This is a genomic window from Streptomyces sp. HUAS TT7 (assembly GCF_051550175.1).
Classification (GTDB): domain Bacteria; phylum Actinomycetota; class Actinomycetes; order Streptomycetales; family Streptomycetaceae; genus Streptomyces.
Map to the genome: position 1 here is coordinate 452,859 of NZ_CP196175.1, position 55,971 is coordinate 508,829.

A 55,971-nucleotide genomic window follows, 5' to 3' on the forward strand; every position below is an offset into this window, starting at 1 on the left:
CACATCACCGCTGGCTGCCCTCCATCGAGAAGGGCAAGGGGCTCGCCCTCGACGAGCTGATCGAGTCCGGCACCGCGTCCTTCGAGGCCGGCCAGGCGTGGGCGGGGGACGCCGACCTCGAACTCTTCGACTCCCCCACCGAAGAGCTGGCCCGCCTCGTGGTGCGGGAGCCGATCGCGGCGTACTACCGGCAGGTCGGCGTCGTGTGGGACGGAGGCAGACTCCTCGAATCCAACACCTCGGGAGCCGAGTGACTCCCGTTCATGGATACCCAGTTGGAGGCTCTTGTGCCGATCGGTCGGAGGATGGACATGACGAGTGAGCACATCGCCGCCGTCGCCGGTGTCGCCGTCGACACGCGGCACTGGATCGGCGGCGCGCGCGTCGGTTCCCCCACCGCCTTCACCGATGTCTCGCCGATCGACGGCCGCACGCTCGCGGGGGTGGCGCGCGGCTCCTCCTTCGAGGCCGGCGCGGCGGTGGCCGCCGCGAAGGCCGCCTTTCCCGGCTGGGCGGCCACGCCCCGCGCCGAGCGGGCCCGCATCCTGCACGCCATCGCCGACGGCGTACAGAAGCGCTCCGAGGACCTCGCCCAGGTCGAGACCCTCGACAACGGCGCGCTGCTCCGCTCCCACCGGCGCGGGGTGATGCCGAGGGTGGCGCACAACTTCCGCTTCTTCGCCGACCGGCTGCTCACCCTGGACCTCGACGACTTCGCGACCCCGGCCGGAGCCGTCAACCATGTCTCCTGGGACCCGGCGGGGCCGTGCGTGCTGATAACGCCATGGAATGCGCCGCTGATGCTGGCCACCTGGAAGGTCGCACCCGCGCTCGCCGCCGGGAACTCGGTGATCCTCAAGCCCGCCGAGTGGTCGCCGTTGACCGCGTCACTGCTCGCCGACATCGCGGCGGACGCCGGGCTCCCGCCCGGTGTCCTCAACGTCGTCCAGGGCTACGGTGCCGAAGCGGGCGCCGCGCTGGTCTCCCACCCGGACGTGCGCCGCATCGGCTTCACCGGGTCGGTGCCCACCGCCCGCCGCATCGCGGCCTCGGCGGCCGAACACCTCACCCCGCTGAGCCTTGAACTGGGCGGAAAATCACCGCTGTTGGTGTTCACGGACGCCGATCTCGATCTGGCCGTCGACCTGGCCGTGGAGCAGTACGACAACGCGGGGCAGGTGTGTCTGGCCGCCACCCGGCTGCTCGTCGAGGAGTCCGTCACGACGGAGTTCACCGCGCGGTTCGTCGCGCGGGCCGCCCGGCTCCGGCAGGGTGACCCGCGCGACGAGGCCACCGACATCGGGCCGCTGATCCATCCCACCCAGCTGGAGAAGGTCGACGGATTCGTACGGCGCGCGGTCGCGTCCGGAGCACGGGCCCGGCTCGGCGGCTCGCCCAACGCCGAGCTCGGCGGCACCTACTACCGCCCCACCCTCCTCACCGATGTGGCACAGGACAGCGAGATCGTCCAGGAGGAGGTGTTCGGCCCCGTCCTCACGCTCCAGACCTTCGCTGACGAGGACGAGGCGCTGGAGCTGGCCAATGACACCCGCTTCGGGCTCGCCGCGACCGTCGTCACGGCGGACGCCGAGCGGGCCCGGCGGGTGACCGAGCGGCTCGTGGCGGGAACGGTCTGGGTGAACTGCTTCTTCGTACGTGATCTGCGGGCCCCCTTCGGCGGTTCGCGTGCGTCCGGCATCGGCCGCGAGGGCGGCACGTGGAGCTTCGACTTCTTCTGCGACCTCAAGAACACCGTTACGGAACCGGGGAGTTGAGGGGACCATGGGCGAGATCGTCGGGGCGGGCCTGCTCGCGCACGTGCCCACCATCGTGCTGCCCGAGCCGGTGCGGCGCGAACTCAACGAGGGCATGGAGATCAGCCTCGTCACCGGCCTGCGGCAGCTGCGCGAGGACGTCTTCGCCGGTGACCGCTACGACACGGTGGTGGTTCTCGACTCGCACTGGGCGACCACCGTCGAGTTCGTCGTCACCGCGCAGAGCCGGCGCGCGGGCCTGTTCACCTCGGAGGAGCTCCCCCGGGGCATGTGCCGGATGCGGTACGACTTTCCGGGCGACCCTCAACTCGCCCATGGAATAGCCGAGTTCGCGGAACGGCACGGCACCTGGATCACCGCCGTCGACGATCCGTACCTTCCGGTGCACTATGCCACCGTGAATCTGTGGAAGTTCCTCGGCGAGGGGCTGCCCGACAAGCGGTGGGTGTCCATCGGGGTGTGCCAGACCGGTGACATGGAGGACCATCTGCGGCTCGGCCGCGCGCTCGCGGACGGCATCGCGGCGACGCCCGGTCGCAGGGTCCTGCTCATCGCGTCCGGTGCCCTCTCGCACACCTTCTGGCCACTGCGCGAACTGCGCGACCACGAGGCGAGCGATCCCTCCCACATCCGTACGCCCGAGGCGCGCGCGGCCGACGTCGAGCGCATCGCCTGGTTCAAGGAGGGCCGCCACGCCAAGGTGCTCCACACCATGCCGGAATTCCGGGAGTTCAGGCCCGAGGCGCGGTTCGCGCACTACTTGATGATGGCGGGCGCGCTCGGCGGCGAGGCCTGCACCGCTCCAGGCCGCCAGTACGGAGCGTACGAGAACTCGATCGGCACCGGACAGGTCCACCTGTGGTTCGACCGCCCCGCCGAGGGCTGGACCGGCACGGGCCTGCCCACGCCCGCCGCCCCGCGCCACCCGCACCGACGCGACCGGGAGGCCTGACATGCCCGAGTACCGCCGCATCCTGCTCGACGGGGCGCCCGTCCAGGTCGTGTGCGAAGGGGACGAACTCGTCGCCGGGGACGGCCGCCGCGTGAAGGACGACGAGGCCGCGCACCTGCCACCCGTCACTCCCTCGAAGGTGGTCGCGGTCCACCTCAACCACCGCAGCAGGGTGGAGGAGTTCGGGGCTCGACTCCCGTCCGCACCCACCTACTTCCACAAGCCGGTGTCGGCCCTCAACTCCCACCGGGGCGCGGTCGTGCGCCCGGCGGGCTGCAAGTGGCTCAACTACGAGGGCGAGGTGGCCATCGTCATCGGCAGGACCGCCCGCAACATCGCGCCCGAAGAAGCGGCCGCGTACATCGCGGGATACACCGTGGGCAACGACTTCGGACTGCACGACTTCCGTGACACCGACGCCGGTTCGATGCTGCGCGTCAAGGGCTCCGACACCCTGTGCCCGCTGGGCCCCGGCCTCGTCACCGACTGGGACTTCCGCCACAAGTACCTGCGCACCTACGTCAACGGCAAGGTGGCGCAGGACGGTTCGACGGACGAGATGCGGTGGGACATGCACTACCTGGTGGCCGACATCGCCCGCACCATCACGCTGCTGCCCGGCGATGTGCTCCTGTCGGGGACGCCGGCCAACTCCCGTCCCGTACAGCCGGGAGACGTCGTCGAGGTCGAGGTCGAAGGGCTCGGGCGGCTCACCAACCGCATTGTCGCGGGGCCGACCCCCATCCGCGTCGACGTCGGCGCCCAGCCCACCGAGTCCGAGGAAGTGCTGTCCACGGCGCTCGGCGGGGACTGGGAGTTCCGCGGCATTCGGGCGCCGCGCCGATGAGGCACCACATACGGGCACCGCACCGGGCATGCCACGGGGACGCCCGGCGCGGTGCTGCACCACCTGGGAAGCACCCACCCGCAGACCGAGCCCTGACAGGTGATCCGCGTGGACGGCAGGACGGCCGCAAGACAACCCACTGAGCAGAACTCCCCCACCGCCGGACGGCTCAAGCCGAACGCGCTCGGCGTGCTCGGCATCCTCTTCCTGGTCCTGTCGGCACAGGCGCCGCTGACCGGCATCGCGGGCGCGGTCCCGCTCTCCGTCGGCCTGGGCGACGGGCCCGGCGTGCCCGCCGCGTACGTTGCCGCCGGTGCGGTGATCCTGCTGTTCTCCGTCGGCTTCGTCGCCATGGGCCGCCATGTGGTCGACGCGGGAGCCTTCTACACGTACATCGGCCGGGGTCTCGGCCGCACCTCCGGCGCGGGGAGCGCGGCCGTCGCGCTCTTCGCGTACTGCACCATCCAGGCCGCGATGTACGGCCTTTACGGAGCGACCGTGAGCGGGATCGTCAAGGAGCACACGGGGGCCGAAGTGCCGTGGTGGGTATGGGCGTTGGCCACCATGGCCGTCGTGCAGGTGCTCGGCGCGACCGGCATCGAGATGGGGGCCAGGGTCCTCGCGGTGTTCGTCTTCGCGGAGATGAGCGTGCTGCTCGCCTTCGGCCTGGTGACGCTGTTCCGGGGCGGCGGACCGGAGGGGCTCGGCTTCGCGCACAGCTTCTCGCCGGGTGCGGCGCTCAAGGGCGCTCCGGGAGTGGCGCTGATGTTCGCGGTGGCGTCGATGTTCGGCTTCGAGGCGACCGCGATCTACGGCGAGGAGGCGCGCGATCCACACCGCACCGTGCCGCGAGCCACCTATCTGTCGATCGTCGTGGTCACCGCCTTCTTCGCCTTCACGTCCTGGATGGTGGTCGCGTCGTACGGTGCTTCCGGCGCGGCCGGGGCGGCGGGCAAGGCGCTGGCGGGCGGGGACGGATCGGCGTTCGTGTTCGCGCCGATCGCCGGGCGGTTCGGCGGCTGGGCGAACGACGTCCTGCCGGTCCTGCTTGCCACCTCCCTGTTCGCGGGCATGCTCGCCTTCCACAACTCCGCGAACCGCTATCTGTTCTCGCTCAGCAGGGAGGGCCTGCTTCCGCGCGGCCTGCGGAGGCTGAACCGGCGACACTCCCCCTGGGTGGCGGGCAGCGTGCAGACAACCATCGCCGTCCTGCTCGTCATACCGTTCGCACTGCTCGGCAAGGACCCGGTGCTCACCCTGTTCTCCTGGTTCAGCGGGGTGGCGGTGCTCGCGATGATGCTGCTGTACTTCCTGACCTCGGTATCGGTGATCGTCTTCTTCCGCCGCGGGCGGCTCGACACCCGGCCCTGGAACACGCTGATCGCCCCGATGCTGAGCTCGCTCGGCCTGGCGGGCGCCATCTGGCTGATCCTGGCCAACCTGACGACCCTCATCGGCGGTGACCGGACCACGGCGACGTGGCTCGCGCTGGCCGTGCCGGCGGTCCTGGCGCTGGGCGCGGGCGCGGCGCGGCTCATCCGTGGCAGAGCCGGGTGAATACTGCCGCGCGTCCGGGGGGCGCGGTCCCGGTCCTGCCTGGCCGGGGCGGAACGCCATGAGCTTCGCCGTGCGCCCGCTCGTCGCGATCCCGGCCCGCTTCGCGGCCTCCACCTCGGCACTGCGGTACGCGGCCGAGGTCAACGCCCGTGCGCTGATCGAGGCGGTGTGGCGGGCGGGCGGCGAGCCGGTCACCCTGCATCCCCACGCACCGGGCGGCCGGGCGGACCCGGCCGAGGTGGGCGCCCGGCTCGCCCGCTTCGACGGCGTCCTGCTGCCCGGGGGTGGTGACATCGCCCCGGGCCGATACGCCGCCGAGCCGCATGCCAGCGTGTACGACATCGATGCCGAGCAGGACGGCTTCGACCTCGAAGTGACGTATCAGGCACTGGAGTTGGGGCTGCCGCTCCTCGCGGTCTGCCGGGGTCTCCAGGTCGTCAACGTCGCTCTGGGCGGCACGCTGCACCAGGACATGAGCGGGCTCGGGGGCTCACACCGGCACCATGTGCACCGGGTCGCCGTCCGGCCCGGCACGCTTCTCGCGCGGGCGGCGGGCGCGACGAAGGTGACCGCGTCCTGCTTTCACCACCAGCGGGTCGACCGTCTCGGGGCGGGCCTGACGGTCACCGCCCGTGCGGCGGACGACACGGTGGAGGGCCTTGAACTGCCGGGCCACCGGGGTTGGTTCGTTGCGGTGCAGTGGCATCCGGAGGACACGGCGTGCGGGGATGCCGCGCAGCGGGGGGTGTTCGAGGCGCTCGTGCGGGCGGCAGCCGGCCGCCCACTCCCCGGGTCGTGACGGGTGGCCGACAGGATCGGGGCGGAGCCCCGGCGCCCCACCCCCTGGCGGGCCGAGTCGCTCAGGCCCCCGGACCCCTCGGGCGTCGCCCACTGCGCCGCGGCGCCGGATCCGCCCCGCCCAGAAGCTCGCGCCGCCGCCCCTCCCCCCGCTCCTCGACCTGCAGCACCACCCGCCGCAACCCGTCCGCGACACTGCGGCACTCCGCATCGTCCAACTGCCCGGTGACAAAGGCCTCTTCGTCGTTGAAGCGCGGGAACAGGCCCTGCATCAACGCCTCCCCCTCACCGGTGAGGCTCAGCAGCACGAGCCTGCCGTCGGTCGGGTGGCCGGCCCGCTTCACCAGGCCCCGCGCCTCCAGCGTGCGGGCGACCCCGGTGAGCGTGCCCTTGGAGATGCCCGCCTCCTCCGCGACATGCCGGGTCTCCGACTCGCCCCAGATCCACACCACCCAGAGCACGACGAACGCGGTCCACGTCAGATCGCAGCCGCGCAGCACGGAGTTCTCCAGGTGCTGTCGGACCGCCGAGGCCGCTCGGTAGATGTTGGCCACCACGGCCATCTGGTCATGGCGGATCGGCGCACCGCCGAGCTTCGCCTGCGCCAGCTGTTCTGCTTCGGTGATGGATCGCCGGCCGGGCACGGGCCACACCCCTTCGACGCCGCGGGGGCGGCATGGGTCGAGGACATCGTTCGGACTCAAATTGTACGAACGCGGCGCGCAAGCCGTCCCGCCCCTGGACGTGACGGCTTCCGCGCCCCCTCACCCCTGGCCCTCGCGATCAGCCGAATCGCACGCTCAGCGGCAGCCGTACGCCGAAGCTGAGGGTCTGTCCCGGCTGTGCCGCATCGAGGAATTGATTCGGATCGCATTCCGCGTCCTCGTACAGAATGGCGGTGCTGTTCGTTCCGTTGTGGACACCCAGCGCCTCGCCGCTGAGGATGAAGCAGAAATGGTCGGGCGGATTGTCGATGGTGGTGATTCCCCCGGTGTCCGCACGCCGATAGCTGAAGCTTCCCGTGGCGGCCTGGGCATCGGTGCAGAGCCCGGCCATCGCGGTGAACAGCGACACCCCTGCACCCGCGACCAGAACCGACCTGGCCACCCTCTTACCGGTAAGCGCCCGCCTGAGTACACGAATCGGTACCCGACTGATCGCGCGACTGCGCACACGCATCTGTGACCCCTCTCTCCCTCGCCCAACTCTCCCTGTAGATGGGCCATTTGAGCGTGCTGCTCGGGCCTGGGAACGGAAAGCGACTCACCCCCGTCTTCACCCGGACGGCCCAGCGCACACGCTCGACGCACGGGCGCGGGCGGGCGCCCGGACGGCCCGTACACGCCCATTCGAGCGGTTGTCAGCGGCATTTTTCCTGCGGAACCATCGAGGGACCCAGAGGGGGGGTGCCTATGCACAGGCGAGTTACGCCACAGAAAATCCTGCGGAAAGCAACGCGGAAAGTGACGCCCACGCGGCGCACAGCTCCAATTAGGCGGCTGGGAACGGCAGTTGGCGGGGCTCTTCTCCTGATCGCCCTGCTGCCGTCGAGCGCCCAGGCTGCCGACGGACAGTTCCCGTACATCCGATCCGACACCGGAACACTCGACGCACTCGTCAATCCGCAGAACGGTGTGTGCCTGCCAATTCCCGGCGGCGCGGCTCACGCGGGCAACGACACCGACGCCACCGCGTTCGTCTACGCGGACACCGGCTGCCAGCAACTCCTCGCGATCGTGGGCGTCGGAGGGACATGGGACCAGACCAACCCACCGCCGCTGCCCGCCCGCAGCGTGGGATTCGGTTCCGGCTAGCCCGTTGTCCGATCAGGCGGTCAAGCACACGTCACCTTCACAGCAAGGGAGTTCCATCATGAACGTTCTCCGGCGGGCGAGCAGAGTCCTCGTGTCCGCGGCCGCCATCGGTGCCACCGTCCTCGTCCTGAACCCCGCGACGGCTTCGGCCGATTCCCATGGGAGCGCGGTCCGTTCGGGAGTGGCGGCCGACTACAAGTGGTTCACCTGGGGCGACCTGAACGTCGGTGACTGCCATCAGACGGGCGGGCACCTTCAGCTCTACTCCGACGGCAAACTCACGTTCAGCGCCACCACCTGGACGACCTTCACCCTCAGCGGCGACATCTGGCACTCCCGGTTCAAGCTGAACAACGCGTCGGGCCAGACGATGTACACCACCGGCACGTACAACAGCCCGACCATGTGGCCGAGCAAGCACCACGACTACACGGTGCAGGGCACCTTCGAACCCAGCGTTTACCACGCCATCGCGAGGGTCGTCCAGCACTCCGAGTGCTGAGACCCGCAGCTGGATCAAGCGGCGGCGCTGTGCTTCGCAGAGCACAGCGCCGCTTCTTCATGTGCTGGGCGCGGGATGCGGCGGCGGGCCTACGGACGCGGGGAAGCCGGGCCGAACGGTGGCAGCCCCCGTGGCCTGTCGCGTTGGGGCGGACGGGTGATGTCCGGCGTGTTGCGCGGCGCGGCGCGGCCGCGGCACCGCGCGGGCATGAGAAGGAATCAGACAGAACCCTGTTTTGTATGACAATCATCCCAACCAGAGGAACTGTGCATGCCTGCAGCACTCCACGCCTTCGCCCGCGCCCGTACGCGGGCCGCCGCCGTCGCGGCACTCACCCTCGCGGGAACCGCCCTGACCGGCACGACGGCCGCTTTCGCCGCCCCCGGCGACAACGGCGACGTCAAGATCCACTCCATGGGGACGGCCTTCACCGACCAGAGCAACAACCCGAAGGTCTGCGGTTTCTACCTGGACGGCTTCAACTTCGACACCGTCCAGGGTGTCACCTGGAACATCAGCCCCCAGCCGGCCAGGGCCGGCGGTGCCACCCTCACCGGCACCCTGCGGCTGGCCGGCGGCACCGGATACAGCACGCCTCTGACGCTGCCCGACGGGCAGTACAAGCTCGTCTGGAACGTCGCCGGCGGCAGCGGCGCGGCCAAGCAGAAGGTCTTCAATGTCGACTGCGCGCCGGCCCCCCGGGCCGGAGCGCCGCTGGGCGGGGTGCCCGCGGGCGGCGGCGGCCTCGCTCAGACTCCGGGCGTTCCGCAGGCGGGAGCCGCGGCAGGCGTGGGACTGGTCTCGGTCGCCGGAGTGCTCTATGTCCGCCGACTCCGCCGCCGCCGCTCCGATGGCTCAGCGTAGACGCGCCCCCATCGCCCGGCACCGGACGCGCGCCTACCGCCTGACGAGGACGGCGGCCCTGGCCCTGTCCCTGGTGGTGGGCGGCATCTGGGTGGCCCACCACGGCGAGCCCGCCCCGCCTGCCGGCGACGGGCCGCGGTTCGCCAAGGCGGCGGCCGACCCGGCCGGCGACAGCCGGGGCCCGGCATCCCCGCGTCCGGCACCCCCGCGCCCGGCGGCGCAGCATCCGGTCGCGCGGCATCCGGTGGCCCCGCGTCCACTGCCGCCGTCCCCGGCGGTCTCGCTCGCCGTCCCGTACCTCGGAGTCGAGGCGCCGGTCGTCGCCCTGGGCCTCGACGCGCAACGCCATCTCACCACCCCGCCCGTGGACCACCCGAAGGTGGTGGGCTGGTATCAAGGCGGTCCGTCGCCCGGCGAGTCGGGCACGGCCGTCGCGGTGGGACACCTCGACACCAGGACCGGGGGCGCCGTCTTCGCAGGACTCAAAATGCTGCGCCCCGGCCGGCTGGTCGAGGCCCGCCGCGCCGACGGCAGGATCGCCGTGTACACCGTGGACCGCATCAAGACGTACGCGAAAGCGCACTTCCCCGACAAGGAGGTGTACGGCCCGACAGGCCGCCCCGAGCTGCGCCTGATCACCTGCAGCGGCCGGTTCAACGCGAAGACGGGGTACGAGAGCAACCTAGTCGTCTTCGCCCACCTCACCGAGGTCCGCACCACGTCAGCGCGCCCACCGGGGCCGCAGCAGATGAAGCACTGAACGCATGAGGCGCCGACCGCCTCAACTCCCGGCCGAAAAGCGCCCCTTGGGGTTCCGGTGACGTTCCGTGGCTATTGACACTCCCGTCAATGACATGGACATTACTAGTCGCTCATCCGGCTCCCCCGCCGCCCCACCCGAGCGGCCGGGAGCCGTGCTCCACCCCCCACCCTCGTCACATCCATGACGCACGGTCCTGGAGGAGCCACCCATGAGACGACACAGAACCGCCCTGGCCGCAGCCCTGCTCACCGCCGCCGCAGGGCTCGCCTCGACGCAGAGCGCCCACCCCGCCACCGCGCACCCCGCCACCACACCCTCCCCGAACGCCCCCCATCGCGGCACGGTGGCCGGGGCCCGCACCCCGGACCACAACCCGGCGCGAGACCGCGCCGTAGCGGCCCTCAAGAAGGGTCGCAGCACCGCTTTCCGCACGAACCAGGCCGAGCCCACCCACAATTGGTGGGGTGTGTTCCCCCAGCCGGGCACCCACGACGGCATCACCGCGACCCACACCGTCGACCCGGGCTACCGGGTGAGCGATGCCGGCAACTTCACTTACGCACCCACCACCAAGGCACAGAACTCCTGCATGGAGGTGGTCACCGCCTACTGGAACAGCGGCAATGAGATATGGGCCTGGGACTGGTGCGGGGCGGGCGGCCCGGCCAAGACGGTCGCCGTCGACGCGGACTTCAAGGCGAAGTACACCCGGCCCTCCGGGAACGAACTCGCCTACAGCGTCCAGCTCGTGCGGGACCCCGGCTCCGGCAACAGCTGGTCGTCGTACCTCTACAACTACCGTTCCGCGCGATGGGAGTTGCTGTATCGCCAGTCCGGTCAGGACCAGAGCGGGCTCGACCACGGGTGGGACATGTTCGAGATATACGCGAGCGTGAACCCCTCGACCGGCACGGGCTACTACTGCACCGAGGCACGCAACACCGTCTTCGACAGCAGCGCGATAGAGCTCCGCCACAACGGCACCTGGAAGCCCGCGAGCCCGTCCGACTCGCCCTGGACCGATGAGAATCCGTCCGGACAGGACTTCCTCTGCCCGCAGTTGAACTTCATCCAGGCGGGCGCCGACGACCACTGGACCGTGCGTCAGTAGAGGCAGCCCCATCTTTTTCCGGGCACGGCACTAGGAACCTCAGGGCCGTCTCGCTACTCTCCGCGCATGATTTCCACGGTTGTCTGGGGTACCGGCAATGTCGGCCGTGCGGCGATACGTGCCGTCGCGGCCCATCCGGAGCTTGAACTCGCGGCCGTCCTGGTCCACGACCCGGCCAAGGTCGGCCGTGACGCCGCTCAACTCGCAGGTATGGACGGCCAGTCGGACGTCGCCGCCACTGACGACATCGAGGCCGTGCTCGCCGCCGGCCCCCGGGCCGTCGTGTACGCGGCATCCGGTGACATCCGGCCCGACGAGGCCGTCGCCGACGTCACCCGCGCGATGCGGGCGGGCGCCGTGGTGGTCACCCCCGCGCTGTATCCGCTCTACGACCACCGCAGCGCCCCGCCGGAATTCCGGGACCCGGTGCTCGCCGCCGTCGCGGAGGGCGGCGGATCCCTGTTCGTCTCCGGCGTCGACCCGGGCTGGGGCAACGACGTACTGCCCCTCCTGATCAGCGGCCTCGGCAGCACCGTGGACGCGATCCGCTGCCAGGAGATCTTCGACTACTCCACGTACGACCAGGAGGACTCGGTCCGCCATCTGATCGGCATGGGGCATCCGATGGAGTACGAGCCGCTCATGCTCGCGCCGTCCATCCCCACCATGGTGTGGGGTGGTCAACTGCGCCTCATGGCAAGGGCGTTGGGCGTCGAGCTCGATGAGATCCGCGAGACCATGGACCGGCGCGCGCTCGATGCCACGGTGAGCACCCGCACGATGGGCACCTTCGAGGCAGGCACGCAGGGCGCGGTGCGGTTCGAGGTGCAGGGCATCGTCGAGGGCGAGCCGCGCATCGTCATCGAGCACGTCACTCGCATCCACCCCTCCTGCGCCCCGGACTGGCCGGTCCCGCCCGGCGGCGGCGACGGGGCGCACCGGGTCGTCGTCGAGGGGCGCCCGCGCATCGAGGTCACCGTCGAGGCGAGTGATGAGGGCGAGAACCGGTCCGCGGGCGGCAACGCCACCGCGGTCGGCCGCCTGGTGAATGCCATCGACTGGCTGGTGGCCGCGGAACCCGGCCTCTATGACGCGCTCGACGTACCGCTGCGCCCGGCAGTCGGCAGACTCGGAAGGAAGCAACGATGAGAATCGACATCCCCGAGGGCCAGGAGCCGATCGGGTACGTGTGGGGCGACATGGTCCCCGGCATCGGCATGGCCGCCGCGAACTTCTCCCTGTCCGTCTACTCCCATACGACCCTGGGGCTGCGGGAGTTCGAGGCCGCGCGGCTGCGGATCGCGCAGATCAACGGCTGCCATTTCTGTCTGGACTGGCGGACCGACCGGGACGGCGAGAAGGTCGAGGAGACGTTCGCCGACGCGGTCACGGAGTGGCGCACCACGGAAGCCTTCGACGACCGTACGCGGCTGGCCGCCGAGTACGCCGAGCGGTACGCGCTCGACCACCACGGCCTCGACGAGGAGTTCTGGGCGCGGATGACCGCGCACTACAGCCAGGTCGAGATCGTGGAGCTGAGCATGAGCATCGGCTCGTGGCTGGCGTTCGGCCGGCTCAACCACGTGCTCGGCCTCGACTCGGTGTGCGTGCTGCCGACGCACTGAAAAGACGCACTGAAAGGGGCCGTCCGGCGTCCCGGGCGGCCCCGCGTTCGCGCCGTCACGTGAGATCGGCGGCGATGATCTTCTCGATGTTCCGTTCGGCGAGCGCCGTGATAGTGACGAACGGATTGACGCTGGTGTTGCCCGGGATCAGCGAGCCGTCGATGACGTACAGGCCCGGATAGCCGTACAGGCGCCCGTAGTTGTCGGTCGCCTTGTTGAGCACCGCGCCGCCCAGCGGGTGGTAGGTGAGCGTGTCGTTCCAGATCTTGTACGCGCCGAACAGGTCGGTGCGGTAGATCGTCCCCTCCGTCGCGTTGATCTTGTCGAAGATGGTCTTGGCCATGTCGATGGACGCCTGCTTCCAGGCGGTCTGCCAGTCCAGGTCGACCCGCCCTGCCGTGGGGTTCCAGGAGAACGTGCCGCGGTTGGGGTTCTTGGTGATCGACAGGTAGAACGAGGCGTACGTCTCGATGCCAGTGGGCAGCGGCGCGACTTCGGCGAACGCACCACCCGCATTCCAGTTGTCGATGCCGCCGCACGGGATGGACGCCTGGACCTTGCCGGTGGGGTCCCACATGTAGTTGGCGCGGCCGCACATGACGTTGCCGTTGTCGCCCCAGCCTCGGCCGATCTCGCCGTTGAGGTTGGGCAGCGCGCCGGTGGCCTTCAGTTTCACGAGGAGTTTGCTGGTGCCGACGCTGCCGGCCGCGAAGAACACCTTGTCCGAGGTGACGGTCTTGGTCGCGGTGACGTCGCCGCTGGTGTTGAGCTGCTCGATGACGACGGTGTAGCCGCCGGAGCCCGGGGACACCGAAGTGACCCTGTGCAGCGGGGAGATGGTGACCCTGCCGGTCGACCTGGCCTGTGCCAGATAGGTCTTCTGGAGCGACTTCTTGCCGTAGTTGTTGCCGTACAGGATCTCGCCCGCGACGGCCGACTTGGGGACGGTTCCGGCCGACTCCTGCTTCATGTAGTCCCAGTCGTACACGTCGGGGACGAACACGAACGGGAAGCCGGAGCGCCCCGCCTGCTTGCGGCCGACGCGGGCGAACTGGTAGCAGTCCACAGTGTCGAACCAGGCCGGGTCGATGAGCCCCGAGCCGAGTCCGGCGTTGGCGCGCGGGTAGTAGGTGTTGTACATCTCGTCGGGGTTGACGGACGGGAGGATGGCGCCGAAGTTCTCGCGCTTGGGCGTGACCGCCATGCCGCCGTTGACCAGCGAACCGCCTCCGACGCCGCGGCCCTGGTAGACGGTGATGCCGCTGAAGTCCTCGGCGTCCAGGATGCCGGTGTAGCGGGGGATGTCCCGGTCGATCGGAATGCCGAAGAAGTTGCTCAGCGGCTGCTTCGTCTTGGTACGCAGCCAGTACGAGCGGTAGTCCGGCGCGGTCGTGTTGCAGAAGATCTTGCCGTCCGAGCCGGGGGTGTCCCAGGCCATGCCCATCTCGATCATCTGCACGTCGACGCCCGCCTGGGCGAGCCGCAGCGCGGCGACCGAACCGCCGTATCCGGTGCCGATGACAAGCACCGGGACATGGGCACCGTCTCCGATGGGGGCGGCCTGGGCGACGGTCGCCGCATGCGCCGCGGTGCCGTGACCGACTAGGGCGGCGGCACCGAGAATAGAACCCGTTCCAGCGATGAATCTTCGCCGAGAAACACCCGGGGAACCTGAAGTTTGCATGGTATTGTCACTCATGTGACATTCCTCACTCTCGATGGAGTGAGAACAGGTTCTACTGGCGCTTGCCTGATAAGTCACTAGATACCGATAGGTAATTTGTGGCCGGTTAAGCGCCCTCTTCCAGGGCGAGCAGCGGGCTGCCCCCGAACGATTCGCCCCGGTCTCGCAGCGCCGTGGAGAACCGCCCCCGGGACATGCCCGCCCGGAGATAACCGGTCACCTCGTTCCAGCGGTCGCCCCTGCGGGGCACGGGCCGGGCGATGCCGTCCGAGCCGATGAAACAGGGCACAAGGCCACACCGTCCGATGCCGTCGTCGTCGAGCTCCACGATCGCCACGGCGGTGATCCGGGCGCTCGGATGGAAGGGGAATTCCGGACTTCCCGGCCGCGGGTAGAAGCCGTACTCACCGAACGCCTCCTCCAGATCGTCCGGAGTGGCCCGGTCCACGTCGAAGCCACGGGAACGCAGGTCGTCGGCGAAGCGCGGCATGTCGAACACGATGTGCCCGAGCCCGTGGAACACCGGCGTCCCGTCGATGAACCCGACTCCCTTGAAGAGGTGTTGATGGTGTCCGAGCACGAGGTCCGCGCCGGCGCCCGCGAGGAGTTCGGCACACAGCCGCTCGTGCTCGGTGATCACCCAGGGCCGCGTGTGGTCGCCCCAGTGCACGCTGGCCACCACCAGGTCGGCCCGGGCTCGGGCGTCCCGCACCGCCTTCTCGACCTGCGCCCAGTCGTGCTCGTCCAGGACCGACACCACCTTCGCGGGCAGCCCGGGGCACACGTGGCCGGGCAGCGGCGCGGTGTAGCAGTCCTCGGCGCGCAGCGCTGCCACGCCGGGGGCGGACGGCCCCGCGTGAGTGCCCACCGGCAGCACGGACGTACAGGCCACCAGCGCGACGCGCACGCTGCCCACCCGCAGGACGGCCGGCCTGAGCGCCTCCTCGATCGACTTCCCCGCCCCGACGGTCTCGACGCCGTGCGCCGCCAGGGTGTCGAGCGTGTCGTCGAGGCCGCCACGACCGGCGTCCATCGCATGGTTGTTGGCCACGGACATGACGTCGAAGACGGACAGCGGCACGGCGTTGGCGGTCGCCACGACGGTCGACGCGGTCATCCCCGGCATCGGGCCGTGCCGGTCGGTCAGTACGCCTTCGAAGTTGCCGAAGACCAGGTCCGCCGCGGCCAGGACCGGAGCCACCCCTTCGAGTGCCCGGTTCGGCCGCACCCGGTCGATCAGTACGTCGCCGACCGCGGCGATGGTCCTGACGGCCATCACGGGGTCCGTACTCAGACCCGTGCGACGCGGTCGGCGACCGCGGTCCACAGGGTGTGCCGGGCGGCGAACGCGCGGCGCACCGTGACGGCGCACTCGGCCCACTTCGGCGCCTCGTCCCCGCACAGGTCGATCAGCATCTGCATGGCCATCGGGGTGTGCTGCTCGCCGTCGAGGGCGATGTGCCGGACCAAGTAGTCCTTGAACGTGGCGAGTTGGGCCTGCGCTCCCTCGATGCGCAGGACACGGTCGAACATGTCGGGGATGAGGTCCTCACGGCCGAAGGCGAACGCGGCCGCCTGGCAGTGCACGGGAGACGACTCGATGATGCCCCACGTCTCGGCGACGAAGTCGGCCGCGGCCGGGGGGGCTTCGGCGAGCTTGAGCGCCTCTCGGACGGGAGTGTCCTCCCTGAGCCGGTCGAGGAAGGAGCGGATCGGTCCGGTGCCGGCTCCGGCCTCCTCCATGGACCGCAGATACAGCTCGAAGTGGCTCAGGTAACCGTCGCCGACCTCGTCGCTCTCCTCGGCAAGGACGATGTCGTTGATCAGCCGACGGCTCGTCGGCGGCCCCTGCGGGACCCACGGCACTCCGACACAGGTGAGCTCCCGCTGGAGGCCCTTGAGGAGCGACATGAAGTCCCACACCGCGAAGACGTGGTGTTCCTGGAACACCCTGATCCGGTCGAGGCTGTCGAGCAGGGGATACATGGGGTGCTCCACGATCAGCGCCCGTTCGGCGGTGATCGCCTCGTACAGCCGGGTGAGTCCGGGGTTGGTGCGGTTCCACAGGTAGCGGTCGTTCGTCATGCTTCACTCCGGTGCAGAGGGCGGGAATCGGTTCGTGGATCGGTGAGAAGGTCGAGCCGACTGCGGACGGCGTCGAGAGCCGAGCGCCAGGTACCCGGGTCGTCGATCCGCAGGCCGAGCCGGGCCAGTTGTTCGTGCGGCGGGGCGCTGCCGCCGGTGCGCAGGAAGGCGGTGAAGTCCCGGCCGAACGCGGCCGTGTCGCGCCCGCGCACCTCGTGCAGCCCCAGTGCGGACAGGCCCGCGAACGCGTAGGCGTAGTTGTAGAAGCGGCTGTGGAAGAGGTGTGGAATGCACATCCACCCGAGCCGGTGCAGCCTGCCGAGGGTGAGGGAGCCGCCGTAGCAGTCGCTGTGGGCCTGCTGCCACAGATCGCCGAGCAGCGTGGCGTCCAAGACCCGGCCCGCGCGCCGCAGGTCGTACGCCGACTGCTCGAAGGAGGTGATCAGGGCCTGCCGGAACACGGTCGTCACGCAGCGGTCGACCCAGTGCTCGGCGGCTCGGGCCGCCTGTGCGGGATCGCCCTCGGTGGCGAGCAGGTCGAGGACGGCCAGTTCGGCGACGCACGCGGGTACCTCGCCGAGCGCGGTCGGGGCGTCGAAGACGAGCGTGGGCTGCGCCTCGGCGGCCAGCGTGAAGGCGACCGCGTGCCCCAGCTCGTGGGCCAGGTCAAGGACGTCGGCGGGCCTGCCGTCGAAGCCGACAAGGACGAAGCAGGTCCGCTCGGACGGTACCGGCAGCGAGAAGGTGCGCGAGACCCGCCCGGCCCGGGGTACCGCGTCGACGCGGCCCTCCGTCACGATTCTCCGGGCGGTCCACGCGAAGGCCGGGGAGATCCGGGCGAACGCCGTCAGTACGGTGTCCACCGCTGTCGGGAGGTCGATGCGGTCGGCCGCAAGGAGTGGTGCCCGCTCGTCCCAGGGCGACAGGGACTTGCCTCCCAGTGCACGCGCCTTGTGGGTGAACCACCGCTGTGCCAGGCCGCGTTGGGCCTCGATCTCGGCGAGCATGCCGTCGACCGCCGCCGGGTCGAGGTGGTTGTCGAAGTCGCTCAGCGCACGCGGCCCCGGCAGCCTTCGGAGCCGGTCCACGGCCAGCCGGTCGGCGACGAGAGCGTCGTAGGCGAGGGCCAGAGAGGCAGCGTGCGGTTCGAGGCCCCGTACCAGGACGTCGTACGCCCGCTTCCGGACGTCCCGGTCGGCGTGGGCGAGGTCGCCCCAGGCTTCGTCGAGCGGCGCCCGCAACCGGTCGTGCAGCAGCGCCCAGGCCTGCGCGAGCGGCTCACGGGCGGCCAGGGCCTCCTCCTGGGCGGGCGGCAGCAGGTGCGCCCCCGCCGCCCGTACGGTGCGCAGGAGGTGACGGTAGGGGGCCAGCGCCGGGTCCGCGAGCAGATCGGCCACCCGGTCCTCGGACACGGCCTGCCATTCGGCCTCGAAGAAACTCACGGCGCGGTCGACATCCTCGGCGGCCGAGCCGGCGGCCAGGGCGAGTTCCGCGCCCTGCTCGCCGAACACGTCGAGCGCCTGGTGCAGGGACGCGTACGACACCAAGTGCGTCAACCCCGCCTGGACGTGGCCGAGTTCGGCCAGGAGGCGGGACAGGTCGCGCGGGCCGAGTCCGGCGACCCTGCCGCGCCAGCGCTCGGCACAGCCCCTGGCCCGGGCGGTGACGGCCGGGCCGGAGGGCGGCGGGGCCAGGGAGGCGAGGTCCCATTTCATGACGGCGGTGCCTCCGGCAGGGTCGCACGCAGCGAGAACAGCAGGGGCAGTTCGCCCTCGATCCGCTGGGGCAGCCGGTACCTGCCGTCCTCGCCACGCTCCAGATAGGGCAGCACCGGGAACCAGACGGACCCGAACTCGTGCAGGAAGTCCAGTCGCAGCCCGGCGTCGAGCACGCTCGTGACGATGGCGCCGAGCGAGTGGGCCCAGGTGTAGCCGGACTCGGTGACGTCGTCGGCGGAGTCGGCGTAGGTGCCCCCCAGTTCGTGCGCGATCGGCTGTGTGCGGTCGAAGTACGGGTAGCGCACCACAGGTTCGAGCGTGGCGTCGTCGAAGTCGAGGGTGTGGACGACCGGGTGGTACTCGGCCACGTACAAGATGCCGCCGGGTGCCAGGAGGCGGGCCGCCGCGCGCGCCCAGCGGGCGATGTCCGGCAGCCAGACGACCGAGCCGAACGAGACGTACACGATGTCGAAACGGCCATCGAGCTCCGCGGGCAGACCGTACACCTCCGCACACCTGAACTCGGCTTTCAGATCGGCCAGTTGGGCCAGTTTCCGGGCCTGGGCGGTGGCCTCGGGTGAGAAGTCGACGCCGGTCACACGGGCGCCGCGGCGCGCCCAGCTCAGCGTGTCGAGGCCGAAGTGGCACTGGAGGTGGATCAGGGAGCGGCCGCAGACGTCCCCCAGCTCGGCCTCCTCGAAGAACTCCAGGGAGCTGCGGCCGTCGAGGAAACCCTTGACGTCGTAGTGGTCGCTTCCCACGTGGAACCCGGTCCAGTGGTCCCACAGTTCCCGGTTGCGGCCGATGCAGCGTTCGGGTTCGGCGGGCGCCATGGTGGTGACGCGTGCGGTACGCATCGTCTGTGCCCCTCCCGCTCAGGCCGCCGTGCGCGCGGCGCGGGGGCGGGCGCAGACGGGGCAGTCGGGGCGGCGGCTCCACCGCTCGGACTCGCGCGGCACACCGTCGTCGAAGTAGACCTCAAGCAGGCGCCCTTGGGACAGCGGAGGCGCGATGCCGGTGGCCAGGCGGACGACCTCGGCGAGGACGTGCGCGGTGTAGAGGGTGACCAGCGCGCCGAAGGCCGACATGTCCTCGGGGAAGCGGGGCTCGGTGGTGGCGTCCGCCCATTCGGTCTTCTTGACCGCCAGGTCGGCCGAGAGCCGGTCGTGTTCGGCGACGTCCGCCTTCCAGCACTCCACGCAGCCGGTCACGCCGGGGATCATCGTGTAGTACGCGATGCGGCGGCTGTCCACTCCCCCGGTGATCAGGGTCGCTCCGGCCTTCACACAGGCCTGGTTGATCCAGTTGACGACCTGCATCTTCGGCATGTCGACGGCGGACAGGACGAGTTCGCGTCCCTCGACGACGGCGAGCGCCTCGTCGGCACAGCCTATGTAGGTGGCGCGGGTGTCCAGCTTGACGAGCGGGTCGTAGGCGAGGATGCGCTCGGCGGCGACCTCGATCTTCGCGCGGCCCAGGTCGGCCTCGCGGTAGAGGATCTGACGGTTGAGGTTGGACAGCTCCACCGTGTCGAAGTCCACGATCCGGATGTCCCGCACCCCGAGGCCCACCAGGTCGAACAACAGGTGGCTGCCCACCCCGCCGAGGCCGAGCAGGACGACCCGGTAGTCGCGCAGCTTGCGCTGGAGTTCGTACTTGCTGGTCGACAGGTCGCTGTAGTTCTCCAGGAAGCCGAGGTTGCGCTTCCAGCGTTCCTGGTCGTGGCCGTCGAGTCCGGGCTCCGCGGAGCCGTCCTCCAAGAGGCCCGCACGGTCGAACTCGGCGACTCCGGACTCGACTTCGGCCGGGGTGATGTCCCGGCCGGCGGCCTGCAGCGCGCGGTGCACTTCCGGCACCGTCCTGGTTCCGTCAAGCAGCCCGACGAACTGCTCGACGGTGCCGTCCGGGTCCGGCAACTCGACGCACTTTCCTGACAGTTGAACGTAGATCTGGTCCGCCACGCGGTACACCGGCAGGGTCGGTTTGATCCGTGGCTTGGGCTGGTTCTGCGGCATGGCGCCGCCCCCCGTATTGGCTCGTTCCGGTCTGTGTGTGGGTGCGCTGTTCCTCGGATTCGGGCCCGGCGGCCGGGCGCGTGCGACCCGGCCGCCGGGGCGGGCGCGCGGAGGGCCCCCGCGCGCCCGCGTCGGCTCATCAGGTGGCCACTGCGCGGCCGGCGATGCTCGTCTTGCGGGTCTTGAGGACGATCGACATGGTCTTTCACCTCCCCGGATGCTCTTGGGCTGGACACGATCCAGCGTGCAAGGAGCGGGTGGGGTACGGGTATTGGCACATACCCCAGGTGGCGGCGCGCTCAGGCGAGGGCCGCGCGGACGACGGCGCTGGCCAGCGCGGCGCGCGAGGGCACGCCGAGCTTCGTGAAGGCGTTGGACAGATGCATCTGGACGGTCTTCTCGGTCACCTGGAGGCGCTGCGCGATCTGACGGTTCGTCAACCCTTCGCTCACCAGCGTGGCCACTTCGCCCTCCCGCCGGGTGAGCTGCGAGAGGGCGGGCTTCGCCGCGCCCCGGGGCTGCTGTGCGGCGATCCTGCGCCGCTCGGTCGAGGCGCTGCGGGCGAGCGGGCGGGCCCCGCAGGTGACGAACGTCCGGTGGGCGGCGGCCAGTTCGGCGACGCCGCGCCGCACCTCGCCACGGGCCGCGAGCGCGATGGCGCCCGTCAGACGGGCCCGGTTCGCGTCGATCACCTGGCCTGCCGCCGCGAGCCCGTCGTAGGCGGCAGCGGCGATCGCGTACGCGCTGTCGGACCGCTCGGCGGCACGCACCTGAGCCAGGGCGAGCCGGGCGAGGCCGCTGCGGCCCGGCAACCCGAGCGGCCGGGCCGCGGCGACGGCCCGCTCGGCCCACCGCGCGGCTTCGTCGAGCCTGCCCTCGGCGAGCCGGGCGCGGGTGAGCAGCTCGAACCAGTCGACCTTCGACCAGGCGTCCGGCCCGCTCAGCTCCCGGCCGCCCACCTCCTCCAGCGCCGCGAGGCAGGCCGCGGTGTCCCCCGCCGCGAGCCGGGCCTCGGCGAGGGCGCGTGCCGCGGTCGCCCCGAACCATCCGCCGCCCGCCGCCCTGTGCTCCCTCGCCGCCGCACCGGCCCGCAGCGCGCCGTCGAGCTCCCCGGTCGCGACGGCGATCCGGCAGGCCATGGCCAGCGCCCCGCCACGGGCCTCCTCCGCGCCGCAGCGGTCCGCCGTCTCCACCGCTTCCCTGGCGGCGGCCGTGGCTTCGCCAAGACGCCCGGACACATGGGTGGCGAAGGCGCGGGCGATGAGGAGATGGGTCAGCGCGACCTCGCGCCCCGAGTCGCGCGCGAGGGCGAGAGCACGGTCCAGATGCCTCAGCGCCGCCCAGGGCCGGCCGAGCATGGTCTCGCTCCACCCCAGCCACACCATCGCGTCGAGCTCTTCGGTCAGCTGCCCGTCGAGCAGGCCGTCCACCAGACCCGCCGCCGAGGCGCAGTGCGCCCGGGCCGAGGCCACCTTGCCGGTGAGCACTCCGGTGAGCGACAGAAGCCCGTGCGCCGTTGCGGCCAGCGGGCGTCGGCCGTGGCGCAGGGCCTCGGCGAGACCACGTTCGGCCCGCGCCGCGCAGTCCGCGGCCCGGCCCTCGGCCAAGTCGGCGCTGGCGAGGGCGAATTCGAGGACGCCGCTCGCGCCGGCGTCCCGTGCCGTGGGACCTTGCAGGGCATTGACGAGCAGGCAGCGGGACTCGGCACGCCGGCCCAGTGACCGCTCGACCAGCGCGCAGGTGGCGACCGCCTCGGCATACGCTCCGGCCGGCTCACGCGGCAGCACCTCCAGGGCGGTGTGCAGGAGTTCGCGGCTCTCGCGGAGCCGTCCGACCGCGCCGAGCAGCTGGGCCAGCCTGAACTGGAGCCGGGCACGCTGTACTTGAGCATCCGCGGGAAGCAGCCGCAGGGCGGTGTGCAGCCAGCGTACGGCGCTGTCCGGCTGCCTGAAGCGCATCAGGTGGGCGCCCTCCACGAGGACCCGGACCGCCTCGCGGTCGCCGGGGCGCGCGGCGTGTTCCACATGGCGGGCGCAGGCCGCCGGATCCGCCTGATGGTGCGTCAGGGCCGAGGCGACAGCGGTGTGGGCCGCGACGCGCCAGCCGGGCAGGGCGCTGCGGTAGACCACGTCGCGCAGCAGCGGGTGCCGGAAGGCGAAGCTGCGCGGTGCTGCGACCGGCCTGACCAGGTCCTCGCCCACGAGTTCGTCGATGGCCGCGAGGGCCGGCAGCTCGCACAGCCCCGCCGCACCCGCGACGAGTTCCGAGGTGAAGGACTCCCCCACCACCGCGGCCGCCCTCGCCACTTGGCGGGCGGTCGCCGAGACCCGGGCGAGTTCCGCGGTGACCTCGGCCTCGAACCGCGCCGTCACGGCATCGGTCCCCGCACCGCCGGGTCCGCCCCGTGCGCGGGCGCTCGCCAGGAGTCGCAGGTAGAGCGGATTTCCGCGGGATTCCCGGAACAGTGCGGGGAAGTCTCCGCCGTCGCCTCCGAGCAGGGCTGCGGCTTCGCCGCGTGCGAGCGGACCGAGCGCGATCCGCGTGACGTCGACCGGCCCGGCCTCCGCGGACGCCAGCAGCGCGCGCAGCCGGGGCGAGGCCTGCCGGTGCCGATAGGCGAGCCCGAACAGTACGGGGGTCTTCGGCGGCCGCCGTAACAGGTCGTCGAGCACGGCCAGCCGGTCGCCGGCCGCCCACTGGAGGCTGTCGAGCAGCACGACCGGGCCCCCTGCGGACGCGGCCGCCTCCACGGCTTCGCGCAGGTCCACCGAGCCCCCGCCCGCATCGGCGAACAGCGCGCACGCTCCGTCGGGGCTCGCCAGTGCTGTGCCCCTCTTCACCACGCGACCGCGCGCGAGGGCCATGTGCCCCAGTTCGTCGAGCAGTCGCGTCTTGCCCGTCCCCGGCTCGCCGGTGATCTCCACCGCCTGTGTCCTGCCCTCGCCGAGGCGCCTGAGCACCCCACTGAGAACGTGCCGTTCCGATTCGCGCCCGGCCAGTGGCTCCGCTGACATCGTCACTTGCGCTTTCCCCCGTCCCCACACCTCACCGTCGCGTCGCCGGGTGAGCCGGGCGACGCCCGCTCCAACACCTTGTATACGGCGGACGGGGCGCCCGTGTTCATCCCGATCTGTCCTTCGGGGCACGGCGGTTCGGGACGGGTCAGGGCTTGACGGCCGGCGCCGGTTTGCGGTTGATCGGGGTCACCGGGGTGCGGATGGCGACCGGAGTGCGCCGCGGCCCGGACCACGGCGCGGGTACGGCGTCGATGTCCCGCGCGATCCGCATGGCAAGCGCCTCGTAGTTGACCCGCCACCCCCGGAAGTGCGGCCACGCCTCCTCGGGGCTGCGCTCGGCGGGATAGCCCTGCTCCCGCATCCTCGCCACCCCGACCAGGAAGTCCTCGTAGGTCAGTACCAGCGGGCCGTCCGGGTGGGGATCGGGGTCGTACGGGATGCCCTGGAGGTCGGCGATGTCGCGGAGGCAGACGAATCCCGCGCGCAGCGCCATCCGTACGTCGGACTGCGGCTGGGACGGGTTGAAGGCGAGTTGCAGCGCGGCCGCGTCCATCACCGAAAGGAGGGCGATCAGCCAGTTGCGGGTCGCCTTCGGGGAGCGGAAGTGGATGAGGACCGGGTAGGTGGTGTGGCTCTCCCCCACCTCGGCGCTCCACCGCTCCCAGCCGGCGAACAGTTCGCCGATGCTGTTCACCAACTCGACCTGCGCGTACCGGGCGAGGATCTCGGGCCCCCAGGGCGGGCTGCCGGCGCGGGCCTGGAGCAGGGTGACCTCGGTTTCGCGGCGCTGATAGGCGGCGTACAGGGTGGGCAGATAGCCGATCTGAAGGCCGATGACGATCGGCCCGGTGGCCGCCGCGCAGAAGTCGATCGCATTCAGGCTGGCCCGGTTGCCGGCGGCGAAGCCGAGGGTGAAGAGCGAGGAGCCGGACTCGGTCATCGACTCCCGCAGACCGAGCCCGCTCACCGCCGCTTCGAGCAGCCCGTAGCCGATCATGAAGAAGAGCAGCCAGCCCATCAGGGTGACCACGATGGACAGCGGCGCGACCGGCGCGAGCACCCAGTCCTTGGCCTCGGCCCCGCGCAACAGGTCGGCCACCCGCTGGAAGGGCCAGCGCACGGCCTGCTGGACGATCCGGGTGAAGCTGGATCGGGTCGGCCGGGGAATCACCAGGGTGCGCAGCACCGAGGAGAAGATCCCGAGCACGAGGACGGCGCCGAGAACGCCGAACACTGCTCTCACCTGGACGTTGTTCCTTTCCGGTACGCCGGGTCGGGTGTACCCCGGCCGGGCCACAGGAAGGTTACGTCGCCTCGGAGTCAGGGCGCGGAAGGCGCCCTCCGGCGCTCCCCTCCCCTGGCGGGAGCCGCCGCCTGCCACCCCTGTTCGAGCAGCGCGAAGGCGGACTCCACCGACCTGCGCGAATCGGTCGCCGCTCGCGCCAGGCTCAAGGTCTCCAGGGCGAACCTCGCCAGCGCCGCGCACACGGGATCGTCCTTCGCGGCGCCGATGTCCTCGGCGATCGCCTGGGCCAGGGCCGCCTCGTGGCGCAGCCACATGCGGTGCGCGTAGTCGCGCAGCGCCGGGGTGGCGTCGACGAGCGCGATGAACCGGGCGAATTCGGAGTCCCCAGCTCCGGCGTCGATCTTGTTCTTGAGGATGTGCTCGCGCAGGGCCGCGGGAATGGACCAGCCCTTGGGGCGTTCGCGCACCGCGGCCACGAGGGCCGCCTCCTGCCCGGCGTCGTCGTCGAAGACCAGCGCCTCCTTGCCGGAGAAGTGCTTGAACAGCGTCGTCGTCGACACATCGGCGGCGTCGGCGATGTCCTTGATGCCGACCCGGTCGTAGCCCCGCTCCAGGAACAGCTCGAGCGCCGCGTCGGCCAGCGCCTGCCGGGTGGCCGCCTTCTTGCGCTCCCGGCGCCCCATCGTCTCGGTCATGACGATCAGCCTACCTCCGGGTTGCCACGATCGAAAAGTTGACTCGTTGCACTTTTTTAGTGAGTGTGGTTTTTTGGAACGGCCGGGCACGCCGCTCCGCCCCCCCTCCGCCCGGCTCTCCCGCACCCCTCGCATGTCCCTCGTAGAAGGAGTGATCAGCCATGTCCGCATCCGTACCCGAACCGGCCGCCGCGCCCCGGAACGTCCGCTGGGCGCTGCTCGGTGTCATGCTCGCGATGCTGCTGTCGATGCTCGACAACATGGTCGTCGGCACCGCGATGCCGACGATCGTCGGCGACCTCGGCGGCCTGGAGCACATCGCCTGGGTCGTCACCGCGTACACCCTGGCCACGGCCGCCTCGACTCCCGTATGGGGGAAGTTCGGCGATCTGTACGGCCGCAAGCACATGTATCTGGCCTCGGTCGCCGTGTTCGTGGTGGGCTCGGCGCTGTCCGGGGCCGCCCAGTCGATGACCCAGCTGATCGTCTTCCGGGCGGTCCAGGGTCTGGGCGCCGGCGGCATCGGTGCCGGCGCCTTCGCCCTCATCGCCTCCCTCGTACCGCCGCGCGAACGCGGCCGCTACCAGGGCATGACCGCGTCCGTGATGGCGATCGGCACGGTCGGCGGCCCGCTGCTGGGCGGTTTCGTCACCGGGCACATCGGCTGGCGCTGGGCGTTCTACCTCAACCTGCCGCTCGGCGCGGTCGCCTTCGTCTGGTGCCTGCTGATGCTGCACCTGCCCGCGCGCCGCTCACCCGCACGCGTCGACTGGCGGGGCATCACCTTGATGACGGCCACCATCTGCGCGCTCGTCCTGGCCGCGACCTGGGCCGGATCGACGTACGCCTGGACCTCATGGCAGATCCTGGGCCTGTTCACGCTCGCCGCCCTGGGCACGGCCGCCTTCATCGCCTCGCAGAGGCGGGCCGCCGAACCGGTGCTTCCGCTCAGGGTGTTCACCAGTCACCGCAATGTCCCGCTGGCGTGCACACTGATCCTGGTGGCCGGGGTCGTCATGTTCGGCTGCGCCCTGTACCTGCCGCTGTTCCAGCAGACCGTGCAGGGAGCCTCGGCGGCCGACTCGGGGCTGCTGCTCCTGCCGATGATGATCCCGGTGGTGCTCGTCTCGCAGCTCGGCGGCCGGTACATGTCGGCCACCGGCAAGTACAAGATCTTCCCCGTGGTGGGCGCGGCCTTCATGGCGGCCGGCCTGTTCCTCCTGTCCACCATGGACGTCAACACCTCGCGCACGGTGACCGGTTGCTACATGGCTCTGGTGGGCATCGGGCTCGGCGCTCAGATGCAGATGGTGATGACGATGGCGCAGAACAGCGTCGAGATGCGCGACATGGGGGCCGCCTCAGCCGCGATGAACCTGTTCCGCACCATCGGCGGATCACTGGGCGTCGCGGTCTTCGGCTCCCTGTTCACCGGCGTCGTCACGGCCCACCTGCCCGGCACGGGCTCGGGCGGTGTGCCGGATGCCGACACGCTCGCGCAGCTGCCCGCCGTGGCCAGGGACGCCTACCTGCATTCGGTGGCCCGGGGCACCCATCAGATCTTCCTGACCTCGGCCGTGCTGTGCGCGGCGGCCTTCGTCGCCGCGCTGAGCGTCAAGGAGGTCCCGCTCCGGGGCAAGCCCCAGCCCGTCCAGGCGGAGGCGCCGAGCAAGGCCGCCGTGTAGGGCGGAGGGACTACGGGCGGCGGCGGGGCTTGCCCCGCTTGGCGGCGCCCTTCGCGGCGCCGGAGCCGCCGCGCGGGTTCCTGGCGCCGGGCTTGCCCGACTTGCCGCCCGCCTTGCCCGCCGCGGGCTTGCGCTGCTGGGCGGCGCCGCCCTTGTCGGACCGCTTCTGCTTGGGCTGGGGCGGCGTCGGCGTACGGCCACGGGAGCTGTTCACCGTACGGCCGCGGACGATCCCGATGAACTCCTCGACCAGGTCGGGAGTGGGCTCCTCCTCCGGCCACGACAGCGCCACGCGGGACTCGGGGACGCCCGTGATCGTCCGGTACGTGAGGTCCTTGCGGTGATACAGGCGGGCGAGTGACTGCGGCACGACGAGGAGGCCCACTCCGGCCGCCACCAGCTCGATGGCGTCCTCGGTCGTGGCCGGGCGCTCCAGCGCCGGCCGGCCCGGGGGGCGCTCCCAGTCCAGGGTGTCGTCGAGGGGGTGCAGCACGATCTCGTCGGCCAGCTCCTCGGCGGACACCTCCTCGACCGCCGCGACGATGTGGTCCTTCGGGACCACGACGACCGTCGTCTCGGTGTAGAGGGGGATCGCGCTGAGATCCTTGCGGTCGATCGGCAGCCGTACGAATCCCGCGTCCGCGCCGCGTCCGCGCAGCACGTCGGGCGCCTCGGCGGCGGTCACGGTGCTGAGGGTCAGGGGGACGTCGGGCAGCCGCTCGTTCCAGATCCGCACCCACTTGCTCGGCGTCACACCCGGGACATAGGCGAGCCGGAACGATGGGGATTCTTCCGAGCCTGTCACTCCGCCAGGTTACCGGTCGTGGTCAGCGGTATCGCACACGCTCGCTACTCTTGACACATGACGTCGCACCAGACCACCCAGACGATGAAGCCCGCAACCGCGGCGAAGAAGCTGGGTGTGTACCTTGAGGCCACCCCCGCCGAGTTCCAGGAGGGTGTCGTCTCGCGTACCGAACTCAACGCCCTGCAGGCCGACCCGCCCCAGTGGCTGCAGGACCTGCGACGGACCGGCCCGCACCCCCGGCCCGTGGTCGCGGCCAAGCTCGGCATCTCCATCGCGGGTCTCGCGCGCGGCGGGGTCACCGAGGCCCTCACCACGGAGCAGATCGACGCGCTGAAGCAGGACAACCCCGAGTGGCTGCAGAAGGAGCGCGCCACGCAGGCCGAGGTCCGCAAGGAAGCGGTCCGCATCAAGGAGAAGCACGAGAAGGACAAGGAGAAGAGCGCGCAGCAGGCCGCCGAGCCCCGCGGCCCCCGCTCCTGACCCGCCCCGGCGTCCGCCGACGCCAAGCAGCAGTACAAGAGTGCCGCCGACCGGTTGCCCAGCACCTGGTCGGCGGCACTTCGCGTTGGCACCCGGCCCGGCCGTGCCTCAACTCCCGTAAGGGCACAGCGAATCGCCCTTCCTGACGCAGCGTCACCGACGGCGCACCCGGCCGTCGGACCAGGGTTGTCCAAGACGAGGGTCGGGCGGTGGCGGTTGGGGCATGATGCCGCCATGGCCGAGATCAGCGAAACAGTATGGAACGAGGGCGTCACCGAGTCCGACTACGGCATGGAGAAGGCGACGTACCATGCGGCCGTCTTCGAGCAGTACAAGCTGTGCGTCGAGATGGCCGACCGGGTGAGCGCCCGCCGGAACCTGGCCAACACCTTTTTCCTCACGCTCCACAGCGGCCTGGTCGCCTTCCTCGGCGCCTGGCTGTCCCAGTCGCAGCACGGCAAGCTCTCCGTCCTGCTGCTCCTCGCGGGCCTCCTGGTGCTGCTCGCCCTGTGCACCGCGTGGTGGTTCACGCTGAGCTCCTACCGGCAGCTGAACGACGGGAAGTTCCAGGTCATAGGCGCCCTGGAGGAGCGCCTTCCGGCCCGCGCCTTCCACCGGGCCGAATGGGAAGCGCTCGGCAGGGGCCAGGACTGGCGCGTCTATCTGCCGCTGACCCATGTCGAGCGCTGGATCCCCGTCATCTTCGCGAGCACCTACTTCCTGGGATTCATCGCCCTCGCGGTGTGATGCGCACCGGACCGTCCCGTACCGTGACAATCGACCGCCCTGGCCCGGAAGGAAGTTGTCACGTGACCACGATCGCCGTCACCGGCCATATGGATCTGGCCCCGGAGGCCACCGGGCCCGTGCGCGCCGAACTCCACAAGCTGCTCGGGGAGTTCGAGGGCGACGACCTGGTGGGGCGCTCGTGCATCGCCAGGGGACCCGACACCCTCTTCGCCCAGGAAGTACTGGCCCTCGGCGGCCGGCTGTGCGCGATCGTCCCGTCCCGCGACTACCGGGAGGCCGAAGTGCGGGCGGCGGACCTCGCGGAGTTCGACGCCCTTCTCGACGCCGCGGAGGAAGTGCTGGTCATGTCGTACGAGCACGCGGGCCGCGAGGCTTACGAGGCGGCGAACCGCCGCCTGCTCCAGGGGGCGGACCGACTGGTGGCCGTATGGGACGGCAGTGCGCCGTCGGGCCGAGGCGGAGGAACCGCCGACGTCGTGGCCTCGGCGCGGGCGGCCGGAGTACGGGTCGACGTGGTGTGGCCGCCCGAGGCCGTGAGGTCCGGGAGCGGCTGACCGGGCCCGGAGGCCAGCAGAGATTTCTTCAGCCGAATCTGTTCAGCCCAAACTGGACAGTCTTGCCTGAAGAATTTACGGTGAGGGCATGGAAGACATCCCTCAAGGCATCTCCGTGTCCGCCGTCCGCGCGGCGCGCGATCTGCGGGTGGTGTTCAGCCGGTTGCGGCGCCGGCTCCGGGAGGTCGCGGACACGCAGGACCTCACCCCCTCACAGGTGTCCGCGCTGACCCTCATCGACAAGGGCGGGGCCGCCTCGGCCAGTGCCCTCGCGGCCACCGAGGGGGTGCGTCCGCAGTCGATGGCCGCCACGCTCGCCGCGCTCGGCCGGCAGGGTCTGATCCAGCGCAGCCCCGACCCCGAGGACGGCCGCCGTCAGCTGGTCACCCTGACCTCGGAGGGCCGCGAGCGCGCCGAGGGCAATCGGCAGGCCCGCGCGGAATGGCTCACCCAGGCCCTCCAGGACCGCTACACCGAGGAAGAGCGCGCCACCATCACCGAGGCGATGGCCCTCCTCGAACGCCTCGCCCAGCCATGAGGCGCTCGCCGTCCGCGCCCTGCGCCCCAGGCCGACTCACCCCCTGAGCAGCACAATAGGAAAGGCACCACCATGGCTCTCACCACGCTCGATCCGAACACGGCACTCGTCGCCATCGACCTCCAGCGGGGCATCGTCGCCGCACCCACCCAGCCCCACAGCACCGCCGACGTCGTGGCCCGCACAGTCGAGCTGGCCGACGCCTTCCGCTCGCACGGGCTTCCCGTCGTCCTGGTGCGTGTCTCGTTCGCCGCCGACGGGTCGGACGTCGCCCCGGGTCGCACAGAAGCGGCCGTCAGCGGCGGCCAGCGCCCCGAGGGCTGGGACGGCATTGTCGACGAGCTGTCCGGGCACCCCCAGGACATCCGCGTCACCAAGCGCAACTGGGGCGCCTTCCACGGCACCGACCTCGACCTCCAGCTCCGCCGCCGCGGCATCACCCAGATCGTGCTGACGGGGGTGGCCACCAGCATCGGCGTCGAGTCGACCGCCCGCGCCGCGCACGAGCACGGCTACCACGTCACGCTGGCCACCGACGCGATGACCGACCTGACCCCTCAGGCCCATCTCAACAGCGTCGAGCGGATCTTCCCCCGCCTCGGCGAGACCGGCACCACCGCGGAGATCGGCGAGCTGCTGACCAAGACCCGCACCGTCTGACGCCCGCTCCTCAGCCGACCCACGTTCCGGTGAGGGACTGAACGGCCGAGCCGTCCAGGTCGGCGAGCTTGGTGCCGGTGAAGTCCCGGGCCCAGTCGGAGGTCTGGACCCGGAAGGGCGGCCGGTCGGCGGTGAGCGCGGCGACGACGGGAGCCGCGGCCTCGTCCGGGGTCTGGGCACCGGTGAAGCTCTTGGTGGCGCGCTCGATGTAGGTCCGCAGGGCCGGGGCGTAGGGGCCTGCCGCCTCCAGCAGGGCGGGTACGTCCAGCTGTTGGCTCGCGACGAACTCGCTGGCCACGGCGCCCGGCTCCACGACGGTGACGTGCACTCCCAGGGTGGCGGCGACCGGCGCGAGGGACTCCATGAACCCCTCGACGGCGAACTTGGCCGCGCAGTATGCCTCGTTGAAGGGCTGCCCGACCACACCGCCGACGCTGGTGACGGTGATGACGCGGCCCTGCGAGGCGCGCAGATGAGGCAGGGCGGCGCGGGTCGCCTCGACGACGCCGAAGAAGTTCACCTCCATCGTGGCGCGCACCGGGTCCATGCCGTCCTGCTCGACGGTTCCGACGTACCCGGCGCCCGCGTTGTTCACCAGCGCGTCGAGCCGCCCGTACTCGTCGATCACCTCGCCCAGGCAGGCCATGACGGACCCGGCGTCGACGACGTCCAGGCGCTTCACGGCGACGCGGTCGGCGACCCGCGCCTCGGCCACGGCCTCCCTCAGCGGGCCCGCCTTCCCCGTGTCGCGCATGGTGGCGACGACCCGCAGGCCGGCCCGGGCCGCGCCGACCGCGGCGGCCAGCCCGATGCCCGAGGACGTTCCGGTGATGAGGACAGTGCGTTCGGCGGTCATGTGGTTCTCCTGGGTTCGTCGGCAGGCGTACGCATCCTCATGCCCCTGGCACGGGATGACCGGCCTCGATGCCCTCGCTGTCGCTCAGCCGGAACGGCTGCCGGCCGGGCGGCCGCGGTGCCGGAGCCGCGGCCTCCAGGGGGCTCAGCAGAAACCCGACGTGGTCCCCGCCGTCCGTACGGTGTTCGACGCGCCCCACGAACCAGTCGGGAGCCTCGTCAAGCAGCACCGCGCCGGCCGGCCCCTCGCGCCAGGCGACGTCGGTGAACTTGTCGATGTCGTCGCCCGTCCGGCCACCGAAGTGCGCTGCCAGGTCGTACTGGGCGCGGCCCAGCAGGTGCACGGCGAGGAAATCGGCCGAACAGGCCACGCGGTACGTCCTGTTGGCCGTGGACAGCCACACCATGAACCGCACCGGCACCATCGAGCACTGCGAGGCGAACCCCACGAGACACCCGGCTCGCTCCTCACCTGCCGCCGCCGTCACGACGTACATCGGGTAGTCGAGGCGGTCGAGGAACTCCTGCACGGCACTCACACTGCTCAACCCCTCACCTCGTCGTCGGGCTGTGTCCAGCCGACCACAGGAGCCGGCCTCCGGCACGCCCCGGGTCGGCCGATCGGCCGAAAGCAGCGGCCCGGCCCGCCGAGCGGAGTGTAGGGGCGGGGGCCTCGGGAACCCGGGCGGTGCGCGGACCCGCGGTGCCGTGCACTTACGGCGCTCGCCGTCCGCACTCCGCACCCACCGTCCATACGAAGGGATTCCTTCACCATGGAGAACATCTGGGCCTACCCCCAGGCAGCCGCGTACCAGCCGGGTACCGACCTGACCGGGTTCAAGGTCGAGGCGACCGACGGAAGCATCGGCAAGGTCGACAAGTACTCCGAGGAGGTCAGCTCCTCGTACATCGTCGTCGACACCGGCCCCTGGATCTTCGGCAAGCACGTCCTGCTGCCGGCCGGGGTTCTGACGCGCGTCGACGCGGTCGAGAAGAAAATCTACGTCGCCTGCAGCAAGGAACAGATCAAGGACTCCCCCGAGTTCGACAAGGAGAAGCACCTCGGGGACCCGGCCTACCACGAGCAGATCGGCGGCTACTACGGGCGTCCGCACATGTGACGTCCCCATCCCGCGATGCCCGGCCGTCAACTCCGGCCGGGCATCGGTCAGTTGCCTCCAGCGACGATCGTCGCTGGGTCACTCTGTCGCGAGCCACTCCTCCAGTACGGCTTCGCGGCCGCGCGAGCGCAGGACACCCGGATCCGCCGAACTCCACCAGTTGCTCAGCACTGCGGGCGAGGACGTGCCGTCCACGAAGCGGGCGAGCAGCGCGCGGGAGAGCTCGACCTCGCGCCGGCTGTACGCGGTAGCGGCACCGGACAGCACGGTCGTCTCCATACGGCTGTCCCCCGCGCTCACCGCCACGGTCATCTCCTCGGGGCTGCCAGGGACCCAGACGTCCAGCGCGGCCGCGGCCACCGATGCCGCGCGGCCGGCCCACCGTACGCCGGTCGAACGGACCGGCGCCCCGATCACCTCCACGGAGGTCACATCAGACCAGGGCCACTCCCTCGGCTCGGGTCCGACGACTCGCAGCGAATCAGGTGTGAGCAGCACGTCCGACGCCGTCGTGGCGCTGGGCGTGCCCAGGTGGACGTTTTCCGCGTCGATCCAGAAGAGGCCGACCATGCAGCCCTGCTTCTGCGGGCCGGGGGACGTGCCGGGCGATGTAGGCGTCGATTCCAAAGCGAACTCCATGGTGTTCTGCATGGTTTTCCGATCGACCCTAGATCACCCCGAGTTCACCTGTGAACGGTCCTTGACAGGAGCAGTCCGATGGCGATCGAGGCCGAGGCCTCCCAGACCACCCGCCCGGTGACCATGTGCAGGGCCATGCCCGCCCCGGCGAGCAGCACACCGAGCACCGCCGTGCCGTCCTCGGCGACGACGGTGCGCAGGGCCGGGTCGCTGCCGATGCCGCCGCCCTGGCCGCGAACCTGGTGCAGCGCGCGAAGCAGTGAGCCGCCTTCGGCCGCGAGCACCACGCCGAGGGCGGACAGGCCCGCGACATAGCCGGCCGTGGACTCCTGCTGGTGCGCATGCAGCGCCCCGATGCCCTGCGCGAAGGAGAAGCAGCCGCCCATGACGAAGATGCCGACGGCGGCGAGCAGCGACCAGAAGTAGCGCTCCTTGCCGTAGCCGAACGGGGGCCGCTGATCGGCCGGGCGCCGGCTGCGGCGCAGTGCGGCGAGCAGGAAGACCCCGCTTCCGCGCGGACGAGGCCGCCTCGGGGTCCCCTTCCTCCGCTTCCCGGTCCGCCTCGTCTTCGCACTCGGCGTCGTCCTCGTACTCCGCCGAACCCGGCCCGTCCGGCACCACGCCCGAGATGCGGTCATGGCCCGCGCCCGCCGCGAGCCCCAATCCCAGCCGATTGTTCATGCCTTGCCCCGTCCGCCAGTCGTCCCGTCTCGCAAGGGGGAGCCCGTCGAGGGTTCATCAGGCCGGGTAGGCAGCATGGCCAGAGCCAAACCCCGGTCCGGTCCCGGGGTACCGCCTCCGAGCCGTCCCAGGGCCCGGATTCCGTGCAGGTCAGGGCGGGGTCGTCGTCCCAGCGTCCCAGATCCACCCGTGCGGCTTGTGCGGCGTGCGGGATCGCACCGAAGCTTCAGGCGCGCCCACAACCTCCCCTAAACGAAAGGGAGTTGGGCCGGAATCGGAGGTACGACAGTTATGGCCAATCGACGGGGAAACAGGCGGAGCCGGGTCAGGCCGGTCGCTCTGGGGGTGGTGGCGCTGTTCGCCGCCGCGGCCGGGTTCGCGCCCTCCGCACACGCGGGGTCCTCGTGTACGAGCGCGGGCTGTTCCAGGACGGCGAACGACAGCTCGTACCATGCGGTCGCCTACCGCAACTGGTGCCGAGGGGGCGACATCACGGGCGCGTGGACGGCCACCCGGCCGACCTGTACGTCCGGCAAGGTGAAGGAGCAGACCTACTATCTCGCGCCGCACACGCACACACCCTGGACCGTGGACTGGGACGCCTTCCAGGTCGATCCCGGCTGGTGCGTCAAGGTGCGCTTCGTGAACAGCTGGGAGCCCGACTACTCCCAGACCTACGACCGCCGCGGAAAGTCGGCGGTCTGGGTGAAGGTCGCGGACAACTCGGTCGCGCACATCACCGCGCAGAGCCCGAGCCACTGCTGAGGACCGGGTCGCCCGGCGCTTCGACGTCCAGCTGGGGCATCTCCGTGACGGTCAGCCGCCGGGGAGCGGCGATCGTGCGGCCGTCCAGGTAGCGGACGCTGCGGTCGCCCGGGTCCACGGGCATGGAAGCCGTGCCCGACTCCGTCCAGCGGACGACCGCCGGGACTTGCGGCCGGCCCACGGGGGTGGCCAGCAGAAAGCGGCACTGCCATACGGTGCCGGGGAGTCCCGCCGGGGTGCCGTGGCCGCAGGAGACGATGCCGGCGCCGGCGAGCCACTGCTGGAGGGTGGCGACCGCGCGGGCCGCTTCGGTGGGCGGCCCGCCGGCGGCCTGAAGCACCAAGGGCACTTTGGTGCCGCCCCAGTTGTAGAAGTAGGTGCGGGCATAGCGCACGTACATGCCGATCAGGTAGAAGCGGACCGCATAGGCGATGGACCGCGCGGCGTCCAGCGGGCGTGCGGTGGCGACGCGATAGGCGCTGCCCGTGTTCCACAGCGCCGGGTGCACACCGGCCGAGTGGAAGGTGCGGTCGATCAGGTCGGCGAGGGCGACCAGGCTCTCCGGAGTGTCCCCGTCGTGCTGGGGGTAGAGCTTGACACCGGCCGCGTCGCAGTCCCGGTAGCTGCCGGCCGCCGCGAAGTCGAGCAGGAACCGCTGGGACGCCGGGGTCCACAGGTCGCCCATCGACAGGCAGACCGGCGTGGCCTTCGGATCGGCGCGGCGCACGATCGACACGGCCCGCCGCGTCATGCGGGCCAGGGTGTCCGCGTCGCCGCTGTAGAAGTGGGGCGAGGGCGCGAAGGCCCAGAGTTCGTACGCGTCGATCCGGCCCGCGTACCGGAATCCGGGCATGAGGCCCGTGTTGCTGTTGATGGTCACGCCGAAGAAGGCGGACGGCACCGCGGCCGGGTACTGCTCCCAGGCCGGCCCCGCGACCGTCTGCGGCCGGGGCCGCTGGGAGGCGACCGGGACATGGCGCGGTGTGGACGACGGCGAGAGGGCGGCGACGAGGAACAGCGCGCCGAGCAGGGCGGCCCATCTGCGGTGGCGTCGCGCGGCTCGCCCGGCGCCGACGGGCGCGGCCTGCGCGACCGGTTCATGAATCCGCGGCGCCGGGCGGGAATCCGGCGCGGGCGGCCCGGAGTTGGCCCTGGACCAGAGCGGGTAGAGGTCGTCCACCTCGGCCCGCTCCGCTCCGCAGGCCAGCGCGATCCGCTCGACGGTCCCGAACTCGGCCGGTACGACCTTGCCCTGGCAGTACCGGTGCACCGTGGACGCGCTGAGCCAGCAGCGCGTCGCCAACTGCGCGTAGCTGAGGCCGCTGCGGTCCTTGAGCGCCGTGAGCGCCGACGCGAGATCCGGGATACCGCCCCTTCGCCGAGAGCCCATGTCTGAACTCCGCCCCCCACCGCCGGGAATGCGGCGCACACGCCGTCGACACAGGACGAGCACGAGCGTCACCCGAGGCCGGAACCAGTCTCGACCAGCCGCGGGGTGAGGACAACAGGGGCTCGGGCAGGGCAAGTTGACCCCGGTCGGGGACCGGAGGCCATCGGGGCAGGTGCGGGCTCATAGCCGATGCCGGGAGCACCCGAACATACGTCTACTCTGGTGCCGCCAGGCCGTGAAGTGACGGCCGCCAGGGAACGGAGCGTGCGGTGCCAGCGGGGGAAGAGATCGACGGAGCGCTGATCGGCAAGGTACTCGGCGGCCGTTACCGGGTGACCTCGATGATCGGGCGCGGCGGCATGGGCGTGGTGGCCCGGGCCGTGGACGAGATGCTCAACCGAGAGGTCGCCGTCAAGATCCTGCGGGCGTACACCGATGTGTCCGCGCCCGAACTGGCCGATCTGCGGACCCGGATGCAGCGCGAGGCGCAGGCCGCCGCTCGCATCCGGCACGCCGGCGTGGTCACGGTGCACGACGTGACCGAGGAGCAGGGTCTCCCGGTCATCGTCATGGAACTCGTCGACGGGCCCTCCCTCGACGACGTGATGGCCGAGCGGGGCCCGCTGGATCCGCGCGAGGCCGCGGCGATCGGCGCCAAGCTGATGGACGCTCTCGACGCCGCCCACCAGGTCGGCGTGCTGCACCGGGACGTGAAGCCCGGCAACATCCTGCTCGAACGCGGCGGCCGGGTCGTCCTCACCGACTTCGGCATCGCCACGATGGACGCCTCGGGCGACGACGCCATGGCGAAGCTGACCCGCAGCGGTGAGCTCGTCGGCTCGCTCGACTTCCTGCCGCCCGAGCGCGCGCAGGGCCGCGAGCCCGGTCCCGCCTCGGACATCTGGTCGCTCGGGATGACGCTGTTCGCGGCGGTGGAGGGCACTTCTCCGTTCCGCCGTACGTCGGTGTATTCCACGCTGTCGGCGATCGTCACCGACCCGCTTCCGCCGGCGCAGCGGGCGGGCGCGCTCACTCCGGTGCTGCAGGCCCTGATGGCGAAGGAGCCGGAGCGCCGGCCGACCGCCGAGCAGGCGCGGCAGATGCTGGAGCAGGTGGCGGCGAGCGGCACGGCGAATCCCGCGCCGCCGGCCCCCGTTCCCACGGCTCCGGCCGCCTTCGGCCCGCCTCCCCCGCCGGTGCCGGTGGCCGAGGCCCAGTACCAGCAGCCTCCGCAGGCCGGCTACCAGGCGCCCACCGTTCCGCAGCACGACACGGCCTCGGGGCGCCGCGCCCCGGCCGACCGGGGCCGGCGCCGCAGCCGTACGGTCATAGCGGCAGCGGCCGCGGTGGTGCTCGCCGGGGGCGGGATCACCTACGCCCTGACGGGCCATCAGAACGACAAGGGCTCCGACGGCGGCGCCCAGGCGGCCGGGCCGGGAGTCAGCACGCCGCCGGGCTCCGACGAGTCGAACGCGGCCGGGCTCCCGGGCGGCGCCACTGCCTCCCCGAGCGCCGCGAAGCCCTCAAGCCCCGGCGACAAACCGTCGACAGCCCCTACACAGACGGGTGCCCCGGGGAAGCCGAGCAGCGCCGCGAGCGGCAGCGCGAAGCCTTCGACACCGGCCAAACCCACCCCGGTGTCGACGAGTTGCACCGGCTGGAGCCACAAGGACCCGGCACCGGGCTCCTACGGGTACATGGCCGGGGACTACCACCTGCAGACCGGCCCGTACCAGACGTGCCCGGCCGTCTCGCTGGCCAAGTCCGGTACGAAGCTCTGGTACCACTGCTATGTGACCAACGCCCACGGCAACAAGTGGACCTACGTCCGCATCGAGGGCTCCAGTACCGCGGGCTGGATGTCGAACGACAACATCACCCGCCAGCACGGCGCTTCGACGCCCTGTTAGTCCGTCGGCTTCTTCGAAGAAGGTGAGCGCTCAGCCCCTGCGTCGCAGGACCGCCGAGAGGTGGTGTTGCAGGGGCTGGCCGACCGCCGCGAGGTCGTGCGTGAACGTCAGCGTGTCGTCGTCGGTCAGCTCGTAGCGGCGGCGGGTCGCGTCGACCTCCTTCGCGGTGGGAGTGAGGGCCACGTCGTTGGTGGAGAGGTCGACCGTCTTACCGTCCGCGGCGCCGACCGCGATCTCCGCGATGCCGGTGGGCTGGGTGATCAGAGCCTCCACCCGCCCGTCGGCCTGGAGCCGCCACCAGCCGCTCTCGCGCGCGGAGGGACGCAGCGGCGCGCCGTCCTCGTCGAGCAGCCAGGCCCGGGCCTCGTACCGCAGGAAGGGCCGGCCGTCGTGGCTGAAGGTGACTTCCTGCGCGTACGCGAAGTCCCCGGTGATCGTCGGATATCCGCCCTCGCCCCGGCCGAACCAGGTGCCGAGGAGGCCGGCCACGGGCGCGAGCAGGGCGTGCGGAGCGGGCGCCTCGTCGAGCCGTTGGCCGTCGGGGTACGGGTACTCCGGTGCGGGGTCGAACACGGTGTGCGCTCCTGAGGTCGGGGCCAATGCCAGACGGAAGCCTAGGCCGTCGATCCTCCACAGGTCCCGCCCCACCACGTGTCGCTCCTGCTCAGGCAGGGCCCGGTCGGCCCGTGTGGTGGATGTCCGGCCGGGCCCCGCTCTGTCGTCGAAGCGGTCGGCGAGCAACCGGGAAGGGCACACGATGTGCGTACGGATGACGGCCCGAGCGGCGGCGATCGGACCGGCCCTGGCATTGACCGTCGGCACGGCCGCGGCCGGCTGGTCAAGCGGCGCGCGCGGTGAGTACGGGCTGGAAGAAGCCGGTGCTCTCGGGGGCCAGCCATCGCGGCCGGGCGAACTCCGCCTCGATCACGTATGAGCTCAACTGCCCCTGGGACAGAGCCCAATAGGTGGAGCGCCGCACGCACACGTCCCACTCCCCCGCACCGTCCGGGACGAGCTGGAAGTGCTCCAGGTCGTAACGCTCGCCGTCCTCGTGCCAGTCCCACAGCTGGAACGTGATGCTCCTGCCGTGCGGCGAGGCGGCGACTTGCGGCGGGGTCGAGGCGGGCCGCGCCTTCAGGATCTCGTCGTACGGACGGGTGCTGAGGATGAGCAGCCCATCGGTGCGCAGGACGCGCCGCATCTCCGTGAGGGCGGCGTGCACGTCGTGCGCCGTGAGGAGGTGAGGAAGGGAGTTGTCTGCGCTCACGACGACGTCGAACTGGGCTGCCGCGAAGGGGAGTTGGCGCATGTCGGCTGTTGCTGCGGGGAGTGCGACGCCTCGAAGGGCCGCCTCGCGGACCGCGCGCGTGACGGCCCCGGTGCTGATGTCCGTGCCCGTGACCCGGTGTCCGCGCAGGCCGAGCCCGATGGCCTGGGTGCCGATCCCGCACGAGCAGTCCAACACCCTGGCGCTGTCGAGACCGAGCTCGGCCCGGATCACCGCGTCCAGGGCCCGGCCCTGCCGGGCGATGCCGTCGTCCCAGTCGGCGTAGATGAGGTGGTAGTCGGCGGCGAGCCGATCGTAGAAGCTGGCCACTCCTGAGGCCTTGGGCATGCGGCCAGGCTAACGGGTCTCTCCGTGGCGCTCACGGGCGCGGCAGAGTCACCCCCTTCGTGTGGGCGTCCTGCACCGCCGGTGACCAGTCGCCGGTGCAGTAGACGGATACCTCGCTCATGACTCCGTCGCGCACCTCGGCGCGCAGCTTTTCCCGGCAGTACCAGCTTGCGCCGCCGTCCTCCCAGCGCTCCTCGAACTCGATGACGAGACCGGAGTCCGTGACGTCGACACGGTGGCGCGGGACGGTGCCGGGGTGGGGTGGCTGGTGCGGCGCAGCGCTACCAGTTGGTCGCGGCCCGCGGCCTGGAGCCGCCACTGCGGAAGGCTCAGGTCGCAGAAGACATCCTCGGCGAACGCGATGCCCGCCTCGTCCGTCCCCTCGCCGCTTCGAGAGTGCCCCCCCTTCGAGCGTAGGCAGCCGGGCGGGTCCGGGGTACGACCAGCCCCCGCCGCCCCGCGCCCCGAGCGGAGCGCGTACGCTGCCCATGCAGCTGGTTCGCCCCGTCCGCCAGGCGGGATGCGTCGTAAGAGGGAACCCGGTGGGAATCCGGGACTGCCCCGCAGCGGTGAGCGGGAACGACCGCCGTCATACGCACTGGGCCCGGCCGGGTCTGGGAAGCGACGGCCAGTAGATGCCTCGGAGAGCACGAGGCGTGCCCGCGAGTCCGAAGACCTGCCACTGCCCGTGTGCGACCGATCGCGCGCGGAGATCCCGGTGACCTCGAGGGCGGGTCGGCGTACGCACCAGCGGCAACGGCGCACATGCCGTGGCTCTGGTCCGTCGTCCCTTCGCGCCTTCGTCCCGTTCCGGGGTCCGCTCCACCGAAGAGCTCGCGAAGGAGAGTCTCGTGACCAAGTCCGCAGCCGCGGCAGCACGCGCCACCGTGTACGGCTACCCCCGCCAAGGGCCGAACCGGGAACTGAAGAAGGCGATCGAGGGCTACTGGAAGGGCCGCGTCGGCGCCCCCGAACTCCGGCGGACCGCAGCCGAACTGCGGGCGGCCACCTGGCGGCAGCTCGCCGAGGCCGGCATCCACGAGGTGCCGACCGGTGACTTCTCGTACTACGACCACGTCCTGGACACCAGCGTCATGGTGGGCGCCGTGCCCGACCGCCACCGCGAGGCCCTCTCAACCGACGTCCTGGACGGCTACTTCGCGATGGCGCGCGGCACCCAGGACGTGGCGCCGCTCGAAATGACCAAGTGGTTTGATACCAACTACCATTATCTGGTACCGGAGTTGGGGCCGGACACCATCTTCGCCGCCGACTCCTCCAAGCAGGTCGGCGAGCTCAAGGAGGCCCTCGCGCTCGGGCTTGCCGCGCGCCCCGTGCTCGTGGGCCCGGTGACGTATCTGCTGCTCGCCAAGCCCGCGCCCGGCGTGGCCGCCGACTTCGAGCCGCTCACCCTGCTCGACCGGCTGCTGCCGGTGTACGCGCGGGTGCTGGCCGACCTGCGGGCGGCAGGCGCCGAGTGGGTGCAGCTGGACGAGCCCGCGCTCGTCCAGGACCGCACCCCCGCCGAACTGAACGCCGTCGCCCGCGCCTACCGGGAGCTCGGCGCGCTCACCGACCGCCCCAAGCTCCTCGTCGCCTCCTACTTCGACCGGCTCGGCGAGGCCCTGCCGGTCCTCGCCAAGGCGCCGGTCGACGGGCTCGCGCTGGACTTCACCGGCCCCGCGGCCGCCAACCTCGACGATCTCGCCACGGTCGGCGGCCTCCCCGGCAAGCGGCTCGTCGCGGGGGTCGTGGACGGGCGCAACGTATGGATCAACGACCTGGAGAAGTCGCTGTCCACCCTGGGCACGCTGCTCGGACTCGCCGACCGCGTGGATGTGGCCGCCTCCTGCTCGCTGCTCCACGTCCCGCTCGACGCGGCCGCCGAACGCGGCATCGAGCCGCAGATCGCGCGCTGGCTCGCGTTCGCCCGCCAGAAGACGGCAGAAATCGTCACACTGGCCCGCGGCCTGTCCGGCGGAACCGGCGCCATCGCGGCCCAACTGGCCGCCAACCGGGCCGACTTGGCCTCCCGCGCCGGTTCGGCCATCACCCGCGATCCGGCCGTACGCGCCCGGACCGGCGCCGTCACCGCGGCAGACGCCCGCCGCGCCCAGCCATACGCCCAACGGGCCACCGCCCAGCGCGCCCACCTGAATCTGCCGCCCCTGCCCACGACGACGATCGGCTCGTTCCCGCAGACCGGCGAACTCCGCACCGCCCGCGCCGACCTGCGCGCCGGACGCATCGGCACGGCCGCGTACGAGGAGCGCATCGAGGCCGAGATCCGCGAGGTGGTCTCCTTCCAGGAGAAGACCGGCATCGACGTCCTCGTGCACGGCGAGCCCGAACGCAACGACATGGTGCAGTACTTCGCCGAGCAGCTGACGGGCTACCTCGCCACTCAGCACGGCTGGGTCCAGTCGTACGGCACCCGCTATGTGCGCCCGCCGGTCCTGGCCGGCGACATCTCGCGCCCCGAGCCGATGACGGTCCGCTGGACGACGTACGCCCAGTCCCTCACCGACCGCCCGGTCAAGGGCATGCTCACCGGGCCGGTCACCATGCTCGCCTGGTCCTTCGTCCGCGACGACCAGCCGCTCGCCGACACCGCCCGCCAGGTCGCCCTGGCACTGCGCGACGAGGTCAACGACCTTGAAGCTCATGGCAGTTCGGTCATCCAGGTCGACGAGCCGGCTCTGCGCGAGACCCTGCCGCTGCGCCCGGCCGACCACCCCGCATACCTGGCCTGGGCGACGGAGGCGTTCCGGCTGACGACCGGCGGGGTCCGGCCGGACACCCAGATCCACACCCACATGTGCTACGCCGAGTTCGGCGAGATCCTCTCCGCCATCGACGACTTGGACGCGGACGTGATCAGCCTGGAGGCGGCCCGCTCCCACATGCAGGTCGCGGACGAGCTGGCCGCGGCGGGCTATCCGCGCGAGGTCGGTCCAGGGGTGTACGACATCCACTCCCCCCGCGTCCCGCCCGAGGACGAGACCGCGCACCTCATCACGCGGGCACTGCGCTCCGTACCCGCCGAACGCCTGTGGATCAACCCCGACTGCGGCCTCAAGACCCGCGGTTGGGCCGAGGTCCGCCCGGCCCTGGAACGCATGACGGCGGCGGCGCGCGCGGCACGTCGGCAGTTGCCCGCCACGGACTGAGGGAAGGGGCGGGGGTACCGGATCGTCGGTGCCCCCGTCGCCGTCTCAATAGCACACGTGGCTCGGGGCGTCGGGGCCGCAGTAGTTGGTGCCCGCGGTGGCGATGCTGTCAGTGGTGGGGTTCAGCGTCATGGTGAGGGGTCCGGGCTTGAGCCAGCCAGGGTCGTTGGATTCTGCGACGCTCCCGGTGGCCGCGGTTCCGTCGACACCGGTGAGCCGCCCCGTGGCGTGACCCCCATCGGTGATCTGGCCGTTTACCACTGTGTCGCACGGCGGGGCGGCCTGACCGCAGGTGACGTACAGACGCTTGCCGATCTCGAACGAGCCGTCGGCATTCACCTGGAGCCAGTTGCCGTGACCGGTCCAGTGGCCGACGAACGAGGACACGTCGGCCGGCTTCACCGGGGGCGCTGTACTGGCGGACGGACGGGTGGAAGCCGGATCGGCCGAGGGGTGGGCGTGTTCGCCGCTCCCCGAGCAGGCGGTTGCCAGGACGAACGCTGTCGCCGCCCCCAGGATGATGCCGAAGTGCCGGAACGGGGCGGAGGTGCGAGGCGAATGCGGGACCACGGGGGCTCTCCTTCGCGGGTGTGGGGTCGCGCCGGGAGGCGCTATAGCGGTGGGCGGCACGGCGCGGCGTAGTCGGTGTCTTGCACGTACTTCTGCCACTGGGATCTGCTGATCGGATCGCCCGTGGCGGAGCAGAGCCGTTGGACGAGGCGTTCGGGGTCGGTATCCCGGATCGCGATCGCCCCTGGGGCTCCCTCGCTGAGGACGAGTCGGCCTCCGCCGGGCAGTGGGGCGGTGAGGGCAAGGCCGTTTTCGAGGTCCTTGGTCATCGGGGCGAAGTCGGCGGTCGCTCCTGGACGGCCGGAGGCTGGCACGTCCCAGAGGTGCGTGCCGCCGGTGTCGTCCAGCCCGGCCAGGGCCGTACCGTCCGGACTGAAGCGCAGGGCTCGCAGCGGGCTGGTGGTGGCGGGTGCGGTGCCCAGCGGCTTCGGTGCGCCGAGTTGTCCGACGTCCCAGACGGTGAGGACGCCGTCGGTGCCGGACGTAGCGAGTACGGCCCGGCGCGGTGACAGTGCGGTGGCGCTGACCGGGCCGATGCGGGTCATCGCCGGGGTCGCGGGCTTCGGGTGGGTCGGGTCGCTCAGATCCCAGAGCGCGCTGCGGAAGTCGCTGACGTCCACGGTGGCGCCTTCGCTGACGGACAGCACCCTGCCGTCCGGCCCGAAGCTGCAAGTCACGACGCCCCGGCCGCTGCCGGCCATGGTGGCCAGCTGGGTCGGGTGGGCCCGATCCGTCACATCGAGGAGGCGCAGCCGTCCGTCGGAAGCGAAGCCGGCGGCGAGCAGCCGCCCGTCGGGGCTGAAGTCCAGGGTGGTCGGCTCGTTGAAGTCGTCCTGCCGGAGGCGGACCGAGCCGAGTTCGGTCGGCCGCCGGGGGTCGGTGAGGTCCCAGAGCGACACGCCGCCGCTCGCGCCGACCGCAAGCACACGGCCGCTGATCGTCACGCCGCCTCCCCCACCCGTCAGGCGGGCAGTGAGCCGTGGCTCCTGCGGGGTGCTGAGGTCCCAGATCTCGACCCGGTCCGCCGAACTCGTGGCGAGCAGCCGGCCGTCCGGGGCCAGTCCCATGCTCGGCGTCACGATGGACCGGGCAGGTTCGGGGACGGTGGCCAGAGCCGAGCGCGCCTGTCCGCCGCGCACGTCCCAGAGTTCGACCTCGTCGCCGGGCGCCCGAATGGCGTGACGCGCCTGGTCCAACGTGGCCAGAGTCCGTCCGTCGGTGGTGAAGGCCAGGGCGGCGCTGCCGCCGTTCAGGGCGGGCTGCGCCACCGGGTGCGCCGGGTCGGAGACGTCCCACAGCAGGGTGCCGGCCGGTTCGGGGGCCGGCACGGTGGCCGCGAGCGTCTTCCCGTCGGGGCTGAACTCCACTGCGGTCAAGGGGCCTCGTTCTCCGGGAAGGACAACCGGGGAGCGCGGGCTGTGCGGGTCGGTGATGTCCCACAGATGTACGGCGCCGTCGTCGCCGGTGGCCGCGAGGGCGTGCCCGACCGGGGCCAACGCGACCGCGCGTGCCGGTTCCGGCAGGGTCAGACGCGCGAGGGCTTGCGGGTGTTCGGGGTCCTTGAGATCCCACAGCCGCACACTGTGATCCAGGCTCGCCCCGGCCACCTCGCGCCCGTCGGAACTGACGGCCAGGCCCGCGACCTGTGCGGTGCCGTCGTCGAGCGGCGGGAGGTTCCTCGGATGCGCGGGGTCGGTGAGCTGCCAGATCCGGACGCTCCGGTCCCGGCCCGCCACGGCCAGCACCTGGCCGCCCAGGGACACGGCACGCACCGGGCCATGCCCACCGACGAGGTCGGCGAGCCGCCGGGGGTGGGCCGGTTGTGCGGTCTCCCACAGCTGTACGGTCCCGTTGCCCGAGCCGATCGCAAGGAGACGCCCCTCGGCGGTGAGCGCGACGGCGGTGGCGGCACCGTCCACCGTCAGGACGGCCTGGTCGGCATGACCGGCGAGGCTCCACAGACGCACCGTCCCGCCCTGGGCCATGGCGAGCAGTCCCCCGCCGGAGCTCACAGCGGTGACGCCGGGCGCGCTGATGGTGCCGGGCAGCGGCAGGCCTGCCGACAGGGCGTCGAAGGCGTCCCGGGTCGGGGCCGAGCGGTACGCGGCGATGCGCAGTTGCTTGGCCAGGCCGGGCTGGGAGGCGTCAAGGACTGCGGCCTCCGTGTCGAGCCGGTGCGAGAGGTTGGTGCGCCGGTTGGCGTCACTGTCGCGGTGCTGCTGGACCGCGACGACAGTGGCGAGCGAGGCGGCGATCAACGCCAGGCAGAGAGCCACGTACCGGATGGTGCGCCGTCGCCGGTCGCGGGCACGCAGGCGTTGGCTGTGCTGGACGAACTCCGCTTCCTCGGCGGAGATTTCCGGCGCCCGGGTGCCGAGCCACCGCTGTGCCTCGTCGATCCGGCGTTGGTCGAGGGTGAGTTCGGGCGGGCGGCCCTGCTCCTGCCACGTCCGCAGAGTACGTCGGAGCTCCTCCTGCCAGCTGCGGAAGTCACGGTTGCGCTCGATCCAGTCACGAAGTCGCGGCCAGCTCTCCACCAGGGCCTGATGGGCGAGTTCGGCGGTGTCGAGGCCCGTCGGGCGCCGGGTCACGACGACGAGCCGGGTACTGGCCAGGCGGTGGATCAGCGACCAGTCACGCTCGGAGAACTGGCCTCGGTCGGCGACCCTGCGTATGTCCGGACCGCGTTCTCCCGCATCCACCTGCTCACCGGGGCGCACCAGTTGAATGAAGATGCGCTCCAGTGCCTCGTGCTCGGCGTCGTCCGCCCACTCCCACAGCGTGCGCTCCGCGTTGCCGACCAGAGCGCCTTGCACCCCGCCGAGTTCCTGGTAGGCCCTGGCGGTGAGGAACCCGCGCTCCTGCCGCGCCCACAGCTGGCTCAGGGTGTACTCCAGCATCGGCAGCGCGGCCGCACCGCTCGGGGTGTCGCGTACCAGCTGCTCGGCCAGGCCGTCGGCGAATCGGATGCCGGGGTGCCCCTCCAGCGGGCGGGCGATGGTCTCGCGCAGTTGATCGCGCGTCATCGGCGGCACCACGACATGGGTCGCCTCCCAGGCCGCCCGCAGCACGGGGAGCTGCTCGATGTGCGGCAGGAAATCGATGCGGGTGACGACCACCGCCTGGGCCGGCCGGCTGCCGTCGGCGCGGCGCGAGGTCAGGACGCCCAGCATCGTGTCGAGCCGGCGAGCCGTTTCCGGCGCGTCCACCAGGAGCGTCTCGAACTGGTCGGCCACCAGCAGGAGTCTGCGTCGCCCCCCGTGCCGGGCCAGGGTCTGTTCGAGCGCGGTGTTCAGTCCGTCCTTGTCCCGCAGCCGGCGGGCCAGGGCGCACCACCGGTCGTGCCAGTCCGCCTTGCGCGTGTCCTCGTCACCGGCGGACGCCAAGGCCCAGGCCAGCAGTTCCTCGGCTGTCAGCCGCAATCCGTGCGGCACCCGGGCGACGAGGCAGGTGCCGGGGTCGACTCGGGCCAGCAGACCGGCGCCGATCAGCGAGGACTTGCCGACGCCGGAGGCACCGAACACCGGCAGTACCGGAACCTGTTGCTCAGCGACCAGTTCGAGCAACCGGCGCGTCTCGTTGGCGCGCCCGTGGAACACCGCGCCGTCCTGCTCGGTGAACGGCCACAGTTCACGGAAGGGGCTGCCGCTGATCAACCGCGAGCGCAGTTGCGGCCACTCCCTCGCGAGCGACTCCACGGTCAGCGCATAGCCGGTACGGCGCCGCTGGTCTCCCTCCACCGCGACGACGACCCCGATGACGCCCTGGTACTCCTCGTCCCACACCGGCGCCCCGCTGAAGCCTCCGGCCAGCGGGAAGCCCACCCCCTCGTCGAACGTCAGCTGCCACCAGCCGGTCCCTTCGCGGCCCTCGACTGTGCCACGGGTCCAGATCCCGGCGTCCTTGCTTCCGTTCGACCCCGGGTAGGTCGGGAACCCGAACGCCCGCCAGCGGTGCCCGGCCAGGTCGTCCGCCTCCAGGATCCGCATCGCCACAGCGTCCGCCGGGGGCGGGCCTGCCAGCCGCAGCACGGCGACGTCGCCGCTGTTGTCGGCGGCCACCGGCACGCTGAAGTGCACCGTGGCCGACGCTTTCGGGCGCCCCGCCAGGAGGGGAAAGTCGACGGTCACCTCGAAGCGCGCGGGCAACGGCCGGTCGTCCGGGAGGCCCGCGATGGCCGAGATGACATGGGCGCAGGTGAGCAGCAGACGGCCGGGTATGAGGAACGCGGCGCCGACCGGGAGGCCGTCGTGCAGGATCCGCGCCGTCCCCCGCTCCCAGGCCTGGCTGTTCGACACGCCTGGCGACCTCATTCGTCGCCCTGGTGGCGACTCCACTCCAGTTCCAGTGCGATGTGCGCGTCCCCGGACCCCTTGGCCACGACGAGCCCCGCCTCGGCCGTAACCTTGATCCCGAACTCCGCGCGGATGCGGTCGGGGCTCCTGGGCAGGTCCGTCAGGCGGTTCACCACCGCCTCGGCGACGTGCCGGACACGGGTCAGGCCCGCCTCGAAGGTGTCCACGGAAGACGCGATCAAGCCCTCGCCACGGCTCGCCCGCACGACTCCGGAGCCCTGGTCGTCGGACAGTTCGACGACGACCGACCCGCCGTTCTCGAAGGGCACACTCAGATACATGCGATGACCTCTCTGACGGCTGACGAATCGTCAAACGTGGCACTCAAGAGCCTAGTTGAGAAGATCTGTCGCTGTACTGTCAATGACTCGGACCCGCCTCGGCGCGTCGGCCGGGCAAGTGCGAACGCAGAGGGTGGCCCCTCCGGTCGGGCCGGCCGGAGGGGCCACCCTCTGCGCGCGGCACCCCTACGCGGACGCGACCGATGTGTAGTGCGAGGCGTCGCCCGCGATCGAGTAGCTCTCCTTGCCCTCGATGCCGACCGGCACGTCACCGGCGACGGTCACGCGGTGCAGCCGGCGCGGCAGGCCGTTGTAGTCGTCGATGGCGTAGTGCTGGGTGATCCTGTTGTCGAACAGGACGAGCTGGTTCGGGGACCAGCGCAGGCGCAGGACGTTCTCCGGCCGGGTCACGTAGGCCTGGAGCAGGTCGAGGATCTTGCGGGACTCCGCCACCGACAGGCCGACGATCCGCTGGGCGAACCCGCCGATGAACAGGCCGCGTTCGCCGGTCAGAGGGTGCACGCGGACGACCGGGTGGGCGGTCCGGAAGGTGATGGACGTGAACTGGGCGCGCTGCTCGGCCTTGTCCTCGTCGACCTCCTCGTCCGGCACCGCGTAGTCGTAGTCGTTGGGCCAGGCTCTCTCGCGCCCCGCGAGCCCCACTTCGGCGAGGGCGGCGCGCCCGCGTTCGGCGGCCTCCTTGCCGTCCGTCCCGAGGGTCCAGCTGCCCGGCGGCGGACGCGGCCGCCCACAGGGCGAGCACGAGCCCCGGGGCGATGAGCCGGGAGGCGGGCAGCCGTTTGCCGGGTGCGAGGGCGCGGCGCCGGGTGCGAGGTACGGGACGGGCTTGCTCGGCGGGTGCCGACACCAACGGTGTCGTCGCGGTGGTGGTCATGGCCGTCACCTCTGGTACTCGGCCGGGACGGCCTTGGCGGCGAGGCCCTCGAAGCGCCGGTCGAAGAGCGAGTCGACCTTGAACCGTTTCACGAAGCCGCCCTCGGCGAGCAGGTCCGCAGCCTCCTGCTCCCATTTCACCGCCGCGTCCCAACTGGGCGGAAAGTAGGGCTTGTTGGCGAGCGCGGTTATGGACTGGGCCTGCGCGGGGGTGAGGTTCTGGGTCTTGACGTAGAACTCCTCGTTCCAGGCGTCCGGGTGCTCGTACGCCCACACCTGCCCCTTCGCCCGGCGGGGGACGTACGCGGCGACCGCGGCGGCCTTCGCGGGGTCGGCGAGGACGGAGGTGGGCGCCCACAGCAGGTTGAGGAGGTCCACGACGTCGGTCGGGATGGTGTGCGCGCCCCTGGGCCCGTATTGCTTGAGGTAGACGGGGGCCTGACTGTTGGCCAGCGGGGCGATGTCGACCTGGCCCGCCTGGAGCGCGGTGAAGAACTGATTGCTCGTCAGCGGCACGAGGTGTACGTCGTCATCCTTCACCCCGGCCTGCTTCAAGGCCCGTAGCAGGACGACGCCCTGCGCCTGCCCCTGCGAGAAGGCCAGCTTCTTCCCCTTGAAACCCTGGACGTCCCGGATGTCACTGCCGGGCTTCGTGGCGAAGACGTAGCTCGGCTTGCGGGTGATGTCGATCGCCACGATCTTCGCGTCGTACCCCTGGAAGTGCGCCTGGATCGGCGGGATGCCCGCGTTGTTGGCGAGGTCCAGGGACTTGGCGCGGAAGGCGTTGATGACATCGGGGCCGGCGCCGGTGTTCACCCAGTCCGACACCGTGAAGGGCAGGTCGGTCAGGCCCGCCAGCTTGAACTGGAGCTGCTGGACGCCCTGGTACGAGGCGATCTTCAGGCTTGTGCCGGAGGGCACGGAGGTGGCCAGTGGGGCGGACGCGGACCCCTTGGCCTTGGAGTCGGCCGCGCTGCCACCCGCACAGCCGCTGAGGCCGGCCGCCGCGGCGACGCCGAGCAGGGAGGACAGGAACAGCCGCCGGTCGACACCGGGCACGGCTGGGGGTGCTGGTGGCATGGAGGAACTCCGTGAGGTCAAGGGAAACCCAAGGGGGTGGAATTCGTGCGCCATTTCCGGCATCCGGGCACGGAGAGGTACCAGGAAGGGGGAAGGACGCGCAGAAATTCGGCGCACGCCAAAGATGCGCGCCAGAAGCATGAAGGGGTACGAGGCGGAGAGTGCGCCCCTACGTCAACATGCCCGCAACAATGCGTTGCTACATCGACGCATCAACCCGTCGAGAACACTGCGTCACATCAGCGACAAAGGGTGCGGCCGATCCGCATCAGGTCGATGAAACGGCACTTGGTCAGCGGAACCTGCCGCGAGGGTGCCTGCGCGACACCGGTGATCCGGTCGCGGGCCTGCCGCGACCGGATCACCGGGGAGAATTCCTGCGCGCTGCTCATGCCCAGAATGTTCGCGGCCCGGCAGAGCCTCTGTCAACATTCGGAGTTTCTGAATTAATTCGGCCCCGCACGCACGCCAGATATCGCCGACGCACTCAGCGGATCGCGGTAGAGCACGTCGAGGGCAACGGAACCGCCCGCCACAGCGAGGACGGAATCCGGGAAACTGCTCGGCACGACCAGCGCGGCGCGCTCCTCCCCCACAACCTCGCGCACCGCGCCGAGGCAGTCGTCCCGGTACAGCACCCCGGCCTCGGTGATGACGACCGTCTCCGGGTTGAGCACGTCGAGCAGCAGCCGGGCCGCCCGCCCATCCTGGCCCGCTCCACGAGGAGCCGTATCGCGACCGGACTCCCCTCGGCCGCGGCGCGCACCACGTGCATCGGGTTCGCCGTGCTGATGACCCCCTGCTCGCGCGCGCGGCGGCACAGCGTCCGTTCCCTCAGCTCGACTTGGAGGCATCCGGTCCTGCCGCAGTCGCCTCAGCTCGGGCGACAGGTGGCCGTGCCTTGGCGGCGCAGGTCGACATAACGACGCGACGCGAAGTTCTCAGCCTGGGCGACCATGACTCGAAGCTAGCAAACCGGCCGACGGCTGCCCAGATGCCGCCCACGGTACGGACGGCCCCCCTCTCGCTGTTCGGCCGATGGCGACCGGGAGGCGGAGGACACCGGGCGCGGCCACGAAGTCGGTCAGCACACTGCTCCGGGGTCGCCGCCGGAGTGCGGGTTCGCGGCTGTGCCCTCGGTGCTGAGCAGTACGACCACCGAGGACGGGCCGAGCCCCAGCGTCGTACGGCGTTCGTCGGCGGCCGCGCCGGTGAGCGCTGCCCGCAGGCCGGCGAGGGATGCGGCCCCACAGGGGCCCGAGGAGACGCCCAGTTCGGCGAGGCGGGCGGCCGCGCGGGCCGCGTCGGCGTCGGCGATGGCGACGGCCGCGTCCAGGCCGTCGCGCAGGTAGGGCCAGGCGATGCTGGACGGGGTGCCGCAGTTCAGCCCGGCCATGCTGGTGGCGCCGGTGGTGATGCTGACGGGCGCACCGAGCGAGAGGCTCTCCAGGACGCAGGCCGCGGCCTCCGGCTCCACCGAAAGCAGCGCGGGGCCCCGCCCGGAGGGACGACTGCGGTAGTGGGTGATCACGGCCTGGGCCAGCGACCCGACTCCCACGGGCACGGCGACGAGGCCGGGCCCCGCGGCGATCCCCGCCGCCGTCAACTGCTCGTCGATCTCGGCGCAGAGGGTGGAGTAGCCCTCGACGATCCACCCGGGGATGCGTTCATAGCCCGGCCAGGCCGTGTCCTGGACCAGGACCGAGTCCGCCGCCGCACTCGCCTCGGCCGCCAGCCGTACCGCCTCGTCGTACGGCCCCGCGACCTGGGTGACCTCGGCCCGCTCGGCGGCGATGGCGGACACCGCCTGCGGGTGCACCCCCTGCGGCACGAAGACATGGGCACGCTGCCCGAGGAGTCGGGCCATGCGGGCCACCGCGCGGCCGTGGTTGCCGTCGGTGGCGGTCACCAAGGTGACCGGGCCCGCGCCCTCCCCGCTTGCGGCCCGCTCGGCGAGGATGCGGTGGACCGCCCAGGACGCACCCAGCGCCTTGAAGGCCGGAAGGCCCAGGCGGCACGACTCGTCCTTGACGAAGATGCGACCAACCCCCAACTCCCTTGCAAGTAGAGGGAGTTCAGTCAAGGGCGTAGGAGCGTAGTCGGGCAGTGCGGCGTGGAAGTCCCGCACTCGGGAGGGCGCGGGTTCACACCGCCAGGCACGGGCCCCGGGCCGCGCGGACCACGGCAGGACATGGAGGGAGGAAGCATTCTCGGGCACCCGACCAGGATGCGGCGGCGCCCTCCGATCGGTCCAGCGAACGTTTCCGATCTATACTCATCGCAAAACCCGACGTAAATACGACCGTCGGCCACTCGGCGCCATCCTCCGAGGCAGGTGTTCCGCGGCGGCCCGGAGGGCGGTCCGACGATGTTCGATCTGCACCGACTGCGCCTGCTGCGCGAGCTCAAGCACCGCGGCACGCTCGCGGCCGTCGCCGCGGCCTTGTCCTACGCCCCTTCTTCCGTCTCCCAGCAGCTGTCCCAGCTGGAGGCCGAGGTCGGCGTCCCACTGCTCGAACCGGTCGGTCGGCGGGTGCGGCTGACCGAGCAGGCCGAGATCCTCGTCGCCCACACCGAAGCGGTACTCGAACGCCTGGAGCGCGCGGAGGCGGACATCGCCACCTCCCTGACCGACCTGACCGGCACGTTGCGCATCGCCTCGTTCCAGACGGCCGCCCTGGCTCTCATCCCGACCGCGCTCGGCCTGCTGCGTGACGTACACCCGCACCTGCGCGTCCACGTCACGCACATGGAGCCGGAGGGCGCCCTGCCCGCCCTGCAGGCCCGTGACTTCGACCTGGTCCTCGCCGAGGAGTACCCGGGCAACCCCAACCCGCGCCCCGCCGAGCTCGAAGAGGAGGACCTGCTCGACGACCCCCTCCGCCTCGCGCTGCCACAGGCCGAAGTGCCGGGCCGCGGAACCCCGTTGACGGCGCTGCGCGCCCTCGCCGGCCATCCGTGGGTCATGGAACCCGAGGGCACGAGCGCGCGACACTGGGCCATGACGCTGTGCCGCAACGCCGGCTTCGAGCCGGACGTACGGTTCGAGACCACCGACCTCCTGCTCCACCTGCGCCTGGTCGAGCAGGGGCATGCCGCGGCGTTCCTGCCGGACCTCGTCTGGAACGGGCGGCGCCCTACGGTCCCCCTGCGCCAACTCCCCCGCGGCCGGCGCACCCGCCGCATCTTCACCGTCGTACGCCGCGGAAGCAGCCGCCACCCCGCCATCGAGGCCTGCCGAAACGCCCTCCTTCAGGCGGCCTCGCCCTCCAACAGGACGTAGCGGAGAGGGAGTTGACGGCCGACCCCCATGGCAATCCGTCCGGTGCCCGTCAATCGGGGGCCAACTCCCGCCCCTGGACCGGCTAGTTGAACCGCGTCAGGTCGTCCAGTTCGGCGGCGTACAGCTGCCCGGGGTCGAATCCCATACCGGCGAAGTGGCCCGCGGCCTCCAGGGACAGGACACCGTGCAGTCTCGTCCAGAAAGCCAGGGCCCTCTGGAGGGCGGCGGGCGGGGCGGGGTGGCCCTCCGCCCACTGCCGGTGCTCTTGGAGGTGTTCGGCGAACGGCGCCGCGGGGCCGTCGGAGGGCAGCGCCGTGCATGCGTCGAGCAGCATCCTCATGATCTCGTCGGCGATGACGGTGATGTCGTCGGGTGCGTGGTAGCCGGGGACGGGTGTGCCGTAGACGAGGAAGTAGCGGTTGGGGTCCTCCAGGGCCCAGCCGCGCAGCGCGTGCGCCAGGGTGGCGATGTCGGGGCCGGATTTGGAGGCCTCGGTGGCCGCGCGGAGGGTGTCGGCGAGGCTCCGGTAGGCGTCCCGGACGAGCTCGGTGATCAGCTCGTCGCGCCCGGCGAAGTACCGGTAGAGCGCGGGCCCGCTCAGCCCCATCTGCTTGGCGATCGCATTGAGGGACAGCGCGGACGCCCCCGCCGTGCCGATCTGCTCCCACGCGTACCGCTTGATCTCCGCCCGGACCTGGGCGCGATAGCGCTCGCGCGGCGTCTTGGTGCCTGATTCCGCCACTGGCCTGCCACCTCTCCGTACGGCCGCGGCTGAAGCCGCCAGATTTAGTTAGAGGCTATCACGAAGGTTATTGACGACCATCAAGGCCGAGTGTTAGAACTTCTAACGAACGGCAAGCCGCCTAAATCGCGGCCGGGGAGGCGGACCCTTCCGTCCCGCACACCCCGCTGGTCGCACTCATTCGCGCACACCTGCCACTCACTCAGCCACTCACTCAAGGGGAACGCCATGTCGGCCTCAGCAGCAAAGTCGTCCGCCGGATCGAACCGCCGCGTACGCAGCACCAGCCTCCGCGCGGCCCTGGTCGCCGTCCCGCTCGCCGTCGCCGTGCTGGGCACGACGGCGGCAGCGCCGGCCGGAACCACCCCTCACCCCGGCGCGTCGCTCACCTGCCGCGGGGAGGGCGTCGACCCGGATGCCCGCGTCCGCTACCGGACCGAGACCGTGATCCACGCGCCGCTGAGCACCATTTGGAAGCTGCAGACCGACGTGGAGCGCTGGCCTTCCTGGCAAGCCGCGGTCAAGACCTCGGAACGGCTCGACCACGGCCCCTTCCGGAAGGGCTCGACCTTCCTGTGGACCACCCCGGTACCGCCCAACCCCTCAACTCCCGCCACCAGCCTGGACATCACCTCGACCGTCCAGCAGATCAAGCACAACTCCTGCATCCGCTGGACCGGCCCCGCGATCGGCGAGGGGCTGCACATCGACGGCGTCCACGTATGGGACTTCACCAAGGTCAAGGGCGGCGTCCTCGTACGCACCGAGGAGACCCACACCGGCCCCCAGGTCGACGCGAACGTACCCGCCGCGACCAAGATCCTCAGCGATGGCCTGGAGAGGTGGCTGCGTGATGTGAAGTCGGCGGCGGAAGCGGGCAGGGCACGCTGATCCGCGAACCGAGCCGCGCCGTCGCCCTCCTCGACTCCCTGTGCGAGGAGGGCGCCGGCGCGGTGCCATGCATCACAGCCGATGACATCGGATCGAGCCCGTCAGTCGTCGAAGCGGCGCCGGGCGGTCTCCATATGGCTCAGGTACCGCTGGGTCCAGCCGCACATTTCGGCGACCGTCACCCGCAGGCCCCGGCCCGGCTCGGTGAGGGTGTATTCGACCGAGTCCGCCCGCCTCAGGTCCGCTTCGTCGGGCGAGCCCCTGAACTGCTTGGTCACCATCAGGTTCCCCCGTCACCGAAAAGTGCGTTCTTCCACGTCAGCGGCGACTCTCCTACGGTTCCCGAGTAACCACAAGAGAGCGCTGGCGGCGTCACGGCCCGACGTACGCGGGCGCTCACGACGAGGAGGCGTGAAGCATGGCCATCACTCTGCTGAACCCCGAGGGACTGCCCGAGATCGATGTCTACCGACAGGTGGCGATCGCCTCCGGGACGAAGCTCGTCTTCATCGCCGGGCAGGTCGCCTGGGATTCCGACGGGGTCACGGTCGGCGAAGGCGACCTCGCCGCGCAGGCCGAGCGGTGCTACCTCAACATCGTCGCCGCCCTGGCCGAGGCCGGCGGCTCCTTCGACGAGGTGGCCAAACTGACCGTTTACGTCGTCGACTGGACCCCCGACAAGATGCCCACGCTTCTGGAAGGCATCTCCCGGGCCGCCGCGAAGCTCGGAGTCACCCCTGTCCCTCCGGCCTCCCTGCTGGGTGTCGCCGCGCTGGATGTCCCGGAGCACCTGGTCGAGATCGAAGCCGTCGCGGTCCTCGACTGAATCAACCGGCTGCATCATTGAATGGGCGCCGGCCTCTCCGCCCGCCTCGACAGGGCGTCCCGCCTCCGCACGGTCACCTCGGCCGGGCCCGGTCGTCGACAGCGGCACGGCTTGGCCCCGAGCCTCCCAGGAAACCGTCGCCCACGCGCCGAGCACCGCACATTCCCCGCCGATCGGCCCGAATGCCCCCCCTGGTTGTTCATCCAGTACGCGGCTCACCGCGATGACGTTTTCCGTGTGCTGAACCAGTCGTTTTCGGCCTCTGCCCCGGCTTCACTGGCCTGGATGCAGTGGTCGAAGCACGGGGGAAGACATGGATCTGAACACGGTGGCGGACGTGCGGGACGCGCGGCTTCGCGA

54 protein-coding genes, 3 pseudogenes and 1 riboswitch (2 of these 58 running past the window's edge) are annotated in these 55,971 nt (G+C 71.2%); of the genes and pseudogenes, 27 read left to right on the forward strand and 30 right to left on the reverse strand.

The window, feature by feature from the left end:
- The 6 genes from ACSHXC_RS02170 to ACSHXC_RS02195 form a co-directional block, all read left to right on the forward strand.
- Nucleotides 1–254: the 3' portion of an acetoacetate decarboxylase family protein gene (locus ACSHXC_RS02170; protein WP_438289872.1), read on the forward strand. 553 nt of this gene lie to the left of the window's left edge; only the last 254 of its 807 coding nucleotides appear in the window; the start codon falls outside the window, past its left edge; its stop codon occupies nt 252–254.
- Nucleotides 255–311: 57 nt separating this feature from the next.
- Nucleotides 312–1,775 carry an aldehyde dehydrogenase gene (locus tag ACSHXC_RS02175; RefSeq protein ID WP_438289873.1) on the forward strand — a complete coding sequence of 488 codons (1,464 nt, stop codon included), beginning with the start codon at nt 312–314 and terminating at the stop codon, nt 1,773–1,775.
- 7 nt (nt 1,776–1,782) lie between these two features.
- The gene (locus ACSHXC_RS02180) at nt 1,783–2,727 is read left to right on the forward strand and encodes a 3,4-dihydroxyphenylacetate 2,3-dioxygenase (RefSeq protein ID WP_438289874.1); all 945 of its coding nucleotides are present in this window, start codon (nt 1,783–1,785) and stop codon (nt 2,725–2,727) included.
- Between the two features lies 1 nt (nt 2,728).
- The gene (locus ACSHXC_RS02185) at nt 2,729–3,574 is read left to right on the forward strand and encodes a fumarylacetoacetate hydrolase family protein (protein ID WP_438289875.1); all 846 of its coding nucleotides are present in this window, start codon (nt 2,729–2,731) and stop codon (nt 3,572–3,574) included.
- 108 nt (nt 3,575–3,682) lie between these two features.
- The gene (locus tag ACSHXC_RS02190; protein ID WP_438289876.1) at nt 3,683–5,131 is read left to right on the forward strand and encodes an APC family permease; all 1,449 of its coding nucleotides are present in this window, start codon (nt 3,683–3,685) and stop codon (nt 5,129–5,131) included.
- Between the two features lie 58 nt (nt 5,132–5,189).
- A complete protein-coding gene (locus ACSHXC_RS02195) occupies nt 5,190–5,930 on the forward strand; it encodes a gamma-glutamyl-gamma-aminobutyrate hydrolase family protein (RefSeq protein ID WP_438289877.1) in 741 nt (246 codons plus the stop codon).
- A 61-nt stretch (nt 5,931–5,991) separates the two neighbouring features.
- On the opposite strand, the gene ACSHXC_RS02200 is transcribed toward ACSHXC_RS02195, so the two are convergent.
- Both ACSHXC_RS02200 and ACSHXC_RS02205 read right to left on the reverse strand, forming a co-directional pair.
- Nucleotides 5,992–6,573, reverse strand: a complete 582-nt coding sequence (locus ACSHXC_RS02200; protein WP_438289878.1) for a MarR family winged helix-turn-helix transcriptional regulator — start codon at nt 6,571–6,573, stop codon at nt 5,992–5,994.
- A gap of 139 nt (nt 6,574–6,712) precedes the next feature.
- The gene (locus ACSHXC_RS02205; protein WP_438289879.1) at nt 6,713–7,003 is read right to left on the reverse strand and encodes a hypothetical protein; all 291 of its coding nucleotides are present in this window, start codon (nt 7,001–7,003) and stop codon (nt 6,713–6,715) included.
- A 389-nt stretch (nt 7,004–7,392) separates the two neighbouring features.
- On the opposite strand from ACSHXC_RS02205, the gene ACSHXC_RS02210 reads away from it, so the two are divergent.
- The 7 genes from ACSHXC_RS02210 (at nt 7,393) to ACSHXC_RS02240 (ending at nt 12,608) form a co-directional block, all read left to right on the forward strand.
- Nucleotides 7,393–7,743 (forward strand): hypothetical protein, encoded by a 351-nt coding sequence (locus tag ACSHXC_RS02210; RefSeq protein WP_438289880.1) that lies wholly within the window; start codon nt 7,393–7,395, stop codon nt 7,741–7,743.
- Between the two features lie 58 nt (nt 7,744–7,801).
- Nucleotides 7,802–8,245, forward strand: a complete 444-nt coding sequence (locus tag ACSHXC_RS02215) for a DUF6294 family protein (protein WP_438289881.1) — start codon at nt 7,802–7,804, stop codon at nt 8,243–8,245.
- 270 nt (nt 8,246–8,515) lie between these two features.
- Entirely contained in the window at nt 8,516–9,109 is a 594-nt protein-coding gene (locus ACSHXC_RS02220; protein WP_438289882.1) for a hypothetical protein, read from the forward strand.
- Nucleotides 9,066–9,869, forward strand: coding sequence for a class F sortase (locus ACSHXC_RS02225; protein ID WP_438289883.1), 804 nt, complete (start codon nt 9,066–9,068; stop codon nt 9,867–9,869). The genes ACSHXC_RS02220 and ACSHXC_RS02225 overlap by 44 nt, the downstream gene beginning before the upstream one ends.
- A 211-nt stretch (nt 9,870–10,080) precedes the next feature.
- Nucleotides 10,081–10,983 carry a carbohydrate-binding protein gene (locus tag ACSHXC_RS02230; RefSeq protein ID WP_438289884.1) on the forward strand — a complete coding sequence of 301 codons (903 nt, stop codon included), beginning with the start codon at nt 10,081–10,083 and terminating at the stop codon, nt 10,981–10,983.
- A 66-nt stretch (nt 10,984–11,049) separates the two neighbouring features.
- Complete coding sequence (locus ACSHXC_RS02235; protein ID WP_438289885.1) at nt 11,050–12,132, forward strand: NAD(P)H-dependent amine dehydrogenase family protein; 1,083 nt, start codon at nt 11,050–11,052, stop codon at nt 12,130–12,132.
- Complete coding sequence (locus ACSHXC_RS02240) at nt 12,129–12,608, forward strand: carboxymuconolactone decarboxylase family protein (RefSeq protein WP_438289886.1); 480 nt, start codon at nt 12,129–12,131, stop codon at nt 12,606–12,608. The genes ACSHXC_RS02235 and ACSHXC_RS02240 overlap by 4 nt, the downstream gene beginning before the upstream one ends.
- 55 nt (nt 12,609–12,663) lie before the next feature.
- Here ACSHXC_RS02240 and ACSHXC_RS02245 read toward each other — a convergent pair whose 3' ends face one another.
- The 9 genes from ACSHXC_RS02245 to ACSHXC_RS02285 form a co-directional block, all read right to left on the reverse strand.
- A complete protein-coding gene (locus tag ACSHXC_RS02245) occupies nt 12,664–14,292 on the reverse strand; it encodes a GMC oxidoreductase (protein ID WP_438289887.1) in 1,629 nt (542 codons plus the stop codon).
- A 106-nt stretch (nt 14,293–14,398) separates the two neighbouring features.
- A complete protein-coding gene (locus ACSHXC_RS02250; RefSeq protein ID WP_438289888.1) occupies nt 14,399–15,568 on the reverse strand; it encodes a CapA family protein in 1,170 nt (389 codons plus the stop codon).
- 14 nt (nt 15,569–15,582) lie between these two features.
- A complete protein-coding gene (locus ACSHXC_RS02255) occupies nt 15,583–16,377 on the reverse strand; it encodes a DUF3050 domain-containing protein (protein ID WP_438289889.1) in 795 nt (264 codons plus the stop codon).
- On the reverse strand, nt 16,374–18,092 hold the full coding sequence (locus ACSHXC_RS02260) for a M3 family oligoendopeptidase (RefSeq protein ID WP_438289890.1): 1,719 nt from the start codon (nt 18,090–18,092) through the stop codon (nt 16,374–16,376). Before ACSHXC_RS02260 ends, ACSHXC_RS02255 begins: the two co-directional genes overlap by 4 nt.
- Entirely contained in the window at nt 18,089–18,952 is an 864-nt protein-coding gene (locus ACSHXC_RS02265; protein WP_438289891.1) for a class I SAM-dependent methyltransferase, read from the reverse strand. The genes ACSHXC_RS02260 and ACSHXC_RS02265 overlap by 4 nt, the downstream gene beginning before the upstream one ends.
- Nucleotides 18,953–18,970: 18 nt before the next feature.
- On the reverse strand, nt 18,971–20,110 hold the full coding sequence (locus ACSHXC_RS02270) for a HesA/MoeB/ThiF family protein (protein WP_438289892.1): 1,140 nt from the start codon (nt 20,108–20,110) through the stop codon (nt 18,971–18,973).
- A 299-nt stretch (nt 20,111–20,409) separates the two neighbouring features.
- Nucleotides 20,410–23,124 (reverse strand): helix-turn-helix transcriptional regulator, encoded by a 2,715-nt coding sequence (locus tag ACSHXC_RS02275; RefSeq protein ID WP_438296402.1) that lies wholly within the window; start codon nt 23,122–23,124, stop codon nt 20,410–20,412.
- Nucleotides 23,125–23,272: 148 nt separating this feature from the next.
- On the reverse strand, nt 23,273–24,370 hold the full coding sequence (locus ACSHXC_RS02280) for a hypothetical protein (RefSeq protein ID WP_438289893.1): 1,098 nt from the start codon (nt 24,368–24,370) through the stop codon (nt 23,273–23,275).
- A 77-nt stretch (nt 24,371–24,447) separates the two neighbouring features.
- On the reverse strand, nt 24,448–25,068 hold the full coding sequence (locus tag ACSHXC_RS02285) for a TetR/AcrR family transcriptional regulator (protein ID WP_438289894.1): 621 nt from the start codon (nt 25,066–25,068) through the stop codon (nt 24,448–24,450).
- Nucleotides 25,069–25,229: 161 nt separating this feature from the next.
- Here ACSHXC_RS02285 and ACSHXC_RS02290 point away from each other — a divergent pair, with 161 nt between their 5' ends.
- On the forward strand, nt 25,230–26,753 hold the full coding sequence (locus ACSHXC_RS02290; RefSeq protein WP_438289895.1) for an MDR family MFS transporter: 1,524 nt from the start codon (nt 25,230–25,232) through the stop codon (nt 26,751–26,753).
- Nucleotides 26,754–26,763: 10 nt separating this feature from the next.
- On the opposite strand, the gene ACSHXC_RS02295 is transcribed toward ACSHXC_RS02290, so the two are convergent.
- Nucleotides 26,764–27,558, reverse strand: coding sequence for a LysR family transcriptional regulator substrate-binding protein (locus ACSHXC_RS02295; RefSeq protein WP_438289896.1), 795 nt, complete (start codon nt 27,556–27,558; stop codon nt 26,764–26,766).
- Between the two features lie 57 nt (nt 27,559–27,615).
- Between ACSHXC_RS02295 and ACSHXC_RS02300 the strand changes: the two genes are divergently transcribed.
- From ACSHXC_RS02300 to ACSHXC_RS02320, 5 genes are all read left to right on the forward strand, one after another.
- Nucleotides 27,616–28,041 carry a DUF5997 family protein gene (locus ACSHXC_RS02300; protein WP_438289897.1) on the forward strand — a complete coding sequence of 142 codons (426 nt, stop codon included), beginning with the start codon at nt 27,616–27,618 and terminating at the stop codon, nt 28,039–28,041.
- Between the two features lie 234 nt (nt 28,042–28,275).
- On the forward strand, nt 28,276–28,788 hold the full coding sequence (locus ACSHXC_RS02305; RefSeq protein WP_438289898.1) for a RipA family octameric membrane protein: 513 nt from the start codon (nt 28,276–28,278) through the stop codon (nt 28,786–28,788).
- Between the two features lie 62 nt (nt 28,789–28,850).
- A complete protein-coding gene (locus tag ACSHXC_RS02310) occupies nt 28,851–29,345 on the forward strand; it encodes a hypothetical protein (RefSeq protein WP_438289899.1) in 495 nt (164 codons plus the stop codon).
- An 88-nt stretch (nt 29,346–29,433) separates the two neighbouring features.
- Nucleotides 29,434–29,883, forward strand: coding sequence for a MarR family winged helix-turn-helix transcriptional regulator (locus tag ACSHXC_RS02315; protein ID WP_438289900.1), 450 nt, complete (start codon nt 29,434–29,436; stop codon nt 29,881–29,883).
- A 72-nt stretch (nt 29,884–29,955) separates the two neighbouring features.
- Nucleotides 29,956–30,543: an isochorismatase family protein gene (locus tag ACSHXC_RS02320; RefSeq protein WP_438289901.1), complete on the forward strand. Its 588-nt coding sequence runs from the start codon at nt 29,956–29,958 to the stop codon at nt 30,541–30,543.
- A gap of 10 nt (nt 30,544–30,553) precedes the next feature.
- On the opposite strand, the gene ACSHXC_RS02325 is transcribed toward ACSHXC_RS02320, so the two are convergent.
- Nucleotides 30,554–31,399 (reverse strand): SDR family NAD(P)-dependent oxidoreductase, encoded by an 846-nt coding sequence (locus ACSHXC_RS02325; RefSeq protein WP_438289902.1) that lies wholly within the window; start codon nt 31,397–31,399, stop codon nt 30,554–30,556.
- A 37-nt stretch (nt 31,400–31,436) separates the two neighbouring features.
- Nucleotides 31,437–31,937 carry a flavin reductase family protein gene (locus tag ACSHXC_RS02330; protein WP_438296404.1) on the reverse strand — a complete coding sequence of 167 codons (501 nt, stop codon included), beginning with the start codon at nt 31,935–31,937 and terminating at the stop codon, nt 31,437–31,439.
- Between the two features lie 234 nt (nt 31,938–32,171).
- Between ACSHXC_RS02330 and ACSHXC_RS02335 the strand changes: the two genes are divergently transcribed.
- Nucleotides 32,172–32,519 (forward strand): PRC-barrel domain-containing protein, encoded by a 348-nt coding sequence (locus ACSHXC_RS02335; RefSeq protein WP_386036724.1) that lies wholly within the window; start codon nt 32,172–32,174, stop codon nt 32,517–32,519.
- 78 nt (nt 32,520–32,597) lie between these two features.
- Here the strand turns inward: ACSHXC_RS02335 and ACSHXC_RS02340 are convergent, their stop codons facing one another.
- A complete protein-coding gene (locus tag ACSHXC_RS02340) occupies nt 32,598–33,146 on the reverse strand; it encodes a hypothetical protein (RefSeq protein ID WP_438289903.1) in 549 nt (182 codons plus the stop codon).
- Between the two features lie 59 nt (nt 33,147–33,205).
- Nucleotides 33,206–33,661: pseudogene (locus ACSHXC_RS02345) on the reverse strand (cation diffusion facilitator family transporter); the annotation flags it as partial.
- A 469-nt stretch (nt 33,662–34,130) separates the two neighbouring features.
- Between ACSHXC_RS02345 and ACSHXC_RS02350 the strand changes: the two are divergent.
- Nucleotides 34,131–34,604 (forward strand): hypothetical protein, encoded by a 474-nt coding sequence (locus ACSHXC_RS02350; protein WP_438289904.1) that lies wholly within the window; start codon nt 34,131–34,133, stop codon nt 34,602–34,604.
- On the opposite strand, the gene ACSHXC_RS02355 is transcribed toward ACSHXC_RS02350, so the two are convergent.
- Nucleotides 34,576–35,994 (reverse strand): helix-turn-helix domain-containing protein, encoded by a 1,419-nt coding sequence (locus tag ACSHXC_RS02355; RefSeq protein ID WP_438289905.1) that lies wholly within the window; start codon nt 35,992–35,994, stop codon nt 34,576–34,578. The two genes, ACSHXC_RS02350 and ACSHXC_RS02355, sit on opposite strands and share 29 nt — an antisense overlap.
- Nucleotides 35,995–36,263: 269 nt before the next feature.
- Here ACSHXC_RS02355 and ACSHXC_RS02360 point away from each other — a divergent pair, with 269 nt between their 5' ends.
- A complete protein-coding gene (locus tag ACSHXC_RS02360) occupies nt 36,264–37,904 on the forward strand; it encodes a protein kinase domain-containing protein (protein ID WP_438289906.1) in 1,641 nt (546 codons plus the stop codon).
- 30 nt (nt 37,905–37,934) lie between these two features.
- On the opposite strand, the gene ACSHXC_RS02365 is transcribed toward ACSHXC_RS02360, so the two are convergent.
- From ACSHXC_RS02365 to ACSHXC_RS02375, 3 genes are all read right to left on the reverse strand, one after another.
- Entirely contained in the window at nt 37,935–38,477 is a 543-nt protein-coding gene (locus ACSHXC_RS02365) for an FABP family protein (RefSeq protein WP_438289907.1), read from the reverse strand.
- Nucleotides 38,478–38,742: 265 nt separating this feature from the next.
- Entirely contained in the window at nt 38,743–39,519 is a 777-nt protein-coding gene (locus ACSHXC_RS02370; RefSeq protein ID WP_438289908.1) for a class I SAM-dependent methyltransferase, read from the reverse strand.
- Nucleotides 39,520–39,550: 31 nt separating this feature from the next.
- Nucleotides 39,551–39,838, reverse strand: a complete 288-nt coding sequence (locus ACSHXC_RS02375) for a hypothetical protein (protein ID WP_438289909.1) — start codon at nt 39,836–39,838, stop codon at nt 39,551–39,553.
- A 158-nt stretch (nt 39,839–39,996) separates the two neighbouring features.
- Nucleotides 39,997–40,217: riboswitch (cobalamin riboswitch) on the forward strand.
- Between the two features lie 153 nt (nt 40,218–40,370).
- Between ACSHXC_RS02375 and metE the strand changes: the two genes are divergently transcribed.
- Nucleotides 40,371–42,689, forward strand: coding sequence for a 5-methyltetrahydropteroyltriglutamate--homocysteine S-methyltransferase (gene metE, locus ACSHXC_RS02380; RefSeq protein ID WP_438289910.1), 2,319 nt, complete (start codon nt 40,371–40,373; stop codon nt 42,687–42,689).
- Between the two features lie 45 nt (nt 42,690–42,734).
- Here metE and ACSHXC_RS02385 read toward each other — a convergent pair whose 3' ends face one another.
- The 8 genes and pseudogenes from ACSHXC_RS02385 to ACSHXC_RS02420 form a co-directional block, all read right to left on the reverse strand.
- On the reverse strand, nt 42,735–43,259 hold the full coding sequence (locus ACSHXC_RS02385) for a hypothetical protein (RefSeq protein ID WP_438289911.1): 525 nt from the start codon (nt 43,257–43,259) through the stop codon (nt 42,735–42,737).
- A gap of 41 nt (nt 43,260–43,300) precedes the next feature.
- Complete coding sequence (locus ACSHXC_RS02390; protein WP_438289912.1) at nt 43,301–47,557, reverse strand: nSTAND1 domain-containing NTPase; 4,257 nt, start codon at nt 47,555–47,557, stop codon at nt 43,301–43,303.
- Between the two features lie 11 nt (nt 47,558–47,568).
- Nucleotides 47,569–47,895: a CU044_2847 family protein gene (locus tag ACSHXC_RS02395; protein WP_189390154.1), complete on the reverse strand. Its 327-nt coding sequence runs from the start codon at nt 47,893–47,895 to the stop codon at nt 47,569–47,571.
- Nucleotides 47,896–48,081: 186 nt separating this feature from the next.
- Nucleotides 48,082–48,633: pseudogene (locus ACSHXC_RS02400) on the reverse strand (TauD/TfdA dioxygenase family protein); the annotation flags it as partial.
- Nucleotides 48,634–48,795: 162 nt separating this feature from the next.
- A complete protein-coding gene (locus tag ACSHXC_RS02405) occupies nt 48,796–49,869 on the reverse strand; it encodes an ABC transporter substrate-binding protein (protein WP_438289913.1) in 1,074 nt (357 codons plus the stop codon).
- A gap of 239 nt (nt 49,870–50,108) precedes the next feature.
- Nucleotides 50,109–50,261, reverse strand: a complete 153-nt coding sequence (locus ACSHXC_RS02410; protein ID WP_438289914.1) for a hypothetical protein — start codon at nt 50,259–50,261, stop codon at nt 50,109–50,111.
- Between the two features lie 54 nt (nt 50,262–50,315).
- Nucleotides 50,316–50,740 (reverse strand): annotated as a pseudogene (locus ACSHXC_RS02415) (sugar kinase); the annotation flags it as partial.
- A gap of 213 nt (nt 50,741–50,953) precedes the next feature.
- On the reverse strand, nt 50,954–52,087 hold the full coding sequence (locus tag ACSHXC_RS02420; RefSeq protein WP_438289915.1) for a diaminopropionate ammonia-lyase: 1,134 nt from the start codon (nt 52,085–52,087) through the stop codon (nt 50,954–50,956).
- 150 nt (nt 52,088–52,237) lie between these two features.
- Here ACSHXC_RS02420 and ACSHXC_RS02425 point away from each other — a divergent pair, with 150 nt between their 5' ends.
- Nucleotides 52,238–53,152, forward strand: a complete 915-nt coding sequence (locus ACSHXC_RS02425) for a LysR substrate-binding domain-containing protein (protein ID WP_438289916.1) — start codon at nt 52,238–52,240, stop codon at nt 53,150–53,152.
- Between the two features lie 82 nt (nt 53,153–53,234).
- Here the strand turns inward: ACSHXC_RS02425 and ACSHXC_RS02430 are convergent, their stop codons facing one another.
- On the reverse strand, nt 53,235–53,894 hold the full coding sequence (locus ACSHXC_RS02430) for a TetR/AcrR family transcriptional regulator (protein WP_438289917.1): 660 nt from the start codon (nt 53,892–53,894) through the stop codon (nt 53,235–53,237).
- Nucleotides 53,895–54,122: 228 nt separating this feature from the next.
- Here ACSHXC_RS02430 and ACSHXC_RS02435 point away from each other — a divergent pair, with 228 nt between their 5' ends.
- Entirely contained in the window at nt 54,123–54,785 is a 663-nt protein-coding gene (locus ACSHXC_RS02435) for an SRPBCC family protein (protein ID WP_438289918.1), read from the forward strand.
- 101 nt (nt 54,786–54,886) lie between these two features.
- On the opposite strand, the gene ACSHXC_RS02440 is transcribed toward ACSHXC_RS02435, so the two are convergent.
- A complete protein-coding gene (locus tag ACSHXC_RS02440) occupies nt 54,887–55,066 on the reverse strand; it encodes a winged helix-turn-helix transcriptional regulator (protein WP_438289919.1) in 180 nt (59 codons plus the stop codon).
- Between the two features lie 137 nt (nt 55,067–55,203).
- Between ACSHXC_RS02440 and ACSHXC_RS02445 the strand changes: the two genes are divergently transcribed.
- Nucleotides 55,204–55,611, forward strand: a complete 408-nt coding sequence (locus ACSHXC_RS02445) for a RidA family protein (protein WP_438289920.1) — start codon at nt 55,204–55,206, stop codon at nt 55,609–55,611.
- Nucleotides 55,612–55,924: 313 nt separating this feature from the next.
- On the forward strand, nt 55,925–55,971 hold the beginning of the coding sequence (locus ACSHXC_RS02450; RefSeq protein ID WP_438289921.1) for an FAD binding domain-containing protein. Its footprint extends 787 nt past the window's final position; 47 of the gene's 834 nt are visible here — the first part of the coding sequence; its start codon is at nt 55,925–55,927; its stop codon lies off the right edge, out of view.

Coding starts and splice junctions, on each gene's coding strand:
- ACSHXC_RS02215 (WP_438289881.1), top strand. CDS start 7,802: ATGAACGTTCTCCGGCGGGCGAGCAGAGTCCTCGTGTCCGCGGCCGCC.
- ACSHXC_RS02335 (WP_386036724.1), top strand. CDS start 32,172: ATGGAGAACATCTGGGCCTACCCCCAGGCAGCCGCGTACCAGCCGGGT.
- ACSHXC_RS02370 (WP_438289908.1), bottom strand. CDS start 39,519: ATGCCCAAGGCCTCAGGAGTGGCCAGCTTCTACGATCGGCTCGCCGCC.
- ACSHXC_RS02260 (WP_438289890.1), bottom strand. CDS start 18,092: ATGAAATGGGACCTCGCCTCCCTGGCCCCGCCGCCCTCCGGCCCGGCC.
- ACSHXC_RS02325 (WP_438289902.1), bottom strand. CDS start 31,399: ATGACCGCCGAACGCACTGTCCTCATCACCGGAACGTCCTCGGGCATC.
- ACSHXC_RS02410 (WP_438289914.1), bottom strand. CDS start 50,261: ATGAGCAGCGCGCAGGAATTCTCCCCGGTGATCCGGTCGCGGCAGGCC.
- ACSHXC_RS02270 (WP_438289892.1), bottom strand. CDS start 20,110: ATGCCGCAGAACCAGCCCAAGCCACGGATCAAACCGACCCTGCCGGTG.
- ACSHXC_RS02405 (WP_438289913.1), bottom strand. CDS start 49,869: ATGCCACCAGCACCCCCAGCCGTGCCCGGTGTCGACCGGCGGCTGTTC.
- ACSHXC_RS02285 (WP_438289894.1), bottom strand. CDS start 25,068: ATGACCGAGACGATGGGGCGCCGGGAGCGCAAGAAGGCGGCCACCCGG.
- ACSHXC_RS02315 (WP_438289900.1), top strand. CDS start 29,434: ATGGAAGACATCCCTCAAGGCATCTCCGTGTCCGCCGTCCGCGCGGCG.
- ACSHXC_RS02395 (WP_189390154.1), bottom strand. CDS start 47,895: ATGTATCTGAGTGTGCCCTTCGAGAACGGCGGGTCGGTCGTCGTCGAA.
- ACSHXC_RS02290 (WP_438289895.1), top strand. CDS start 25,230: ATGTCCGCATCCGTACCCGAACCGGCCGCCGCGCCCCGGAACGTCCGC.
- ACSHXC_RS02320 (WP_438289901.1), top strand. CDS start 29,956: ATGGCTCTCACCACGCTCGATCCGAACACGGCACTCGTCGCCATCGAC.
- ACSHXC_RS02225 (WP_438289883.1), top strand. CDS start 9,066: ATGTCCGCCGACTCCGCCGCCGCCGCTCCGATGGCTCAGCGTAGACGC.
- ACSHXC_RS02240 (WP_438289886.1), top strand. CDS start 12,129: ATGAGAATCGACATCCCCGAGGGCCAGGAGCCGATCGGGTACGTGTGG.
- ACSHXC_RS02175 (WP_438289873.1), top strand. CDS start 312: ATGACGAGTGAGCACATCGCCGCCGTCGCCGGTGTCGCCGTCGACACG.
- ACSHXC_RS02350 (WP_438289904.1), top strand. CDS start 34,131: ATGGCCAATCGACGGGGAAACAGGCGGAGCCGGGTCAGGCCGGTCGCT.
- ACSHXC_RS02435 (WP_438289918.1), top strand. CDS start 54,123: ATGTCGGCCTCAGCAGCAAAGTCGTCCGCCGGATCGAACCGCCGCGTA.
- ACSHXC_RS02195 (WP_438289877.1), top strand. CDS start 5,190: ATGAGCTTCGCCGTGCGCCCGCTCGTCGCGATCCCGGCCCGCTTCGCG.
- ACSHXC_RS02245 (WP_438289887.1), bottom strand. CDS start 14,292: ATGCAAACTTCAGGTTCCCCGGGTGTTTCTCGGCGAAGATTCATCGCT.
- ACSHXC_RS02250 (WP_438289888.1), bottom strand. CDS start 15,568: ATGGCCGTCAGGACCATCGCCGCGGTCGGCGACGTACTGATCGACCGG.
- ACSHXC_RS02425 (WP_438289916.1), top strand. CDS start 52,238: ATGTTCGATCTGCACCGACTGCGCCTGCTGCGCGAGCTCAAGCACCGC.
- ACSHXC_RS02180 (WP_438289874.1), top strand. CDS start 1,783: ATGGGCGAGATCGTCGGGGCGGGCCTGCTCGCGCACGTGCCCACCATC.
- ACSHXC_RS02440 (WP_438289919.1), bottom strand. CDS start 55,066: ATGGTGACCAAGCAGTTCAGGGGCTCGCCCGACGAAGCGGACCTGAGG.
- ACSHXC_RS02265 (WP_438289891.1), bottom strand. CDS start 18,952: ATGCGTACCGCACGCGTCACCACCATGGCGCCCGCCGAACCCGAACGC.
- ACSHXC_RS02255 (WP_438289889.1), bottom strand. CDS start 16,377: ATGACGAACGACCGCTACCTGTGGAACCGCACCAACCCCGGACTCACC.
- ACSHXC_RS02230 (WP_438289884.1), top strand. CDS start 10,081: ATGAGACGACACAGAACCGCCCTGGCCGCAGCCCTGCTCACCGCCGCC.
- ACSHXC_RS02445 (WP_438289920.1), top strand. CDS start 55,204: ATGGCCATCACTCTGCTGAACCCCGAGGGACTGCCCGAGATCGATGTC.
- ACSHXC_RS02300 (WP_438289897.1), top strand. CDS start 27,616: ATGACGTCGCACCAGACCACCCAGACGATGAAGCCCGCAACCGCGGCG.
- ACSHXC_RS02220 (WP_438289882.1), top strand. CDS start 8,516: ATGCCTGCAGCACTCCACGCCTTCGCCCGCGCCCGTACGCGGGCCGCC.
- ACSHXC_RS02355 (WP_438289905.1), bottom strand. CDS start 35,994: ATGGGCTCTCGGCGAAGGGGCGGTATCCCGGATCTCGCGTCGGCGCTC.
- ACSHXC_RS02235 (WP_438289885.1), top strand. CDS start 11,050: ATGATTTCCACGGTTGTCTGGGGTACCGGCAATGTCGGCCGTGCGGCG.
- ACSHXC_RS02275 (WP_438296402.1), bottom strand. CDS start 23,124: ATGTCAGCGGAGCCACTGGCCGGGCGCGAATCGGAACGGCACGTTCTC.
- ACSHXC_RS02305 (WP_438289898.1), top strand. CDS start 28,276: ATGGCCGAGATCAGCGAAACAGTATGGAACGAGGGCGTCACCGAGTCC.
- ACSHXC_RS02185 (WP_438289875.1), top strand. CDS start 2,729: ATGCCCGAGTACCGCCGCATCCTGCTCGACGGGGCGCCCGTCCAGGTC.